General features: G+C 63.5%; 55 protein-coding genes, 6 pseudogenes and 2 other annotated features (1 of these 63 cut by a window edge). Of the genes and pseudogenes, 32 read left to right on the top strand and 29 right to left on the bottom strand.

The features are described 5' to 3' along the window. Positions 1 to 73: 73 nt before the first annotated feature. The 4 genes from QAD21_RS24320 to QAD21_RS24305 all read left to right on the top strand — a co-directional run bounded on the left by QAD21_RS24320 (position 74) and on the right by QAD21_RS24305 (position 2542). Positions 74 to 391 (top strand): DUF6461 domain-containing protein, encoded by a 318-nt coding sequence (locus tag QAD21_RS24320; RefSeq protein ID WP_280361932.1) that lies wholly within the window; start codon positions 74 to 76, stop codon positions 389 to 391. Positions 392 to 693: 302 nt separating this feature from the next. Beyond that, on the top strand, positions 694 to 1008 hold the full coding sequence (locus tag QAD21_RS24315) for a hypothetical protein (RefSeq protein ID WP_280361930.1): 315 nt from the start codon (positions 694 to 696) through the stop codon (positions 1006 to 1008). An 87-nt stretch (positions 1009 to 1095) separates the two neighbouring features. Beyond that, on the top strand, positions 1096 to 1554 hold the full coding sequence (locus QAD21_RS24310; RefSeq protein ID WP_205334302.1) for a hypothetical protein: 459 nt from the start codon (positions 1096 to 1098) through the stop codon (positions 1552 to 1554). Between the two features lie 397 nt (positions 1555 to 1951). Beyond that, positions 1952 to 2542 (top strand): hypothetical protein, encoded by a 591-nt coding sequence (locus tag QAD21_RS24305; protein ID WP_280361928.1) that lies wholly within the window; start codon positions 1952 to 1954, stop codon positions 2540 to 2542. A 181-nt stretch (positions 2543 to 2723) separates the two neighbouring features. On the opposite strand, the gene QAD21_RS24300 is transcribed toward QAD21_RS24305, so the two are convergent. The 3 genes from QAD21_RS24300 to QAD21_RS24290 all read right to left on the bottom strand — a co-directional run bounded on the left by QAD21_RS24300 (position 2724) and on the right by QAD21_RS24290 (position 5263). Further along, the gene (locus QAD21_RS24300; RefSeq protein WP_280361926.1) at positions 2724 to 4145 is read right to left on the bottom strand and encodes a hypothetical protein; all 1422 of its coding nucleotides are present in this window, start codon (positions 4143 to 4145) and stop codon (positions 2724 to 2726) included. 298 nt (positions 4146 to 4443) lie between these two features. Next, positions 4444 to 4908: a hypothetical protein gene (locus tag QAD21_RS24295; RefSeq protein ID WP_280361924.1), complete on the bottom strand. Its 465-nt coding sequence runs from the start codon at positions 4906 to 4908 to the stop codon at positions 4444 to 4446. 46 nt (positions 4909 to 4954) lie between these two features. Further along, positions 4955 to 5263, bottom strand: a complete 309-nt coding sequence (locus QAD21_RS24290; protein ID WP_280361923.1) for a hypothetical protein — start codon at positions 5261 to 5263, stop codon at positions 4955 to 4957. A gap of 676 nt (positions 5264 to 5939) precedes the next feature. Between QAD21_RS24290 and QAD21_RS24280 the strand changes: the two genes are divergently transcribed. Next, positions 5940 to 6176, top strand: coding sequence for a helix-turn-helix transcriptional regulator (locus QAD21_RS24280; RefSeq protein WP_280361921.1), 237 nt, complete (start codon positions 5940 to 5942; stop codon positions 6174 to 6176). 273 nt (positions 6177 to 6449) lie between these two features. Here the strand turns inward: QAD21_RS24280 and QAD21_RS24275 are convergent, their stop codons facing one another. Beyond that, positions 6450 to 6731 (bottom strand): hypothetical protein, encoded by a 282-nt coding sequence (locus tag QAD21_RS24275; protein WP_280361920.1) that lies wholly within the window; start codon positions 6729 to 6731, stop codon positions 6450 to 6452. A 356-nt stretch (positions 6732 to 7087) separates the two neighbouring features. Here QAD21_RS24275 and QAD21_RS24270 point away from each other — a divergent pair, with 356 nt between their 5' ends. Next, positions 7088 to 7477, top strand: coding sequence for a hypothetical protein (locus QAD21_RS24270; protein ID WP_280361918.1), 390 nt, complete (start codon positions 7088 to 7090; stop codon positions 7475 to 7477). A gap of 290 nt (positions 7478 to 7767) precedes the next feature. On the opposite strand, the pseudogene QAD21_RS24265 reads toward QAD21_RS24270, so the two are convergent. After that, positions 7768 to 8375 (bottom strand): annotated as a pseudogene (locus QAD21_RS24265) (class I SAM-dependent methyltransferase). A 1225-nt stretch (positions 8376 to 9600) separates the two neighbouring features. On the opposite strand from QAD21_RS24265, the gene QAD21_RS24260 reads away from it, so the two are divergent. From QAD21_RS24260 to QAD21_RS24250, 3 genes are all read left to right on the top strand, one after another. Continuing rightward, the gene (locus QAD21_RS24260) at positions 9601 to 10092 is read left to right on the top strand and encodes a hypothetical protein (protein WP_280361916.1); all 492 of its coding nucleotides are present in this window, start codon (positions 9601 to 9603) and stop codon (positions 10090 to 10092) included. Between the two features lie 855 nt (positions 10093 to 10947). Next, positions 10948 to 11508 carry a hypothetical protein gene (locus tag QAD21_RS24255; RefSeq protein ID WP_280361914.1) on the top strand — a complete coding sequence of 187 codons (561 nt, stop codon included), beginning with the start codon at positions 10948 to 10950 and terminating at the stop codon, positions 11506 to 11508. Positions 11509 to 11755: 247 nt separating this feature from the next. Beyond that, entirely contained in the window at positions 11756 to 12511 is a 756-nt protein-coding gene (locus tag QAD21_RS24250; RefSeq protein ID WP_280361912.1) for a TIGR02391 family protein, read from the top strand. Positions 12512 to 13572: 1061 nt separating this feature from the next. On the opposite strand, the gene QAD21_RS24245 is transcribed toward QAD21_RS24250, so the two are convergent. The 4 genes from QAD21_RS24245 to QAD21_RS24230 form a co-directional block, all read right to left on the bottom strand. After that, entirely contained in the window at positions 13573 to 14748 is a 1176-nt protein-coding gene (locus QAD21_RS24245; RefSeq protein WP_280361910.1) for a HEPN-associated N-terminal domain-containing protein, read from the bottom strand. Between the two features lie 140 nt (positions 14749 to 14888). Beyond that, positions 14889 to 15164, bottom strand: a complete 276-nt coding sequence (locus tag QAD21_RS24240) for a hypothetical protein (protein WP_280361909.1) — start codon at positions 15162 to 15164, stop codon at positions 14889 to 14891. 768 nt (positions 15165 to 15932) lie between these two features. Further along, positions 15933 to 17182, bottom strand: a protein-coding gene (locus QAD21_RS24235) for an IS3 family transposase (RefSeq protein ID WP_280361907.1) whose coding sequence is annotated in 2 segments (ribosomal slippage) — positions 15933 to 16891 and positions 16891 to 17182 — 1251 coding nt in all. Because the reading frame shifts where the segments join, the coding sequence is not laid out codon by codon here. Further along, positions 16770 to 16901, bottom strand: a sequence feature (AL1L pseudoknot). (Overlaps the previous gene by 132 nt.) Beyond that, positions 17134 to 17373: a pentapeptide repeat-containing protein gene (locus QAD21_RS24230; RefSeq protein ID WP_280362135.1), complete on the bottom strand. Its 240-nt coding sequence runs from the start codon at positions 17371 to 17373 to the stop codon at positions 17134 to 17136. Before QAD21_RS24230 ends, QAD21_RS24235 begins: the two co-directional genes overlap by 49 nt. A 408-nt stretch (positions 17374 to 17781) precedes the next feature. On the opposite strand from QAD21_RS24230, the gene QAD21_RS24225 reads away from it, so the two are divergent. Continuing rightward, positions 17782 to 18258 (top strand): hypothetical protein, encoded by a 477-nt coding sequence (locus QAD21_RS24225; protein WP_280361905.1) that lies wholly within the window; start codon positions 17782 to 17784, stop codon positions 18256 to 18258. Then, positions 18233 to 18310, top strand: a pseudogene (locus QAD21_RS24220) (Hsp20 family protein); the annotation flags it as partial. The gene QAD21_RS24225 and the pseudogene QAD21_RS24220, both read left to right, overlap by 26 nt. A gap of 119 nt (positions 18311 to 18429) precedes the next feature. Here the strand turns inward: QAD21_RS24220 and QAD21_RS24215 are convergent. Beyond that, positions 18430 to 18924, bottom strand: a complete 495-nt coding sequence (locus tag QAD21_RS24215) for a hypothetical protein (RefSeq protein WP_280361904.1) — start codon at positions 18922 to 18924, stop codon at positions 18430 to 18432. Between the two features lie 806 nt (positions 18925 to 19730). Next, positions 19731 to 20000 carry a hypothetical protein gene (locus QAD21_RS24210; RefSeq protein ID WP_280361902.1) on the bottom strand — a complete coding sequence of 90 codons (270 nt, stop codon included), beginning with the start codon at positions 19998 to 20000 and terminating at the stop codon, positions 19731 to 19733. Between the two features lie 858 nt (positions 20001 to 20858). Here QAD21_RS24210 and QAD21_RS24205 point away from each other — a divergent pair. Next, complete coding sequence (locus QAD21_RS24205; RefSeq protein WP_280361900.1) at positions 20859 to 21539, top strand: hypothetical protein; 681 nt, start codon at positions 20859 to 20861, stop codon at positions 21537 to 21539. A gap of 272 nt (positions 21540 to 21811) precedes the next feature. Here the strand turns inward: QAD21_RS24205 and QAD21_RS24200 are convergent, their stop codons facing one another. Further along, entirely contained in the window at positions 21812 to 22663 is an 852-nt protein-coding gene (locus tag QAD21_RS24200; RefSeq protein WP_280361898.1) for a hypothetical protein, read from the bottom strand. A gap of 731 nt (positions 22664 to 23394) precedes the next feature. Between QAD21_RS24200 and QAD21_RS24195 the strand changes: the two genes are divergently transcribed. From QAD21_RS24195 to QAD21_RS24175, 5 genes and pseudogenes are all read left to right on the top strand, one after another. Continuing rightward, positions 23395 to 23760: an NYN domain-containing protein gene (locus QAD21_RS24195; RefSeq protein WP_280361896.1), complete on the top strand. Its 366-nt coding sequence runs from the start codon at positions 23395 to 23397 to the stop codon at positions 23758 to 23760. A gap of 2 nt (positions 23761 to 23762) precedes the next feature. After that, positions 23763 to 25913 (top strand): N-6 DNA methylase, encoded by a 2151-nt coding sequence (locus QAD21_RS24190; RefSeq protein WP_280361894.1) that lies wholly within the window; start codon positions 23763 to 23765, stop codon positions 25911 to 25913. A 241-nt stretch (positions 25914 to 26154) separates the two neighbouring features. Continuing rightward, the gene (locus QAD21_RS24185; protein WP_280362129.1) at positions 26155 to 27900 is read left to right on the top strand and encodes a class I SAM-dependent DNA methyltransferase; all 1746 of its coding nucleotides are present in this window, start codon (positions 26155 to 26157) and stop codon (positions 27898 to 27900) included. Beyond that, complete coding sequence (locus QAD21_RS24180; protein ID WP_280362127.1) at positions 27897 to 29183, top strand: restriction endonuclease subunit S; 1287 nt, start codon at positions 27897 to 27899, stop codon at positions 29181 to 29183. Before QAD21_RS24185 ends, QAD21_RS24180 begins: the two co-directional genes overlap by 4 nt. Next, a pseudogene (locus tag QAD21_RS24175) lies at positions 29183 to 32322 on the top strand (DEAD/DEAH box helicase family protein). The gene QAD21_RS24180 and the pseudogene QAD21_RS24175 overlap by 1 nt, the downstream one beginning before the upstream one ends. Positions 32323 to 32439: 117 nt before the next feature. Here QAD21_RS24175 and QAD21_RS24170 read toward each other — a convergent pair. The 7 genes and pseudogenes from QAD21_RS24170 to QAD21_RS24140 form a co-directional block, all read right to left on the bottom strand. After that, complete coding sequence (locus QAD21_RS24170) at positions 32440 to 32685, bottom strand: hypothetical protein (protein ID WP_280362125.1); 246 nt, start codon at positions 32683 to 32685, stop codon at positions 32440 to 32442. A 381-nt stretch (positions 32686 to 33066) separates the two neighbouring features. Continuing rightward, entirely contained in the window at positions 33067 to 33510 is a 444-nt protein-coding gene (locus QAD21_RS24165; RefSeq protein WP_280362123.1) for a hypothetical protein, read from the bottom strand. An 85-nt stretch (positions 33511 to 33595) separates the two neighbouring features. Beyond that, positions 33596 to 33898, bottom strand: a pseudogene (locus tag QAD21_RS24160) (integrase core domain-containing protein); the annotation flags it as partial. A 4-nt stretch (positions 33899 to 33902) separates the two neighbouring features. Further along, on the bottom strand, positions 33903 to 35102 hold the full coding sequence (locus tag QAD21_RS24155) for an IS30 family transposase (protein ID WP_280361951.1): 1200 nt from the start codon (positions 35100 to 35102) through the stop codon (positions 33903 to 33905). 289 nt (positions 35103 to 35391) lie between these two features. Then, positions 35392 to 36344 (bottom strand): annotated as a pseudogene (locus tag QAD21_RS24150) (IS3 family transposase); the annotation flags it as partial. Next, positions 35932 to 36063 (bottom strand) — a sequence feature (AL1L pseudoknot). It overlaps the preceding pseudogene by 132 nt. A gap of 503 nt (positions 36345 to 36847) precedes the next feature. After that, positions 36848 to 37345 (bottom strand): hypothetical protein, encoded by a 498-nt coding sequence (locus tag QAD21_RS24145; RefSeq protein ID WP_280362121.1) that lies wholly within the window; start codon positions 37343 to 37345, stop codon positions 36848 to 36850. Between the two features lie 131 nt (positions 37346 to 37476). Then, complete coding sequence (locus tag QAD21_RS24140) at positions 37477 to 38157, bottom strand: hypothetical protein (RefSeq protein WP_280362120.1); 681 nt, start codon at positions 38155 to 38157, stop codon at positions 37477 to 37479. Between the two features lie 510 nt (positions 38158 to 38667). On the opposite strand from QAD21_RS24140, the gene QAD21_RS24135 reads away from it, so the two are divergent. Both QAD21_RS24135 and QAD21_RS24130 read left to right on the top strand, forming a co-directional pair. Next, positions 38668 to 38844: a DUF2510 domain-containing protein gene (locus tag QAD21_RS24135; protein WP_280362134.1), complete on the top strand. Its 177-nt coding sequence runs from the start codon at positions 38668 to 38670 to the stop codon at positions 38842 to 38844. Between the two features lie 46 nt (positions 38845 to 38890). Next, positions 38891 to 39205, top strand: a complete 315-nt coding sequence (locus QAD21_RS24130) for a DUF732 domain-containing protein (protein WP_280362118.1) — start codon at positions 38891 to 38893, stop codon at positions 39203 to 39205. Between the two features lie 124 nt (positions 39206 to 39329). Here the strand turns inward: QAD21_RS24130 and QAD21_RS24125 are convergent, their stop codons facing one another. Beyond that, the gene (locus tag QAD21_RS24125) at positions 39330 to 39611 is read right to left on the bottom strand and encodes a hypothetical protein (RefSeq protein WP_280362116.1); all 282 of its coding nucleotides are present in this window, start codon (positions 39609 to 39611) and stop codon (positions 39330 to 39332) included. A 391-nt stretch (positions 39612 to 40002) separates the two neighbouring features. Here QAD21_RS24125 and QAD21_RS24120 point away from each other — a divergent pair, with 391 nt between their 5' ends. Beyond that, positions 40003 to 40254, top strand: coding sequence for a hypothetical protein (locus tag QAD21_RS24120; RefSeq protein WP_280362114.1), 252 nt, complete (start codon positions 40003 to 40005; stop codon positions 40252 to 40254). 91 nt (positions 40255 to 40345) lie between these two features. On the opposite strand, the gene QAD21_RS24115 is transcribed toward QAD21_RS24120, so the two are convergent. Continuing rightward, a complete protein-coding gene (locus tag QAD21_RS24115; protein WP_280362113.1) occupies positions 40346 to 40615 on the bottom strand; it encodes a hypothetical protein in 270 nt (89 codons plus the stop codon). A 215-nt stretch (positions 40616 to 40830) separates the two neighbouring features. Next, positions 40831 to 40995: a M15 family metallopeptidase gene (locus tag QAD21_RS24110; protein WP_280362111.1), complete on the bottom strand. Its 165-nt coding sequence runs from the start codon at positions 40993 to 40995 to the stop codon at positions 40831 to 40833. Positions 40996 to 41837: 842 nt separating this feature from the next. Here QAD21_RS24110 and QAD21_RS24105 point away from each other — a divergent pair. Then, positions 41838 to 42350: a hypothetical protein gene (locus tag QAD21_RS24105; protein ID WP_280362109.1), complete on the top strand. Its 513-nt coding sequence runs from the start codon at positions 41838 to 41840 to the stop codon at positions 42348 to 42350. A gap of 16 nt (positions 42351 to 42366) precedes the next feature. On the opposite strand, the gene QAD21_RS24100 is transcribed toward QAD21_RS24105, so the two are convergent. Further along, the gene (locus QAD21_RS24100; RefSeq protein ID WP_280362107.1) at positions 42367 to 43068 is read right to left on the bottom strand and encodes a helicase associated domain-containing protein; all 702 of its coding nucleotides are present in this window, start codon (positions 43066 to 43068) and stop codon (positions 42367 to 42369) included. A gap of 147 nt (positions 43069 to 43215) precedes the next feature. Between QAD21_RS24100 and QAD21_RS24095 the strand changes: the two genes are divergently transcribed. The 5 genes and pseudogenes from QAD21_RS24095 to QAD21_RS24075 all read left to right on the top strand — a co-directional run bounded on the left by QAD21_RS24095 (position 43216) and on the right by QAD21_RS24075 (position 46263). After that, positions 43216 to 43608, top strand: a complete 393-nt coding sequence (locus QAD21_RS24095; protein ID WP_058253264.1) for a hypothetical protein — start codon at positions 43216 to 43218, stop codon at positions 43606 to 43608. Continuing rightward, positions 43605 to 44186, top strand: a pseudogene (locus QAD21_RS24090) (RES domain-containing protein); the annotation flags it as partial. The gene QAD21_RS24095 and the pseudogene QAD21_RS24090, both read left to right, overlap by 4 nt. A 155-nt stretch (positions 44187 to 44341) precedes the next feature. Beyond that, the gene (locus QAD21_RS24085) at positions 44342 to 45100 is read left to right on the top strand and encodes a helicase associated domain-containing protein (RefSeq protein ID WP_280362133.1); all 759 of its coding nucleotides are present in this window, start codon (positions 44342 to 44344) and stop codon (positions 45098 to 45100) included. A gap of 4 nt (positions 45101 to 45104) precedes the next feature. Then, positions 45105 to 45806: a helicase associated domain-containing protein gene (locus QAD21_RS24080; protein WP_280362105.1), complete on the top strand. Its 702-nt coding sequence runs from the start codon at positions 45105 to 45107 to the stop codon at positions 45804 to 45806. Between the two features lie 268 nt (positions 45807 to 46074). Next, positions 46075 to 46263 carry a hypothetical protein gene (locus QAD21_RS24075; protein ID WP_139114236.1) on the top strand — a complete coding sequence of 63 codons (189 nt, stop codon included), beginning with the start codon at positions 46075 to 46077 and terminating at the stop codon, positions 46261 to 46263. 58 nt (positions 46264 to 46321) lie between these two features. On the opposite strand, the gene QAD21_RS24070 is transcribed toward QAD21_RS24075, so the two are convergent. Continuing rightward, positions 46322 to 46699 carry a PH domain-containing protein gene (locus tag QAD21_RS24070; RefSeq protein WP_058253261.1) on the bottom strand — a complete coding sequence of 126 codons (378 nt, stop codon included), beginning with the start codon at positions 46697 to 46699 and terminating at the stop codon, positions 46322 to 46324. Positions 46700 to 46858: 159 nt separating this feature from the next. Between QAD21_RS24070 and QAD21_RS24065 the strand changes: the two genes are divergently transcribed. The 4 genes from QAD21_RS24065 (at position 46859) to QAD21_RS24050 (ending at position 49856) form a co-directional block, all read left to right on the top strand. Continuing rightward, positions 46859 to 47986, top strand: a complete 1128-nt coding sequence (locus QAD21_RS24065) for a DUF1524 domain-containing protein (protein ID WP_280362103.1) — start codon at positions 46859 to 46861, stop codon at positions 47984 to 47986. 44 nt (positions 47987 to 48030) lie between these two features. Further along, a complete protein-coding gene (locus QAD21_RS24060; RefSeq protein ID WP_280362101.1) occupies positions 48031 to 48360 on the top strand; it encodes a hypothetical protein in 330 nt (109 codons plus the stop codon). A 116-nt stretch (positions 48361 to 48476) separates the two neighbouring features. After that, positions 48477 to 48683 carry a hypothetical protein gene (locus QAD21_RS24055; protein WP_044508856.1) on the top strand — a complete coding sequence of 69 codons (207 nt, stop codon included), beginning with the start codon at positions 48477 to 48479 and terminating at the stop codon, positions 48681 to 48683. A gap of 345 nt (positions 48684 to 49028) precedes the next feature. Further along, a complete protein-coding gene (locus tag QAD21_RS24050) occupies positions 49029 to 49856 on the top strand; it encodes an ATP-dependent DNA ligase (protein WP_280362097.1) in 828 nt (275 codons plus the stop codon). A 97-nt stretch (positions 49857 to 49953) separates the two neighbouring features. Here QAD21_RS24050 and QAD21_RS24045 read toward each other — a convergent pair whose 3' ends face one another. Further along, positions 49954 to 50166, bottom strand: coding sequence for a hypothetical protein (locus QAD21_RS24045; protein WP_280362095.1), 213 nt, complete (start codon positions 50164 to 50166; stop codon positions 49954 to 49956). Further along, entirely contained in the window at positions 50163 to 50489 is a 327-nt protein-coding gene (locus QAD21_RS24040) for a hypothetical protein (protein ID WP_280362093.1), read from the bottom strand. The genes QAD21_RS24045 and QAD21_RS24040 overlap by 4 nt, the downstream gene beginning before the upstream one ends. Before the next feature lie 307 nt (positions 50490 to 50796). Between QAD21_RS24040 and QAD21_RS24035 the strand changes: the two genes are divergently transcribed. Then, complete coding sequence (locus QAD21_RS24035) at positions 50797 to 52173, top strand: IS1380 family transposase (RefSeq protein ID WP_275892326.1); 1377 nt, start codon at positions 50797 to 50799, stop codon at positions 52171 to 52173. A gap of 303 nt (positions 52174 to 52476) precedes the next feature. Here QAD21_RS24035 and QAD21_RS24030 read toward each other — a convergent pair whose 3' ends face one another. Beyond that, complete coding sequence (locus QAD21_RS24030) at positions 52477 to 53004, bottom strand: hypothetical protein (protein WP_280362091.1); 528 nt, start codon at positions 53002 to 53004, stop codon at positions 52477 to 52479. A gap of 628 nt (positions 53005 to 53632) precedes the next feature. On the opposite strand from QAD21_RS24030, the gene QAD21_RS24025 reads away from it, so the two are divergent. Beyond that, entirely contained in the window at positions 53633 to 55189 is a 1557-nt protein-coding gene (locus QAD21_RS24025) for a hypothetical protein (RefSeq protein ID WP_280362089.1), read from the top strand. A gap of 239 nt (positions 55190 to 55428) precedes the next feature. Here QAD21_RS24025 and QAD21_RS24020 read toward each other — a convergent pair whose 3' ends face one another. Both QAD21_RS24020 and QAD21_RS24015 read right to left on the bottom strand, forming a co-directional pair. Further along, positions 55429 to 55989: a sigma-70 family RNA polymerase sigma factor gene (locus QAD21_RS24020; protein ID WP_280362087.1), complete on the bottom strand. Its 561-nt coding sequence runs from the start codon at positions 55987 to 55989 to the stop codon at positions 55429 to 55431. Positions 55990 to 56009: 20 nt separating this feature from the next. Next, positions 56010 to 56301 carry the 3' portion of a hypothetical protein gene (locus QAD21_RS24015; protein WP_280362086.1) on the bottom strand. It continues 152 nt past the right edge of the window, so the window shows 292 of its 444 coding nt (coding positions 153–444); the start codon falls outside the window, past its right edge; the stop codon is at positions 56010 to 56012.

Here is a 56301-nt window from a genome sequence, read left to right as displayed (position 1 = left end):
GGGAACAACCACCCGACTCTATGCGCCGCACACGTGGCAGGGGCGAGACCACCGAGCGTGTCAGGATCGGCGCATGGCGTACACCTACCGCGACTTCGGATGGCTCGCGATCGACTACCCCTGGACGACCAACGCATTCAGCATGGCCTATATCAGCAACGCTGACCCTCGAGAAGTGATCGCGGCGCTGACCACTCGCTCGCTGCCGAACACGGCGGGCCTCGACGGTGTCAACGAAACCAGCTGGGACCACTTCCGGGTCATCGGAGCCGCACAGCTCGGCACCTGGACGATCACCGTGGCGCCGACCAGCCTGGCGGTCGGCAGCGACACCGATATGGCTGAACTGTCGCGCGGCCGCGAGATCGTGTCGCTGTCCCGAGATGTCTAGGCGCTCAGCGTGTTCACGATCTGGCGAGACGGCACCCAGGTCACCAGCTTCGACCCGCTGCGTTCGGCGTACCAGCGACCCGAACGCCGGCGACTGGCCCGCGCTCATGCAGACCGCCGGCCTTGAGCCCCATCCCTACGAAGACGGCACCGGCGACGACGGGCTGCACCACATCATTGATGGGCTCTGGCGATGGCCGCCAACCACACGAGTCTCGCAATCACCCCGGGCTTCCTGCGCGACGCCGAATTCACCTGCGGCGAAGCGTAAGAACGCTGGAAGGCGCGAGTGCCGCCGCGCGCGTGCGAACCCGCTCACTGGAGGCCTGGCAACCACAGCCCGGTAGCTATTCCGCCACCGCCTACACGTTCATCCCGGAGTACCTGCCCATCGCCGAACGCGACGCCACCATGCTCGTCGTCGACCTGCGTACCAGCAATCGCCGCGGGCTCATCCGCGAGTTCGACAAAGTCGACAACGACGACGAGACACCCACCTGGGACGACCTCACCACGTTGCTCGACGAACTCATCGACGCCCTGACCCAACGCACTACTTTCCTGGGTTGGCAGCCCGCCACCCAGGATGGGCGCTTAATCTGGAACCTCGCCCGCTAACCGTTCAGGAGCCCCGGGATGGATGAAACGACCGATCGACAGTCTCGTCACGACCCACCTGTCGGCCACTTCGGCTGGTGGAAAGGCGTGGCAGCAGTACTGATCGTCGTCATTGGTGCTGCCGCGGGCCTGGCCGGGCTGAGGTGGGCGCTGTTCGAGTGGATCGACAGGGGGATGACCCCGCACACCTACGAGTCGGCCGATGACGCCAAGGGTCTAGCTGAGGGGATCGGGCTCGTCCTCGTCGACGGCGACGACGTCGTCTACGGCGAGGTGTTCAGCGCGTTCCCCGACTCCAGCGCATACCTGGTCATCGTCACACCGTCCGCTGATCGGCTGGCCCAAATCCTTGACCGATCGAAGTTCCCCCCGCCGACACCGATCGCTCCGGAGGACCTCAGCGTGAGAAGCAGCACCCGGCATGGACCGGCACCCAGCCCCACGCTCGTGAAATCCCAACGGTGGCAGTCCACCAACTACCTCACGGCGACATGGGACCCAGCACGCGACCCCCGAACGCTCTACATCAGCGCCACCCAAACCTGATCCGCCGCCACCGACGGCGCGTGAAAGCTGGAATTACCTTATGTCACATAACCATGATAGGTGTTCTCCCCCAGCTGTTTTCGAATGCCGATAACAGATATTATGTCAAGTAAAGTACTGCATATTCCATCAGATGCATCAGGCCGGCCACACCTACTGGCGTCAGGGAACGGTCGTGAATACCGCTGTCGAACAGCAGCAATCGAAGATCCGGAATCGGCGACGACGCGAGGCTCATGCTTGATGGCCTAGTGCAATTACTTTCGGTTACAACTCGATGACCTGCGGGTTGGCGTCGAGGATGCATCGGATGAATCATTGATGCATCAGATGAGACGCGCAAGACACGTTTCGCGTTGCCCGTCGCGCGCACCGGTGACCTGGGAGACTCGGTCACGTGGACGAGATTAGCGATGTTGGTGAGAAAGCGGCGGTCATCCTTCGGACTGCGGGAGTCGAACTCGCTCCTGGCCTCACTGACGCCGAGTTCGACGCAGTCACAGAGCAGCATGGGTTCAGGTTCAGCCCCGACCACCGAAGTCTGCTTGCGACCGCTTTGCCCGTCGGAGACCGTTGGCCCGACTGGCGCAATGGCGATGAAGCGCATCTGCGTCAGATGCTCGACTGGCCGGCCCGCGGGATGGTCTTCGACGCACTTCGCCAGGACCCGCCATTCTGGGGCGCTTCATGGGGCCATCGGCCGGTAGCAGAAAGTGACGTCGAGGCGGTTACGCGGCGTGAGTTGGCAAAGTGGCCACAGCTCATACCGATCTACGGCCACCGGATGACGCCTGCAGCTCCCTCGCCGTCTGGCTCGCCGGTGTTCTCTGTCTGGCAGACCGATGTCATCTTCTACGGGGCCAATCTCCTCGAGTATCTCGCGAACGAGATGGCTAGGGACGGAAATCTTCGCCTCTCCCCCAGAAGCGTCGACGTTCCTTACTGGACCAAGTTCGTCGAGGCAGCTAACAGCGCCGACGTGATTTGATCCTTCCGAGATGGAAGGACGACCGCGAGTGGGTTCTCCCGGCCGCCCACCTCGCCTGAGGTTGTTAGCGCCCTCTTCGGCCTCGATCTCGACGGCGTTCTGCCTAGGAACACGAAGTGACCGAATATGCAGTGTTACCAGTAAACTCTGCGATCCCGTGACACGCGATCGGGTGCACTCATCAGTAGAAGTCCCTACCGTCAATCATGACCTCAACAAGTGGCAGTCGCCGGTGTTCACTTACCCAGTCCTCGTCCGGTACGGCCCCAAAGAGACCATCCACAAGCGTAGAGACCGGCCAGGAGTCCGACGGGAGTTCATTCATCATCGCCGTCAAGGACGAACGCGTGCGGGATGGCACTTGTCCGTCCTCGATTGCTGCACGGCACGCGCGGTGGCCTTTGACGTCGTGTAGCACCCACGTCAGTCGCCCCGGTGGGAGGATTACTGCGACCAGGGATAAGTCGTCTACTTCGAGATCCCGGGCTGGATAAAGCTCGGCGTCGATCAGTCGCTCGAGACAGTCTCGCCAACGGATGAATCTAGTGGCCCAATCGTTATCTATCTGATCCTGATATGCAGCTTTAACTTTCGCAGTGTAGAGGTTCCGTCGAATGAGCTCATCTTCGCCGAACATCATAAGCGCCGTTCGTGGGAACTTGTGCTTCTTGGCCAGAACGAGATCGCCGACGTATCTTTGCAGGCCGTCGACTGAATCGAGAGCGGCATGAGCTTGATCAACGGAGGGTCGATAGCCTGCGTGGATCGTCATGTGTCGAATGCGCGCTACGTCATGCTGCCACGCCTTCAGTTCAGGTTGAACTGCGATGTCCCACTGGCCTTTCAAATAGGGTTGCGTGTGCTTAAGGGCCCGCTTGAGGGCAGTTGTGACCTGCCCTTGGTCGAAAAAGATGCTCACGCAATCTTCAGGGCGACGACCGCTCTCCCACAGCAGGTGACGTAGGAGATCGTCTAGCAAAATTTCGCACCCGGTGGCGCTCGCCAGAACGCTAGCGCGGCAGTCGCCGCGAAAAGTTAACGCAGCCCGAGCTTCTGCCTGAGAGGCGAGGACACCACCAAGGAACCCTTCATCGCGTTCCGCGAATGCGATGACCCGAGCCACCTCGTCGGTGGTGAACTCCGATCGGTTCGCGAGGCTGTACATATTTGCGGGTATTAAGTATGGGATGACACTTCCGTCTGTAGTGAACTCAGGAGTGGCGGTGGCCGTCGTGACAGTGGCCGTCGCGAGCGGGATGGTCACCGGCAAAGTTTGCAATGTAAGCGGCCGCACGGCACGGCCACTTACGTAACTACACGCTCGCTGCAACCGCTGGACGTGCTCGATCGCCCGCTCCAGCATCATTCTCGGGATCTCGACAGCGCCAGGTGTGTCAACTTGGTACTGCACACAGCTCGCCTCAACCACGGTCCAGGGGGCCAGAGGAGGCCGCCCGCCAGCAGCAGTCGTAGATGCGCTCTGAAGGTGTTCGTGGGGCGCGTTCCGGGCGCCGAGTTCTTCCGTAGCCGCTGCTTCAATATCGAAGTAGTTCGGAAACGCCAGACGTGCGGCAGTGAAGGCCTGGTTGGCGCGCTCGATCACAGACTGCGGTACTGCCTCGATCTGCCAAATCTTCAGCGAAATTACCGCCTCGATAGGTCTGATTGCATCTGGAAAGTCTGCGCGTCTCCAGCCAGGGTCGCGTGCTGGTCGGGGATCCCAAAACATGTGAACTGAGCCTTGGGGCAGATCCAAAGGGTCTTCCAGAGGAAGAAACCAAACCCACGCCGGGAACGATGTCTGAGTGACCACAGGTTAAGTAAACTGGATAGAGGGTTGGTTCGGACTTGCATCGCCGCTGGTTTGGCTGCGACTTCGCCGCTACTCGACCGACCGTCAACTACCGGTTTTCGGATGCGGCTTCAGACTGGTCGCCCTCGGGGTCGACGGGTGACAGCAACCTGGACCAGTCCAAGCTCATGACGCCGGCACCGGGGTCCTCCTTCAGAGGCACGGGCAGGAGCACGGGGACCCCGTAGTAGTCCTGAATCGACGATGAGGACCACCCTGGGCGCGAGGTGAGGATTTTCACTCGCCTCCCAGCTGCGGAGCGACCTTTCTCAGTGGCGCCGCTCTCAGTGGCGCCGCTCTCAGTAGCGCCACCTGCTGGCTCCGTGGGGTCTTCGAGTTCTTGCCGCCTCCGTTTTGCGAGATCGCCGATCGTGGAATTTGCGATGTCTTCGATACTCTTGTCGACGGTGCGTCCCAAGCGTTCAGCAGCGCGCACCGATCGTTTTGCGGCAGCCTTCGTCACTCTCGCCCAGTCGTCTGGCGAAAGTTCCTGGATCTGGGTGCGCAGACTCATGCTGACCAGGGTAGACCGCGATCTGCAGTTCGCAACCCGCATAGCATCACTCCGTCAGCGCGTCGAGGAACTGTGTTCCTAGGGCTGTCACGGCGAGTGTGAGCGTCTCGTCTGCGAGTTTCGTGGCTTCCTTGTCCAGCTCCTCGATCAGTTCGTTAACAAGCTCGGGAGCTAGTCCAGGGTCCGCGCTTGACGTGAACGATGTATCCGCTAGCCATGTGAGGCGTTCCCAGCACCGAGCGATCCTGCGGTCACGCTCCTGGGCGGCAAGCTGTCGCTCATGCTGCTGCCTCGTCCGCCGAACGCTGAAGAGCGCTACTCCACCTGCAACGATCGCGGCGAGGAGTGTAGCCATCCCACCGAAACCGGCTGAAGTAAAGAAAGACCAGACCGTGTGAGTGAGCTCGGTGTGGTTGACGGGTGGCGCAACAGAAGTGGATGGCCCGCTGGCAGCTGAGATCACGGGAACCAAATCTATCCTCTGGGTTTCCTCAGTCTAGGTCGGTTCAGAACACTGGCCCCGATCGGCCGCAGTCCAGTCCCTGGTCGGCACCATCGAGTACCGAGAGATCAGCAGCGCCGTGTGCGGCACTCCTCGTGGAAGGACTTCCGCACCGACAAAACCCGATGAAGTGATCTGGCCCGAACTCGATGATCAGTCCTCACTTCGGCGACCTTGACTACCCGCGCGGCAACGCAGCCACGACGGATTCTGCGGCAACCGACCTCTGGGAGGGCGGCAGCGCAGCGGAGACGCTGTTCATAACTAAGGGCAGACGGTCGACCTGTCCCCCGGTCTGATCGGCGTAGGCCTGAGCTTCGTCGAATTCTTCGACGGTGTAGGAGCGGATGCCGACGGACGGCCGGGTGGTCGCACGATGAGTGTCAGGTCGGGCAGTTCTACGCGTTCGCGTTTGGGCGCGACGCGGTTGGTGGGGCCTGCCCCCGTCGTTGTTCTCGGCCATTGCACCAGATGAGACGCCCCGGCGTTCTGTAAGAGGGTGGCCGCGACAACCCGGTCCGGAGCCCTCATGGCCGTCGACGTCGACGAACCCGCATTGCTACGCGCACTCGGAGAAGCGATCACAGTCCGGCGTGAGGAACTCGGACTCAGTCAACGCGCCCTGGGCGTGGAAGCCGGCGTCGAGCGGAACATGCTGCGCGGGGTGGAAGACGGATCGCGCCGCGCGACGATCATCACCTTGGCACGTATCGCCGAAGCACTGAAAATGCCGGTCTCGCAGCTACTTCACCAGATCGGGCACTGACTGTCCGCGATCATGCGGCCGCGAGACGAGGTACGCGCGCGCGTCGCCGAAGCCAGGACGGAGGGAAGAGGGCTGCACATTCGGGGGAGCTCGCCACTCTCCCCTCCAATCCTGTGAGAACGGTCTTCGGTTGGGTGTGGCAACTCAGAAGAACGCATCGTCACAATAGCAAATCGAGTCTTTGCTGTCGACAACCTTGTCGGATGGCGCCAACTCCAGGGCGATGGCGTTACACAGGAAGGACCACACTGTGGCCTCCTTCGTGATCGATGGTCATCGGTGGTCAGATGTCGTTGGTGTCAGGGCGATCGCGAAGGTTCGTGTGCGACGCGCTCGCAACCAGCTCTGGTCCTTGTTCCAGAGCGTGAGGACTTTGCGGGCCAGCTCGACGTTGTCGGGCTGATCGTCGATCGAGCTGGCGAGTCCGTCGTAGAACGTCTCGTGGTCGAGGTTGTGGGTGAGACGAACTCGGCGTCGCCGGGCTCGGGCGTCGGCGCGCAAGAGAGCCGCGAACTCACGGGGCGTCAGGACCGTGTGCGGCGTCGGTAACTTCATGTCGAAGGGGTCCTCTCGAAAGCAATTCGGGGGTGTTGCCTGTCTGCATAACATGTCGCACCGACGTCGTAGCGTGCAGCGATCCTCTGATCGTCGTTCTCCGGCGAAGGGTCATCGTTGGAGTTGCGGGCGCTGGGCGAGGCTGTCGAGTTGGCGTTGTACCGATTCGGCGACCAGCGCCCGTACCGGTGGGATGCGGCGGGCGCCGGCCCGCCGATGCGGGTCGGGAACCCAGCAATGTACGTCGCGCCCGTCTTACGCGTCAGGCGCCCTCGAAACTGAAACACTTACACCGCAGCAACACAATTCGCCGGTCGCGGCGACCCCATGTCCGGAATGCGGGGTAGATTGCGACTATGCCTACGCTGCCTTCAAACAGCCAGAATCTCCTAGTCCGAGTCACATCGAACTCGCAGGAATCCTGGGCGGAGCTGCTTCAGGAGATCGAAAGAGTCTCCGGTGACACCAACTTTGAAGTCATCGACGACCCCCAACTCGACGGCTTCTCCGCGGATGACCTCGAAGAGCTCCTGGTTGAGAGCGACAACACCTACGCCCTCGTCGTTGACGACGAGACCTTGACCAACGACGAACACCCGTTGCTCGCGATCTCCAGTTTCGGGGATTCGCTTCGGGTGCTCCCCGCACTCGCGTCGGCGGTAGCCGACAACCTCGCCATCGCCAACCTCTCACTCAGCGACTACCGCCAAGCGGCAGACGACGACGGAGTCCTGCGGACGATCTGACAATGTGATTCGGACGTGCGGAGGGCCCGCAGGTTGGGGTTATCCGTAGACGGGGAGCCGAAGAGCGCCGTCTGCACGATGGCGTCTGCGTCGCTCGCGTCGACGGTGTCAGCAGAGTTCGTGCGGGCTGCGGCGGCGAGCCTTCTGCCCCGTACGTCAGGGATCGGTGCCGCGCCGCGCACAACCGCGTTCACTCCTCGCGCGATCGTGTCGAGCGTGATCACGTGTGGATCGCCGGCGATCGCGTCGCTCGCGACTGGCTGATCTACACCAGAGAGCAGCGTGATGCATCACCACGGTTTTGGCTTACGCCAGACAATCGCGTAACGCCACATTGGCAGGAGCTGCCATCGAGACCCCGGCAGGATTTGCGCGGCAGCGGCCTGGATCTCGCGGTACGTGTACGGCGGCGGCCAGACTCTTGGTGCTGTGTGCTCCCACCAGCCGTAACGGCTGACAAGCAAGCGGTGTTGAACAGCGCCGGCCAGGTGCAGCATGTGCTCGCGCACCCGGGATGCGCGCGCCAATCCGACCACCACCAGCACACCGCCAGGGGTAGTGAGATCCGCGCACCGCTGGAGTGCCTGGGCCGGGTCGCCGAGATGGTGCAGCGTCGCCACCGAAGCGACTACGTCGAACGACTCAAGGGCAAAGGGCTGCTCATCACATCGCCGCAGACCCACTCGATTCTCGGCGCTTCGCGGCGGGCCTCGTCGAGCACTTGTGCATCGACGTCGATCGCGGTCACCGAGTCGACGACCCCAGCGAGGTCGGCCGCGAGCAGTCCGTTGCCGGTTCCGATGTCCAGACCGGTGTGCGCGTTCCGAGGCAGCGCGGAGAGGACCACGCGGTGGTAGTGCAGGTTGTGATTCCACCGACCGTCGCGCCGTCTTGTCATGTGAAAACCGTACGACGGTGGGTTGCTATGGGCCGGTCCTACGCCGGCACTCATGCAACAACGTCGCCGTGGTGCGAGGCTTTCGTGTTCGGCCAGCTCGGACACCTGACCTGCTGCTGTCTCCGCGCCGCCGCGGTCATGCCGTGACCGGTTGCGTTCTCCGGCGCCAGCGGAGACCTGAATTCGTACGAAACGGGATATCTTAGCGGCGTGACCAGATCAGCACGCACTACGCAGCTCGTGCTGGCTTCGTGTCTGATGCTGGGGGGTGTGTCAGCGTGCGCGGACCCAGAACCCTCTGTCGTTACGTCTACGGTGGTGGAGACCGTGATCGTCACAGCGACCCCAGACCGGGTTCCGAGCGGCGAATGTCAAGCCCCGGTCGTGGGCGACTTCAAGGTCGAATGGCAGCGACGGTTTGGCCCCGGGATTCCCGCACCCTGGACTGACGGGCCGCGGCCGGACGGATACTTCGAGGTGTATACCAGCAAGCAAGCGACAGTGGAGCTCTTCAATCCGTCTCCCCACCGGATCTACACCCGTGGGATCTACTACCTTGCTCGCTGGCCCAACCTAGGTCAGAGGGGGCGACACGACTTTTCGGATTACAACCCCGGGCGCGGTCTTCCGAGCAACCGTCCCGGGTACGTTCCAAAAGAGTCGAGTATGGTCACGCTCCCTCGGGATGCTGAGTATGTGGACAGCGGTGACAGCATCCGTTTCGACCGGACGTATTCAAATCTGCACTGGGACGGCATATTGAACTGGGACGGGGTAACCGTTCGGTCGTACGGCCCACCTGAAACGTGGATTCAGTCCGTTGACTGGTGGTTCGCCGACCCCGAAGTCCGAAAGCGGTGCGGCCAGCGGAAGTATCGGGGAGAGAGCGGCCAACCGCCTTTCGTTCCAGAAACGACGACCGGAAGTCCGCCGTAATGATGCGACGCCTCCCGGTTCGAACTGCCGACTAGCCGTCGACCGGTGAGCCAAAGAGTGCCGTTTGCACGGCATTTGCATCGTTCGCATCGACACATGAAGGTCCGTTATGCACCCTTCTTTGGATGGTAAATAGCGTATTTCGTAACAATATAACTGCCCGAATTATTAGTTTGCAACAACATCGTATTTTGACGCGGGTGTCATTCTTACGGACTAATCGATCGCTACATTTCCTGTTGTTCCTATACACTTGTCGGCATCGCCTGGCCGCGCAGAGGAGTCCGTTATGGCCCAAGATTTGTACGCGTCGTGGACCCACGGGACCGCTGCGGTGGCAGAGAGCCCCAAGACCGAGGCGCTCCCTCAGGGATTCGGGACGACCTTTACCCTCCCTTTGCCTAGATACCAGTCGGGCGACGTTTTCTGGTACTATTTTCATATTCCGATCCCGACCCCTGTGATTATAGGATCAGCCGGCCGCCCGAAACTACAAAGGGTCATCCTCCAGTTCAGGATGGTCGGCCACGGCACAATCACACAGATCCATCTTTACGATGGACCTACGTTGGTGTTCAAGACTCCAGCGACCTTGGACCTTTGGGAAGTTGACCGAACAGCGACACCCTACGTCGTCCAGGATTGGGGTGGTCGATCCATTAATAAAGAGATCCGTTACGGACTTGGTGTGACGTTGAAAGTTCGCGTCGTCGCCGACTATGACAATCGGCCGGGCAAGCTCTTTATCGCTGGGGCTGGTGGAGACTTCCTGACTCAGTAGGAGAAGGGCTGCATCCATTGTGGTGCGCAGCGATTCGTCACAACCTCACAAAGGGCAACCTCTCTTTCGGTGAGCACTTCGATCAGGCGGTGGACGGTGTCCTTCCCTCGGACCCAAATTCACCGAAATACAAGCTCTCGCAGACCCCACCGCGGTAGACAGTACCGTTGAGCCATGGGTGGTACATACCTGGTCGCAGGGGCGGGCCTTGCCGACTGCGCGACCGACAACACCTGCACCATGGACGGACTCCTCGCAGACACAGTCCGCTACGCGATTGGCGCTGGTGTGGTGTGCATCTGGCTAGTGATGTGGCCCATCGCCTTATGGTCCGTCGCCGCTGAACCCACAGGGAAGCTGCGCGGAGCGATCTGGGCTGTGATTGTTACAGCGCTACCGTTCCTCGGCGCGATTGCCTTCTGGACGCGGAAGCGTTGGATGCCAGATGAGGCTGGTATCCCCGTTCCGTAAAGGTCAATTGATCGAACTGAACGAGATTGGTCCCGGCGCGTCACGCACCGGGACCAATCTCGTGCGCACGCAAACCTTGGACTCGGTGTGCGGGCACTGAAGTCGCGCGAGCGCGGGCAAGGATGGTCCCGACCGTCCTCCCCGGCGCCCGGGCGCATCCTTGCCCACATTGCATTTGTCACACACGGTGTTACGGATCGCAAGTTCGCTCAAGTCGACACTTCACGTCGCCGAGATCTCTCGCGATGTTATGTCACAGTCGCTAGAAAGTTACTCTCCCCCAACGATTTACAATCGCCGGTAACGTATCCTATGTCAGGTAAACCTGACACCGAGGCAACCTGACGTCTGGTTTACCTGACATCACGGGTCTACCATATCTGCATGGGTTGGATGCATGAGAGCGACACGCACTTCCACGAGGCGGCGTTGGTGGCCGTGTTCGACGACGGGGCCGAGAGCCACGGGTCGACCATGATCGACGGGGTGGACTACGAGATCGTCGAGACCGGCCGGCACCCGGACGAGGATCGTCGACGGCCGTCGGCCGAGATTGTCGGCTGGCTGTTGTCCTGCGATTGCCGTCGCTGGGACAGCTCCGAGGTGTCGACCTGGACCGATCCGGTCCAGTGGGCGCGGGTGCCCTCGGCAACCCTCGAGGACCTAGCGCGGCATCGCGTGTTCGCCCCCGACACCGACGTCCACGCCGACGAGCGGCCCGAGATTGCGGCGGCCGCCCAAGCAGTTTGGCGGCGTGAGCATCTCGACCCGATCGACGTTGACGGCGAGATCCGGGCCGCCGCGGAGGCCCGCAGGGATGCCGACGCGCGGCTCGACGCCGCAGTGGCCAAGGCCCGCCGACTGGGGCGCTCGTGGGCCTACATCGGCGCGGCCGCTGGCATGACCCGGCAATCAGCAAACGAGCGGTGGAAAGACCGTATGTGAGCAAGTGGGGCGCAAACGCAGGCCGACAACCTCAGCGTCGTCCGAGTTGCGGTCGCAATGACCACGAAGGTGCTGCCCTAGCTTCCTTACCAGGTTGAGGTCCCGGTGCCAGACTGGCCGGCATCCTGAAACCAGACGGTGGACCGGAAATGCAACGCCCGAATATGCCGCGCTAGCAAGCGATGACGCCGACGCGACAGGGCAACGAGCGCCGGGCGGAGGGTGGTGTCCAGCTATCATCCCTGGTGTGAACCTTGATGGAGTCGACACCGATTGGGCTCGTGAACGACTCGAACAGTTTGTCGATCAGACTCGGCCCGTCAATCAGTCCAGCAGCTCAGGTCGCGTCTCTTACATCACCAATCAGTCTGCCCCTGCATGTGGTCGACCCCAAGCAATTGAGCTCGCCGAGGTTGTGAGACCCATACTCGACCGCCTCTATCCAGAGTGGCGGGTAGAGAGCCAGGCCAGCAAGAACGACGAATTCAAGCTCGAGCGTGACGCGGCCCGAAAGCTGCTTGCACGACTAGCGTCACACGACGAGGTCGCGGAGAGGCTAGGTCGGGGGGATGCATCACCAAGGATCACAGCAGGTTCAATGCACCACCTCATTTGGAAGGCCGCGGAGCCGCAATGGTCTCTAGGTCAGCGGCATGAGGCGGTACTCGCAGCCGCAAAAGCGGTTAACTCGCTGATCCAGGCAAAGGTGGGACGGCGCGACCTATCGGATCGCAAGCTCGTGCAGGAGGTTTTCAGCCCCAAGCAGCCAGAACCCGGTAAGCCACGGCTTCGGTTCCCCGAGATCATCCAAGACGAGACTCGGGAATCCATGCGCCAGGGTGCCATGGACTTCGGTGCTGGGTGCTTCAGCGCGATTCGAAACCCGCTTGGCCACCTGCCCAACGACGAACTCGATCTCGACGAACAGACCGCCCTCGAACAGCTCGCCGCGCTAAGCCTTCTGGCACGCTGGGTCGACCAGGCAGAGATCGAGCGAGCTTGAGCGGGCCTCGGCCCGAAGGAGCGAGCAGTGGAGCCGACCACCCCCTCCGAACGCCAGCTCATCGCTGAAACGTCACTCGCGTCCTCCACCACGACGACAGGGCCGCCCGGCTACCAGCCGAGCCAGTGCGCGAGAGCAGTAGCAATGAACCCCCCAGCTGCAGCTTTGCTTACGCCTTCGCTAAAGCTCTCGCGCTCCGCGCGAGGGGGTGTAGCTACCGGTTCGGCCACACCTGAGCGAGACGGAGTGATCGCCGGCCATGCCTGTGGCTGTTTTACGGCCGGTCTCCGCTGCGCTGGCACTGAGAGAGGGGCTTGGGTGGCCTGCGATCGTTTCGGGAGGTATTTCGCTTCCCAGGCCAGACGGGCGGCGGTCTTTTCTTCCTGTGTGCGGTTGTCGACCATCGGAGTAGACCGCCGCGGCAGAGTCGACTTGCTGCTCGCAACTGTTGCTGAGCTGGGAGTCTTTGCCGAAGTCGACCCGCTCTGTCGCGATGGTTTCGGGAGGTATTTCGCTTCCCAAGCCAGACGGGCGGCGGTCTTTTCTTCCTGTGTGCGGTTGTCGACCATCGGAGTAGACCGCCGCGGCAGAGTCGACTTGCTGCTCGCAACTGTTGCTGAGCTGGGAGTCTTTGCCGAAGTCGACCCGCTCTGTCGCGATGGTTTCGGGAGGTATTTCGCTTCCCAAGCCAGACGGGCGGCGGTCTTTTCTTCCTGTGTGCGGTTGTCGACCATCGGAGTGGACCACCCAACGGAGGCTTGGGGCTCGGTAAGAGCCGATTGGCGGCGCGGCGTCATGCGCGGGAGCTGTCGGACTGGGACCGCGGCGTCCTCTAGGAGACACGCTCCCTAGATTTTGCCACCTCGTGGAATCCGCCACCTGTCAATCGGCAAATGGCCTCGTCTGCGGCGGCGGGAAGTTCAGCTCAAAGACCCGCAGCTCGCGATCGACCTCGGCGTCTCTGCTGAGAGATCCCATCGTTGCAGGAAGCGCAACCCATCAAACACGCCAACGGGCATGACCGGAGCCGACGTTCGTTGGGCCCCCGCGCGATTCGGTTGTCAAACTGTTTGATGGGTGATCGTCCGGTGGTCGAGTACGAGCCGGGTGTCCGGTGTCTCGCTCCCGCGGTCCGCACACTCCTCCGGGGTCACGAACAGCACGCAGCAGTCGACATCATCGACTGCTGTTGACCGCCACAGGATGCCGTCGACGGGACCATCTGGGAGGCCATAGCGCAGGAACTCGGTGATGATCTGGGTCGGGATGTACGTGACCTCATCGGAGCCACCGGGGCGGGTCGGTTCACCGATGGACTTGATGAACTCCCGCAGAAATACAGTTGCCGGCCTCCGGTCCCGGTCGGCTGCGTCGAACAGGGACGGAACGGGCGGCGGGGTACGCAGATCGAGTACCCGCACTCCACGCTGGAGCGCGAACTCGCCGACGCTGAGCCCGCTTCCGGGGTCGGCGTACTTGCTCACCTCCCCGACGGCACCGGCACGCGTCGAGGCGCCGTAGAACGCACTGATCCCTGCCGGCGTCATCCGGTTGCTACGCGCGTACTCCGACGGCGGTGGGCCGATCTCGGAGGCGGTCGCGAACGTCTCCCCCGCGTTGCCGACCCGCGCACGCCACCAGGTGCCACCGGCGGGCAGGTCGATAACCAGATCGGCAAGTTGGACGGCTCTGGTGACTGCGGCGGGAACCTCGTGCACCAGATGCATCCCCGGCTCGCCTTCCCCGGCAGGATCGGGCAGCAGGAACGTGTAGCGACGCCGCGTGCGAACCTCTTCACGAAACCGGTCCCAACTCCACGCAAGGCCCATGCCCACCGGCGGCACGGCCAGATCGCGGTCGCACCACTCAGTGGTGTGAATGTTCCGCGCGATCTCCTCAACGACGGCGTGATCACTGCTGACGTCGTTCTCGTAGAGCAGGTCTCCGGTGTCCTGTCTCTCGGCCTGATACCCGCCTTCGCTGGAGTCGTAGTACGCCTCGTTGATCGGGTCGGTGTACTCCGTCCTCAGGCCGTCGACGACCAGCTCCAGGACGACGTCGAGCGACGCGGCGGGCCGCCGACCGCAGAACGTGCACGGTCCGATCGAGGTGTCAGCGGCGTGATGGACCGACTGCTTGAGGATCGGGTCGTCGAGGCACTGCGAACAGACAACAGCGTCGGAGTAGGACCAGCCCTGCTCCTCGGCCTGCATCATCATGCGCTTCGCCATACCCATGTCATCACTATCCCGCGGCCCGTCGTTTCGCGCGAACGAGCGCGGCGGGCCAGGCGATCGCTCGGCGTCGTCGACGACGAGGATGAAGTCCTGCTATTCGGTCTCGCGAGGTACTACGGCTCGGGTGTCCGGGGACAGTGCTACATGCGGAGTCCGAAGATCGCTTGCATGCACCACTTCATCACTCCGGCCCCGACGGCGCCGAGCCGCGGAATCCACGCTTTGGCCGCCGAGATCGCGCCCGAGGGGCCGCCGAAGGTGAAGCCGATGACGATCGGGGCGGCAGCGACTCCGAATCCGCCCAAGCAGCCGGCGAAGCGTGCAGTGTCGCCGGCGAAGCGTGCAGTGTCGCCGGCGACACTGCACCTGGTGACGACCTGAGGCGGATTCGGCCAGCAGCGGACTCGGCTGCGCATGGGTGGGGGCCAGCTCTGTCGCGGGCGCCGTTGATGCGCGACGGTGTTGTAGCGGCGGGCCTCCGCCTCTACAACCGTTTATGGTCGGCACGCATCAGCGATGGGTTTGCCCACCCCGCTGTCGGTTGCCGCATCTGTGTCATCAACCAAGCCACGTTCCACGGCAATCTATACCCGTCGGGTGGTCCGCTGGTCGACGGCCTCAACGACGCAAGCACCCTGGCGGCGCGGTGGGGTTATCCGCTGACCTGCGTTGCCGTGCGGTCGGGGGATGATCCCTCCGACGACCGCAAGGCTCACTCGCACGAATCGGCCGGCACCACTACGCCTCCCGTAGACGCGAACGAAATTGCCGAGGTGAGTGCAGTACATAAATCAATACGCGCATCTGTTACTTGACGGAAGCGGCGGCGATTGAGGTGACCACATCGTGTAGGAGTTCCAACAGATGGCCCGCAGATTCGCTCCGGTCAAGTTTGTGTTGGACATGGTTGCCCCGGATAAATCCGCACGCTCTAGGTTCGTCTTCCACAGACTCGCTCCCAGCATGTCTGCTCCTCGGAGGTCTGCGCCGTACAGGTTCGCTTCGGACAGGTCCGCGTGGGTCAGCGTCCCTCTATCCAAATTCGCTCCGGTCAGGTTCGAATATTCTAGTGTTGCGAAGTAGAGATTCGCCCTCTTCAGGTTTGCCCCCGCCAGGTTTGCATGGGTGAGGTCGGCGCCCGCTAGGTTCGCATTGAACCGTCCTGGATCGGATGGAGACCTGGTTCAGGCCACCTCCGCCTCGGAGGCGACGGTGTCACGGTAGCGCGTCTCGTATTCGATGGGTGAGCAGTAGCCCAGAGACGAGTGCAGTCGCTCGGTGTTGAACCAGTGGATGTAGGCGGCGGTCTCTCGTTCGACGTGGCCCCGATCGGTCCAGGTGCGGCCGGTGTCGATCAACTCGGTCTTGTAGAGGCCGATCGCCGATTCCATGAGCGCATTGTCGAGAGCATCGCCCACCGATCCGATGGAACCGGTGATGTTGGCCTCGGTCAAGGCGGCGGTGAACGCCAACGACGTGTACTGACTTCCCGCATCGCTGTGATGCACCAAACCCGTTGGTGTAAAAGCGAATCCGGATCTCCGTCGAGTGAACAGTGCTTGTTCGACCACACTGGTCACCAACGGTGTGTGCTTGCTGGTCATGACCCGCCATCCGAGGATGCGCCGTGAGAACACATCGACGAGGAACGCCACGTAGACGAACCCGGCCAATGTCCACACGTAGGTGAAGTCGGCGACCCACCACTGATCGGGATGCGTGGGTGTATTCCACTGCCGCTCAACATGATCAGGGAAACGAGGCGCCTGGTCGTCGCGACGGGTCGTAGTGATGCGATGCGAGCCACGAACCGCTCCGGAGATTCCGCAGATCCCCATCAGCCGGCCGACCTGGTCGCGTCCCATCATGTGACCGGCACGCCACATCGCGTGATACATCTTGCGCACCCCATACACACAGCGGTTCTTCTCAAACTGCTGGTAGACGGCGTGCGTGGCATACGCCTCGGACAGCGTCGCTGCCGAGATCGTGCCCCGTTGTTTGTGGGCGTAGTAGGTGGACGGGGCGATCTGCATTCCGTACTCGGTGAGTACCCGGCAGATCGGATCGACCCCGAACTGGTCGCGGTGAGCGTCGATATACTCGACGATCAACGAAGTCGGCGGTCGATCTCCGCCGCGGCGAAAAACGCCGACGCTGTCTTCAAAATCTCATTGGCTCTACGTAATTCGGCGTTCTCCCGCCGAAGTTCACGCAATTCCGCGTCATGGGCGGCCACCGTCGTCCCCGATCCGGAGACGATCGGAGTGTCCTTCTCGATCCAGTTGCGTAGCGTCGCCGGATTGATGTCGAGCAACTCCCCGACATGACGACGCGCTCCTGACTTGGACTCGCCGGGCTCGGCAAGCCGATCCCGATACATCCTCACCGCCCGCTCACGGGTCTCCTGGTCGAACTTCCGTGGTGCTCCCATATCCGTATTCTCCTGGTGAGATCACGGTCTCCACCAGACCCAGGACGGTTCACATTGGTGAGGTTAGCTCCGGCCAAGTCCGCCCGAGTTAAGTCGGCTCCCCCCAGGTCCGCATCAGACAAGTCTGCCCTCGATAGATTCAAGCCGCGAAGATTCTGCTCCGCGAGGTCCAGCCCGGCGAATGGGCGCACAATTTTGGGATCTGCGTTTGAGCGCTCGCGCACGAACCGTAGGTTCTCGAGACGCTCTGCCCGCTTCTCGACTTGGGCTGCGATATCGCGGTCTGTCGTTGCACGGCGATCATCAATTTCGGCAGTTGCAATTAGGACGAGACCTGACACTAGACCGACGATCACGATGTCTCGAAACCACCATGCAGGGTCACGTAGCCACCCCAGCACGCGGTCCTTGAGTGAGGTTGGTGTGGGCGGCGGTGGTGTCGGCGGTGGCGGTGGCGGTGGCGGTGTCGGCGGTGGCGGTGTGGGCGGTGTGGGCGGTGTGGGCGGTGTGGGCGGTGACGCGCTCATAGCAAGGATTGTGGCGGGTCTTCAGCGCGGCATCTGGACACGCACTACCGAAAACGTAGCGTCGGCGATCGTATGTGGCTCCAGCTGCACCCCTGGTTCGACGGCGTGGACTACGAGCTCGTCGAGTCGGCCCGGCGCGGCAAGGATGGTTTGCGGCCGTCGGCCGAGATTGCCGGCTGGGTGTTTTCCTGCGATTGCGCCAGCCGATCTAGATCCGAGGTGTCGACCTGGACCGATCCGGTCCAGTGGACACGGGTGCCCTCAGCATCCCTCGAGGACCTCGCGCGCCATCGCGTGTTCACCCCCGACACCGACGTCCACGCCGACGAGCGGCCAGAGGTCGCGGACGCCGCACGAGCGGTGTGGCAGCATGACCATCTCGACCCCGATCGACGTCGACGGCGAGATCCGAGCCGCCGCGGAGGCCCGCAGGAACGCCGACTGGGCCGCTCGTGGGCCGACATCGGCGCCGCCGCCGGCATGACCCGGCAATCAGCAAACGAGCGGTGGAAAGACCGCGTGTGCGGCGAAGATCTCTGCTGCCTATGACAACGGTGTGCTCACGGTGACGATCCCGGTGGCCGAGAAGGCCAAGCCGCGGGCGTCGGGAGATTGTCGCAAGGTCTCATCTGCCTGTCACTGGTCTCAGGTGTGCAGTCATCCGACAGCGATGCCGCCGACCCGATTAGAAACGGGTCAGCGGCATCGCTGTGTTAGTTGCTATTTACCAGTCTGGGCTTCCTCGTGCTCGCGTACGAGCCGGACGATTCCTGGGTGGACGTGAAAGCCTCGGGCCTGATGAAAACCGCTGCCTTCGGGATAATCAGCCCACACCGGCCAGGGGGCGTCCTTCGGCAGTTCGTACCCGTCTTCCAGCAGATTTGCGGCGGTGTCGAAGGGCCGGGTCCAGCCATTCAGGCGCCGGTCGGGCTCATACCCGGAGATGCGGTAGACCTGCTCGCGGGAGACCCACCCGCCCTGCCGGATCGCTACATCGAAGCACTCCAGCCTCGCCGTATCTCCACGCTCCTCGAGATAATCTCGAAGCAGATTGACGTGCTTGAGCGTCCATCCCTCGTAGTCGGCCGATCGCCACGACTCGTCGTCCTGGACGACGGAGCCAGCCGCCTCGGCGCTGAGCTGATCGGCGTACTCCATCAGCGCCGCGACCGAAGCGCTCGGCCAGTTTGTTACATCCAGAGTTACACTGTTCATCGGAGATTCCTTCTCTTGTAGAACCCCCCCGAGGCGTAGACCTGTCAAATCATCAGCCTCGGGGGGGCTTCTTGATGTTGCCGTAATGCACTATACGCTAATAAGCGTATGTAATGCTAGTATTACGTGTAATAGGCTTGCAGACAACGGTTTTCGCGTCTTAAAGAGGGTCCGGTAGCAGGCAGGGATAGTCATATAGCGGGCTCGTTGTTGGTTCCGAACGGGTTGTCGGCCAGGCGAGTTCCCGACTCACGATGGAGCGCGCAAGGTCGCTGCTGATCCGACAGCAGACCGTCGGGTTGAGGCAACGGATTAAGAACCCGCCCAGTGTCAGTTCGAGCTCGGCCGGAGGCGCCGAGCAAATGCGGGACGGGGATGCCGGATGCCGTAACGCTGTCTGACGGGGTTGCTATAGAGAGCTGACACCTCGATCGACCGTTCGTGCTGTGCCGCATCCCCCGAAAGGCCCGTCCGCCCAATGGCTCTCCGCAACACCCATCTCCCTCCCACTCCGACGAGGCCGGCACTCGCGCCACACCGCAATACACCAGCCCGGCTCCTGGCCGGCAGTGTGGCCGTGCTGGCGCTGACGCTGGGGGCGTGCGGGACGACCGCCACAGAGCGGTGAGTCCTGACTGCGAACGAGTCGCCAGACTTCGCGGGTGGTGCACACGTGACGAGATCAGGCGTGAGGGCGGCCCCCGTAGCCCTGAGCTGCCCCGATAACGGACCTCCAGTGTCCCCCGTACGGCTGCACCCCGCCAACCGACACGGTTGGCGGGGCGCAGTGCACAGCAGGGCGAGGGTTACCAGGTGAGCTGCGGCTGTTTCGTCGGAGCCTGGTAGGTGTCGAACTGCCAGCCCTTGAAGCCCTGGGCGCAGGCTGTTGCGCCGAGGTTGGGGTTCTTCGTGAGGATTGTGTTGCGCCACGCGGTGCATTCCACGACACCGCTGTAGGTGTGGGTGTTTGCCTGAGCGGGTGCCGCGGTGAGCCCGCCGGTGAGCGCCGATGCGGCAATTCCGGCGGCGACGACACCGGTGACTATGACGGCGCGCAAATTGTCGGTGGTGTTCAAACTGATCCCCTTTCTGACGATCGTTTTGATTGCTACACAACGTGATTGATTGAGAGCAGGGTTAAATGATCCAGGCTTCGGAACACGGGCGCGGGCTCATCGAGGACGGACGACAGCCGGTGGTTGTCACGGCAAACCCCTCAACGCTCGTACGAACGCCGAGTCCTTGTCTGACGAGAGAGCTATCTGACTTCGAAGTGCGGATCGTCAGGGAGCAGTGAGTGTGGGGTGACAAGGTCTACGCTCGTGAGCACCACTGGCGCGGCCACCGGCATGACCCGACAGTCAGCAAACGAGCGGCTGCAAGATCGTGCGTGCTTCCACGACTTGGGCCCCGGAACCACGTGCGAGCGTTCTTGCCAACCGGGTCAGCGGTGGTCGCGAGACTCTGACCTATGCAGAGTTGGCAGAGCAGTTAGCTCGACGGCGGGGTACGTACTGACGAAAGGTTGGTCCTCAGTGGAATCTCAGAGCGGCGATGTCGTTATCACGGCGCAATTCACCGTTGACCAACTTCAACAACCCGACGTCATTCACACGACTTCCGTTCCAATCAGCGTCCCATGTTCCGATTGCAGAGATTCCACTGCCATGACGGCTATGTGTGTAGCTTGCCGCGGACGCGGATACGTCGCCGCGCACCGCTCTGCGCGGTTTCGTCTGCCGACACCCGCGCACTACGGCCAACTGATTCGCGTGCCTGGAAGGGGCGCGTTGCGAGGTGACGGCAGTTCCGGAGATCTCTACATTCGCATACAACCACCCTCACCCCAACCACCACCACCGAGCAAGCCCCTCGCTCCCATTCACGTTGGATCGCGCATCAATGCTAAGAAACTCAGCCGCTGGGGTGACGAGATGGCACCATTTCTGTTTCCTGACGAACGCGTCGACTATGTAGTGCGCACCACCGGGATCTCACCTGCGCACGACCATTGCATCGTTACTTCAGTTCGGGTGTGGATCGCGCAGAGCCCACCCACGTCGTCACCGCCGGTATTGCACATCGCGCGTTCGGACGTCGTCGACGCAACACCCATCAAGGCGTCACGCATTATCCTGCACACTTCCACCGGAACACGGCACAACATACCTCTATTTGACGCAAACGACCGACCACGACTCATAGCGCTGCTCGGTAGAGCTAAACCAGAACCGACCATGCCTGATGGTTTCGTGGCCTACTCGACAAGCGCATCCTCCCCCGGCGTCGAATTCGATGCCTCTCAGGTACCCGAACCGGGGGACCCTGTTCCCGAAGATTGCGTCTGGAGTCGAGTACCATATCCCGGTCCGCTGCCTCGTCGCAGCTGGAACTCGGTCATTTCCGTTATGCGGCTCGATCCTGTAGCTCGCCCGATCGCCCAGATCACCTACATGATCGGAGAACCTTCTGCACGATCCGAAAACCCGGACGGCTCCGTTGTCCTTCAATGGCAACGGATTCACCCCGCAAAGGGCAATAGCTTCCATCTGGCACTTCTATTTGATCGCTACGGAGTCTGTGAATCAGTCGTTCACAAATGGATTGATCCGTAGCTGTGCCATTGTAACCGGACCGAGCGTTCGTCTCCACCGTTCCGGTCGAGGGAACTCGGCCTCGCTCCTAAGCGAGTACCGCGATCCGTTCGATCACGTGTCGACAATCACGAACCAGATTCAAAATTGGGGGCAGACTCGGGTTCATCACACGGTAAGTCCAAGCTCCCGCCTACATATCAGTCCAGAAGACGGACGCCGCGCCTGTTGAGAGTTTGTCTAAACTTGGGCTGGCGAGTCTCCGCTCGGCCGACATCCGGCCTCTGCAGTAGTCAGCGCGACGGATCGCGACCCAGGTGCCGATCTCGAATCCTAAGGACATCGCCAAACCGCTCGGCGACCGCCGTGAGGTCGCCGTGCTGCCGCCCCTTGAGTGGTTGTGGCCAACCGAACATGTCTATCTCGACGTCTGCCCCCGACGAGCTGCCAAGAATCTCATCAATAAGCTCCTCGTCGGTCCAATCGGTCCCTTCGTGTGCCCGGTGTATGACATGGGAGTACAACGGTAGTACTCGACCGGCGCGAAAGAGCCGATATTGATGGCGTAAGACAACAACTCTTACTTGCATGGTTCTCGGCGACACGGCGAAAGCTTCGTTGGTGGTTCCGACGATGGTCGAGGCAAGTGCAAGTTGATAGAACTTCGTCGCTTCGGAGTCGGTGCGAGACCGCACTTTTCTTGTCTTTGTATCTTTCACGGGAGCAATTACCTCACGGCCGGGGAACAGGATCACGACCGTTACATAGGAGACATTCTGTTCGCGTCCTGCGTCGATGCAAGTCGACGGGAGGTGGTTGTCCTCGAAGGCCCCGTCCACCAACCTGATTACCGTGTGTGGATCGTGGTCGCATAACTTCTGCCATTCGTCGTCATACTGACGTTGCAGTTGTCGTGCTTCTGCTTCTGCTTCCAACTGATTGGCCGTTCTACGGAACTTGTGCCGCCTGCCCAGCTTGACCTCGCGGCGGCGCGCGAGCGGATACTCGACGAGATGCTGTGTGAGAAGACGCTTCTCGAGCACCCTCGCCTCTTTGTAGTGCTGCTTACGCTTCGCTTCCTCATAGGCGTTCCATAGTGAGAACGCCGACGTCGCTACTGACGTAGCGATTTCGGCGCCAGTCATAGCCGGCTTTGCTTGTCGGGAACTTCCGCGCTGGGACTTCTGGGCGGGGCGTGCGCCAGAGAGTCGACCGCTCGCAGTGATGGGTCCAACGCCCGAGCTGATACCTAGACCACCACCGGGCCCGCTGTGGACCCGGGCTACGCGGGGCCCGACGCTAGCTCCTACGCCGCGTGATGATGCGCGGAGAGTAACGCCGGGTGCCACCCGCACGCTTAGACCCACTAGAAACCTCCCCGTACGAGATTGCGACATTCGCAGGTGGAGGCCGCCCTCCTACGCTCGACTGTCGCACCGGATGATAACCGACCCGCCGAAACGCCGGCGGTGTCAGACTTCGGGACGCAGGACAGTAAGCCCAGGTCTCGACTCAGTGTTATTAAGTCCTTCTGACAGCAGGTGCCACATGGCGGGTGCCGCAACCGCGGCACTCGTAGGGGCGTGCGCCGTCACTCCATCTGTCCAAGGTTAAACCTACGGCCGCGAGGAGTCCCCACCTTCGGCGAGTACCTGTGGCATAACCTTGATGAGCTAACAGGCTGACACACTTGACAGCGGTTGGCGTGCCGCCCTAGCCTTACTCACAAGAGAGTGAGCTAATACGGTGGCACACTCGCGAGTGATCAGTGAGGTTCACCGTGTCCGTCCGTAGTCACTATCGGTCGATCGTCATGGTCGACATTGAGAATGCCCTGGGAACTCCTCAGGTGACCCAGAGCGCCGTTGAGGGCTTCATGCGTCACCTGACCACCGCATTCGGCGTCACCACCCAATATGTTCTGGCCGCCTCGCACTCGCGGAACGCACTCGAGATCGGCCTGGCCTGTCCCGGTCGTCGCGTGATCTGGCTCCCTGGAACCGACGGAGCCGATCGTGCTCTGCAGGCCGAGATCATTCATCCAACGACAATGCGCCGGTTTGATCGACTCGTCCTCGTCAGTGGCGACGGTGGATTCGCCCCGGTCATCGCCACCGCTGCGAGTGCTGGACTCCGGACCACGGTCGTCAGTCGAGCCGATGCCCTATCGCCGAAGGCACGCCTGGCCGCGCACCGCGTCATCACATTCGATGAGAACACCAACATCACAGAGGTCGCCTAATCATGGCCCAGCCGCAGATGAATCAAACCGTCACCATGACCGAGATCGCCGACGCCGCAGGGGTATCGAAACCTACCGCGAGCGTGTGGCGTACGCGCTACCGCGACACCTTCCCGCACCCGCTTCCCGAATCCAGCCCCAACCGCCCACTCTTTGCCCTCGCTGACATCGAGCAGTGGTACCGCAAGCAGTTCCCCGACAGGAAGCCCTTGGGACTCGCCAAGCGCTCGATCTCGAAAATCCACACCGCGATGATGTCCATCTTGCGAGGAGCGCTCGACACAAGTGAGGCCGCCGCTGCCATCGTCGGCCTCCTCACCTGGCATACCCTCGCCCACGATGCCGAACTCCGCGGCTCTGTTACGTGGAACGGTGGCAAGATTGCCGCTCACGAAGTACCAAGTTTTCCACGACCTTTCGCCACCTCACTCGGTACAGATGATTTCGTGGATACGCTTCACCGCGCGACCGACCAACTCCGTACCGCTGGCCTCAATTCGATTGCCCTGCTAGTCGATCCGCTGTGGCGGGAGTCTCAGGATCACCGATGGGCGACGGAACGCATCATCAGTTTGTTCGAAACAGTTGCGCACCTGAACTACGGCGACACCGCCGAGGTTGCAGATGCCCTCCTCACCGATCCCCAGGCTGGCTACTATCCGAGTTCCCCAGTGCTCGCTGAACTGCTGGCCCGGCTGGTCCACAAAGACCACACGACGATCTGGGACCCCGCCGCCGGGGTCGGAAACCTCCTTGCTTCAGCGCACCAGTCTGTCCCAACATCCCACCTGGCCGGTACCGACATCTCGCCGGTCGCCGCTGCACTCTGCACCGCCCGCGCCTACCTCCACAATTGGCCGGCAACAATCAGTGTCGGCGATGCTTTCCTCGAACCGAGCCGACAGTACGACGCCATCATCATCGACCCACCCCTAGGTACGCGACTCGACGCATGGGCAACCGAGGCACTAAGCCGCCAACTAGATTTCCCAGCGATCCCCTCGAGCCGCAGTGAGATCGGTTGGGTATGTCTGGCGGCGGCACGTCTGACCCCCGACATGGGAGCAGCAGCGGTCGTCACTGCCGGCGGCACGACCTTCGCCAAGGGCGCGGTCGCCGGTGTCCGACGTGCCCTGGTCACCAATGGTTACGTCGAGGCCATCATCCGCCTCCCCCGCAGAGCCACAACCGCGAGTCCAGACTCACGAACTCACCGACCGCGTACTGACTTCCGCTACGACACCTCCGTTGATCTCTATATGTGGGTGATTAAACCCCGCGACTCGTTCGACTCGATCGTTTTCATCGACGGCGAACAGCTCCTTGGTAACACCGAAAGAAAGACGATCAGCAACATCCTCACCGCCATCGAGAACGGTGAGAAACCCGCCGGCGCAATCACCGTGAGCATCCTCGATGTACTCAAACGGCAGGATGTCCCCTTGCATCCCGATGCATGGCTACCGCAAGACAAAGCCACCACGACCGACTACCTCACGACGCTACGTACCGCAGCCGCGCTGCTACGGACAACCATCGACGAGCTAGATCTCCCACTTCCCGACCTCACCCTGGCCGATTCGGAACCCGCACTCCAACCACTTACTGACGTGGCAGAGGTCATTCGAAGCCGACCTATTCCCAAGGAAGGCATTCACTCGCAACCAGGCAAAGGACTGGTCCCAATCGTGAAACCCACCCCCACAGGGCTTGCGACGACCGGCTATGTCGCCGATGACGACACCGCCAGAGGTTACCTTCGCCCAGGGGATGTCCTCGTTCATCCTGGCGTCAACGGCCCTAGCGCCGCGGTCTGGCGTGGCGATGAGGAATCAGTTCCCCATCCGTTGACCACGGTAGTGCGTGCCGATCCGACCCGTGTCGACGCTGAATATCTCAGCTTCTGCATGCTCGGTCCAGACGTCGCCGCGACCCGCACGGGAACAACCATCCCCCGCCTGAAACTTCAGCATGCGATGATCCCCAACCTCCCGATCACCCGGCAGCGAGCCATCGCCGAAGCACTCGCCCGGGGCCAAGCCCTGATCGGCCAGGCACAGATCCTTCAAACGGCCGCCACTGAATGGCGAGACGGCGCAGCATCCTTGGCAAGCCTCGGCGACCTCCAGATCGACCACAAGGCCCGGCAATGAGAACTGCTCTGCCGTGCGACACGCAGTGGACGAGATGGACGTACCGTTGCCACCACCTTTTTAGTGACTCAGCTGAACACCGCCGCACTCACTCACCCGAAATTCCACCCTCTGCCTGCGCCAGTGTCGGCCGTCATCACAATCGGCCTGCCCAAACCACGCACCACGCGTGCGATGAACACGCACCTCGTCGCTTCGCGCAATCACCATGTACCGTCAAGCAAGTCACGCAAGGAGCAATGTGAGCACCCTCGGTAGCTTCATCTGGTCAATCGCTGACCAACTTCGAGGCCCCTACCGCCCCAACCAGTACGGCACCGTGATCCTCCCACTCACGATCCTGCGCCGCCTCGACTGCATCCTCGAACCCGACCGAGACACGGTTCGCGAGCTCGCAGCGAAGTACGACAACCCCAACCGACTCAAGGTCGAGGTCAAGAAGGCCACCGGACGACCGTTCTACAACACGTCCAACTACTCTTTCGCCAACCTGCTGGCCGATGCGGACGGCCTGGCGGACAACCTCGCGGACTACATCGACCGCTTCTCCCCCGACGTCGACGTGTTCGAATACTTCGACTTCAAGAAGGAAATCCTCGCCCTCGACAAGGCAGAGCTGCTGCGCGAGGTCGTCACATCCTTCAAAGCCGTGGACCTGCACCCGGACGTGGTCTCCAACGCCGACATGGGCGACGCGTTCGAGTACATTATCCGCAAGTTCAACGAGGCTGCGAACGAAACCTCCGGTGACCACTACACCCCACGGGACGCGATCCGGCTCCTGGTCGACCTGCTCTTCGCCGAGAAGGACGCCGACCTGACCGAAGCCGGCATCGTCCGCACCCTCTACGACCCCACGGCCGGCACCGGCGGCATGCTTTCCCTCGCCGAGGAACACCTCCTCGACCAGAACCCGAACGCGAAGCTGAGCCTGTACGGACAGGAATACAACGGGCAGTCCTACGCGATCTGCAAGTCCGACTTACTCGCGAAGGGCCATGACGCGACCAACATCGCCTTCGGCAACACCCTCACCGACGACGCCTTCAAGGGCCGCCACTTCGACTTCTGCTTGTCCAACCCGCCTTACGGCGTCGACTGGAAGCAGTACGCCAAGGCCGTCATGAAAGAGCGCGACGAAGCCGGCCCCTACGGCAGGTTCGCCCCCGGCCTCCCTGCGACATCAGACGGGCAGATGCTGTTCCTGCTCCACCTGGCCCATAAGATGCGCGCTCCCGAGGACGGCGGCGGCCGCGTTGGGATCGTCATGAACGGTTCGCCGTTGTTCAACGGCGCCGCCGGGTCCGGCCCCTCCAACATCCGTAAGTGGCTGCTGGAGAACGACTTGGTCGACGCCATCGTGGCGTTGCCGACCAACATGTTCTTCAACACCGGTATCGCCACCTACATCTGGATTCTCGACAACACCAAGCACTCCGACCGCAACGGTCGAGTCCAGCTCATCGATGGCACCTCATTTTGGACCAAGATGCGCAAGAATCTCGGCTCCAAGGGCCGCGAGATCAGCGACGTCAACCGCGCCGAGATCGTCAAGTTGTACGCCGGATTAGACGACGCCGACCCGGACTACTCCAAAGTGCTGCGCAACGACGAGTTCGGCTACTGGACGATCACCGTCGAGCGGCCACTGTTGGACGAGAATGGTAAGCCGGTCGTCGACCGCAGGGGCAAACCCAAGCCGGACTCGAAGAAGCGCGACACCGAGAATGTCCCCTTCACCTACGGCGGCTCGACCGCGGGCGCCGCTGCCGAGGCCGCGGTGATCCAGGCGTACTTCGACGCCGAAGTGGCCCCGCACATCCCCGACGCCTGGATCGACACGACCAAGACTAAGACCGGTTACGAGATCCCCTTCACACGTCACTTTTACAAGTACGTCCCACCGCGGCCCCTCGCCGAGATCGACGCCGACCTGGAGAAGCAGGTCGCCAAGATCCTTGATCTCCTCCGGGAGGTCGAGGGATGAGTGCCCTGACACTTATTGGTACGCACCGGGCTGTCTCGTCTTTGCTGGAGACCAGGCCAGAGTCATGGGACGTAGTTCGCTTCAAGGGTCTGTTCGACCGACTCGACCGGCGCAACAGCGACCTCGTTTACGAGATGATGTCTCTGCGCTCGACAGGTGAGGTGGTTGCCCGTGCCGACATGGGCGGGCGGCAGGAGCCGGACGAGAAGAACCTGCCGAAGTACCTCGTCGCCGAAATCGATGATCTCGTTGTCAACCCGATGTGGTTGATCGGCGGTGGGATCGGCGTGGCTCGGCGCACTGGTGCTGTGAGCCCCGATTACAGGGTCTTCAGATCACGCGGTGCGCTTTTGCCACAGTTCATCCACTACCTCCTACGATCACAGCCTTACCTTGACCAATACCTGCTGTACACGCGGGCACAGACCACCTTCGACCGCCGAGTGCAGCAACCAGATCTAGATAACCTGCCTCTTCCTGTGCCGCCGATGGAGGATCAGCGCGCAATCGCCGACTACCTTGACCGCGAGACCGCCCGCATCGACACGCTCATCGAGGAGCAGGAGCGCCTGATCGAGACTCTCAGAGAGCGCCGAGCAGCGATGATCACGCAGGCTGCCACCCATGGCCTCGACGGTGCACCGCTCGCAGACAGCGGCAACATGTTTCTGGGAGAGGTACCCACTCACTGGACCGTGAGCCGTTTCAGCCGCGAGATGTCCGTGAACGGTGGACAAGTCGACCCTAGAGTAGACCCGTGGGCGGGGATGGTTCTGGTCGCACCGAACCACATCGAGTCCGGGACAGGTCGAATCGTAGGTAGAGAGACAGCACTAGAACAGGGGGCCGACAGCGGCAAGTACCTTGCCAGTGCAGGTCAGATTCTCTTTTCAAAGATCCGACCAGCGCTCAACAAGGTAACTCTGGCGGCCGAGGATTGCCTGACAAGTGCCGACATGTATGCGATGTCTAGTCGCCGCGACGATGACCACAGCTACCTCATGTACTTCATGCTTGCGCGGCCCTTCCATGAATTCGTCACCCTCGCCTCGTTGCGAGTAAAGATGCCTAAAGTCAACCGCGATGAATTGGGAGAAGCGCCGTTCTTGCGGCCGCCCAAACCGGAACAGCGGCGCATCGCGGCATATCTCGGTGAGCAGACGGCGAAGATCGACACATTGATGGCTGAGACCGAGCGGTTCATCGAGCTCTCCCGCGAACGGATGACGGCGTTGATTACCGCTGCGGTGATGGGACATATCGACATCAGGGAGATGGTGTGATGGCCGATCACAACGAGGTGGTCTTCGAGGACGAGATTTGCGCGCACCTAGAGTCCCACGGGTGGCTGTACTCGGCCAACGACGTCGGCTACGACCGGGAACGTGCGCTGTACCCCGCGGACCTGTTCGCCTGGCTGAAGCAAACGCAGGAGCCAGCGTACGAGAAGGCATCGAAAGCTGCTGGGTCGCAGGGGAAGTTCCTCGATGTGCTGACCGCGGCGCTCGACAAGCCCCTCGAACACGGAGGCGGGACACTCAACATCTTGCGCAATGGCGTCCAGTACATCGGTGGTGGCCGGTTGAAGATCGCGCAGTTCCGCCCGGAGACCAGTCTGAATGCCACCACCACCGCCCAGTATGCGGCGATGCGGGTGCGGGTGATGCGGCAGGTGCATTTTTCCACCGCTGACCGGCGCAGCATCGACCTGGTGTTCTTCGTCAATGGTCTCCCGGTGGCCACCGTCGAGCTGAAGACCGACTTCACCCAGTCCCTCGATGACGCGATCAACCAATACCGCAAAGGCCGGCATCCGCTGACCAGCGGACGTCCGGAGCCGCTGCTGTCGTTCGGGCACCGGGCGCTGGTGCATTTCGCGGTGTCCAACGATCTGGCGGCGATGACGACCCGCCTCGAGGGTGAGAAGACCCACTTTCTGCCGTTCAACATCGGCCACGACCATGGCGCGGGCAACCCGCCCGGTACCGACGGGCGGTCGGCGACGGCGTACCTGTGGGAACGGGTCTGGGACAAGGACTCCTGGCTCGGCATCATCGGCCGGCTGATGATCGTCGAGACCAAGCAGGAGTGGGACGTCGCCACCGGGACGTCGGTGTCGCGGACGAGCATGCTGTTTCCGCGGTTCCACCAGTGGGAGGCCGTGACGAATATCGTGGCCGCGGTCCGCGACGAAGGGGTCGGGCAGCGGTATCTGATCGAGCACTCAGCTGGATCGGGGAAGACGAACACTATCGCGTGGACCGCCCACCGACTTGCCCGTCTGCACGTTGACGATGAGAAGGTGTTCGACTCGGTGATCGTCGTCGTGGACCGCACCGTCTTGGACGGGCAACTCCAGGACGCGATCCGGCAGATCGACGGGTCCGGAAAGATCGTGGCCACGATCAGCCCCGAGGACGTGCGTAAGGCCGGCGCGAAGTCGAAGTCGGGGCTCCTGGCGGCCGCGCTCAAGAACGGGGAGTTGATCATCGCGGTCACGGTGCAGACCTTCCCCTACGCCCTCGACGAGATCCGCAAGGATTCGTCGCTCAAGGGGCGGCGGTTCGCGGTGATTGCCGACGAGGCGCACTCCTCGCAGTCCGGGCAGATCTCCTCCAAACTCAAGGCCGTTCTCACTGCGGAGGAAGTCGCCGAGGTCGAGGCCGGTGGTGAGGTGGACGTTGCGTCGATCCTGGCCGCGGAGATGACCGAACGGGCCGAGTCGCGCAACATCTCCTACCTGGCGTTCACCGCCACACCGAAGAACAAGACCCTGGAACTGTTCGGCCGCAAAGGCCCGAACGGGAAACCGACCGAGTTTCACCTCTACTCGATGCGCCAAGCGATCGAGGAGGGCTACATCCTCGACGTGCTCAAGGGCTACCAGACCTACGACACCGCACTGAAGATCGCCGGCAACGCGGGCAGTGGCGACGGCGACGAGGTGGATGAGGCTGCGCGCGGAAGGGGTTGATGCGGTGGGTGAAATTGCATCCGACGAACATCAGCCAGAAGGTGCAGATCATCGTCGAGCACTTCCACGCCAACGTCGCCCACCTGCTCGAGGGCAAGGCGAAAGCGATGGTAGTGACCGACTCCCGCAAGGCCGCGGTGAAGTACAAGAAGGCGATCGACGCCTACCTCACCACGCGTGCTGCCGAGGACGCCTCGTACAATTACCGCACCCTTGTCGCCTTCTCGAGCTCGGTCACAATGGACGAGGACGAGCAGTGGGCGCCCGAGTGGGGGCCGCGGCCGAGCAAGGACGACGAGTTCACCGAAGCCAACCTCAACCCTGGCGCCGGCTCCGATCTGGCGGCGGCGTTCAAGGGCACGACGTACACGATCATGTTGGTCGCCAACAAGTTTCAGACCGGCTTCGATCAGCCGCTGCTCTCGGCGATGTACGTCGACAAGAAGCTCTCCGGGGTCACCGCCGTGCAGACCTTGTCCCGGCTCAACCGCACCCACCGCACCGCCGGTGGGGAGCAGAAACGCAAGACGTTCGTCATCGACTTCGTCAACAAGCCTGAGGACATTCGGGCCGCGTTCGAGCCGTACTTCACCAACGCCACCCTCGAGACCGAGACCGACCCGTACGTCGTGGTCCACCTCGCCACCAAACTCGCCCAGTCCGGCATCTACACTCCCGAGCAGGTACGGCACGTCGCGGAACTGTGGGTCACCCGCAAGGGCAACAACGCGCTCTCGGCCGCGATCAGCCCCGCCAAGAACGACTTCGCTCGCCGCTACGCCGCCGCGCTCGACTCTGAGGACGCCGTCACACTCAACACGCTCGATCTGTTTCGCAAGGACGTCGCCACCTACGTTCGGTTGTATGACTTCATGAGCCAGATCGTCGACTACGGCGACCCGGAGTTGGAGATGCTGTCGATCTTCCTGCGGCTGCTGGAACGGGTCATCCGAGAGTCATCCTGGGCTGCGGAGGTCGACCTGTCCGATGTTGTCCTGGTCGGGGTCAAACACACCAAAGCCACCGCGGTCGACATCGCGCTGACCGGAGAGGGCGAGCTCTCCGGCATCAGCGGGGCGGGCACCGGCTCCCGCAAGGAACCCAAATACGTGGCCCTGCAAGTCGTCATCGACAAGATGAACGACCTCTTCGGCGCCGACGCCTTCACCGAGTCCCAGGTCCGCGAGTTCGTGCACGGCCTGGTCCAGACGTTGCTCACCGACCCCGACCTGGTCAAGCAGACCGCGGTGAATTCGAAGAAGCAGTTCATGGAGTCGCAAGACTTTCAGGCGGCGGTCACCGAAGCCGTCGTCGACAACCAGAACGCCCACAACACCATGGCTGACTACTTCTTCAGCGACGGCCCCGGGATCGCGGCGGTCATCGTGGCGCTCGCCGACGCCTTCTACGAGGCCGCGATCGATCAGCCACCCACGGACGGCGGGTAGGTGCCGATAATCATCAGTTACGTCCACCCCGGCCTACGGTTAAACTGAACCCCCCGCGACCGGGGTCACGTGGTGACGTCATGGCGGCATAGTGTCTGCGCAGGCGGGTGGTTAGCACTACAGCGCGGCGTAGATGGCGTCGTACTCGGACTGGCTGATCTTCTTGGCCATGAGTGCTACATAGAGTTTGATAGACGCGGAGTCGCCAATCGACGGGTCCGGGTCACGTTCGGTGTCAGCCAGCGACCGTGCCGGTCGTTCTAACCGTTGAGACGGCGCTGCGGAGCCGATCTGCGCCACCACCTCGTTGAGTGACAACTCTTTGGCCACGAACTGCTGGATGAGTTCGACTTGGGTAGCCATGCGTCCTCCTTGTTCGACCTTGACCGCGCGGCGAACTGCGGCGTTACCGGTCCTGCCTAGTATCCGTCACCAGCATCACCCATGTGTCATTCACCGTGATCCAATTTCCGGCCACCCGCGAGAACCGCGAACCAAACGCCTGGACTTGCGATGCTCGACACCCGACCTCGCACTGTGCAGGGCATCGGTGCTTCCATCGTGTCGAAGCTCATCGCCCGCCGGCGGCCGCGGGGTTATCCGATCTGGGGCACTGCCGTCGTTGACGTCTTGGTAGCAGGTCCCCCACTGCCACAAAACAAGCGGCAGATTCGATTCCCTCGATTCTCGACGAGTTCGTATCCCCCTTGGGCCCTCTGTATCGTTCCTCCGGAAAAGGCGTTCTTATCTGCAGGGATCGGCACCCGGCTCGTAGTCATTCAGCAGTGCAGTTGCCTTGCCGATTGCAACCCATGCGCGGGCCGAGTCTTGACTAGCCTCGAACATCTCTCGCCGCAGTCGCTTGACTACAAACGAGTCGCTCGTGCTCAGGTTCATTGCCAGGTCGGCAGCTACATTGTCCATCCGGCCTCGCGACTTGGACAACAGGTCATTGGCCTCCGACAAGTCAGTAACCGCATCGAGGTATGCGATGCACTCCCTACTCGCCTTCCGTTCGACTTCCTGGGTTACGGTCTTGACCTGCGGATCAGGAACAATGATTGGCACCTGCTCGGGCAGTGGAGGTTCCTCGTTCGAGTAATGCACCAACCACGCCAGGCCCATCAGCAGAAGGCCGAGACCGAACCCGAGAAACTGCCTTGGGTTCGGAGTCTCGGTGTTCTTCAAGACTCAGTCCCGGCTCGCAGCTCCGGGGTGCCAGGGGCCGGCAATGCTGTCGACTGAACCGTCCTGGATCGGATGGAGACCTGGTTCAGGCCACCTCCGCCTCGGAGGCGACGGTGTCACGGTAGCGCGTCTCGTATTCGATGGGTGAGCAGTAGCCCAGAGACGAGTGCAGTCGCTCGGTGTTGAACCAGTGGATGTAGGCGGCGGTCTCTCGTTCGACGTGGCCCCGATCGGTCCAGGTGCGGCCGGTGTCGATCAACTCGGTCTTGTAGAGGCCGATCGCCGATTCCATGAGCGCATTGTCGAGAGCATCGCCCACCGATCCGATGGAACCGGTGATGTTGGCCTCGGTCAAGGCGGCGGTGAACGCCAACGACGTGTACTGGGCGGGTTCAATCGGTCCATGCAACACCGGGTTGTTGTAGTGAGTGTAACTGTCCTTCAAAGACTTCGGCGGGGGTCTTCCAGCCGAGGGCCTTTCGGGGACGGTTGTTGAGGGTGTATGCGATGGCCTCGAGGTCGTTTGCAGACCACCGTGACAGGTCAGTTCCCTTCGGAAAATATTGGCGCAGCAGCCCATTAGTGTTCTCGTTGGACGGTCGCTGCCACGGTGAATGCGGATCGGCGAAGAACACCTGCGTTCCGGTATCCATCGCGAACTGGGCATGAGCGGACAGTTCCTTACCGCGATCCCACGTTAACGTCTTGCGCAACTGCTGCGGCAGCGCCGCTATCGACGCCGTCAGTGCCGCGTTCATCGCGATGGCGCCGTAGCCACCGAGTGCCGGCCCGTTCTTCACCCGCGGTTGCTCACCCCACCCTTGCAAGCGTGGGAGATGGACTAGAATCGTTGCGCGACTGCGCCGTTCGACAACAGTACCGATCGCCGACCGACCCACACCGATGATGAGATCACCCTCCCAGTGGCCGGGGACAGCACGGTCGTGAGCCTCAGGCGGACGCTGGCTGAGGACGACATCGGAGGTGACGTGACCCTGCGGCTTGTTGCGTGAGCGAGCACGGGGCTCCCGCAATGCCCGCCCGGTCCGCAGGCACGCCACCAACTCGCGTTTGAGCGCGCCACGGCCCTCGATGAACAGGGATTGATAGATTGCCTCATGACTGATGCGCATGGATTCATCATCGGGGAAATCGACCCGCAGGCGCTGGGAGATCTGCTCCGGACTCCATGCCAGAGACCACCGCCGGTCGGCCCGGTGCGGCTTGTTGAGCCCCTTCCACGGCGGCGGCGTGGGGCCGGCGACGATCGTGCCGTCGGGGCTACGGACAGTGCCCGCCAACCGCTCCTGCACGTACTCCCGCAACTCGACGTTGGCCACGAGTTTCGCTGTTTTCGGGCGCTTGGCGGCCTGCTGGGCTTTCCACTGCGCCACCGAGGCTCGATACTCACGTTTCCCACTCCTGGTCGCGGAGTTGCGGCGCAACTCACGCGAAATCGTTGCCGGACTGCGTCCGATCTGCCGAGCAATCTCTCTCACACCACACTGTTGGGCGCGGAGCAGCGCGATCTCTTCCCGTTCAGCGAACGACAGGTAACGACCCGCCGGCTCGTCCAGACTCAGTGGCGTCATTCCGCCAGCGTGGCGGAACCACCGCGACCCCACCGGCACCGACACGCCGACCGCCACCGACGCCTCCGCCGTGCTCATCCCCGTCGCGATCAACCCCCAAAACTGACGTTGCACCGCCCGCGACGGCTCGGGCCGGCCCGGCGAACGCATCGCCGGCCGCAACGCACGATCAGCTCGCCCCTGCCGACGAACCCCCGTGGGCGCATCGCTGGTCTTCTTGCTCCAGTCTGCTGTAGCCAAAGCCAACACCTCCACGATCAAGGTGTTGCGACGACCAGTTGAATTCACCCTGACTTCCCGCATCGCTGTGATGCACCAAACCCGTTGGTGTAAAAGCGAATCCGGATCTCCGTCGAGTGAACAGTGCTTGTTCGACCACACTGGTCACCAACGGTGTGTGCTTGCTGGTCATGACCCGCCATCCGAGGATGCGCCGTGAGAACACATCGACGAGGAACGCCACGTAGACGAACCCGGCCAATGTCCACACGTAGGTGAAGTCGGCGACCCACCACTGATCGGGATGCGTGGGTGTATTCCACTGCCGCTCAACATGATCAGGGAAACGAGGCGCCTGGTCGTCGCGACGGGTCGTAGTGATGCGATGCGAGCCACGAACCGCTCCGGAGATTCCGCAGATCCCCATCAGCCGGCCGACCTGGTCGCGTCCCATCATGTGACCGGCACGCCACATCGCGTGATACATCTTGCGCACCCCATACACACAGCGGTTCTTCTCAAACTGCTGGTAGACGGCGTGCGTGGCATACGCCTCGGACAGCGTCGCTGCCGAGATCGTGCCCCGTTGTTTGTGGGCGTAGTAGGTGGACGGGGCGATCTGCATTCCGTACTCGGTGAGTACCCGGCAGATCGGATCGACCCCGAACTGGTCGCGGTGAGCGTCGATATACTCGACGATCAACGAAGTCGGCGGTCGATCTCCGCCGCGGCGAAAAACGCCGACGCTGTCTTCAAAATCTCATTGGCTCTACGTAATTCGGCGTTCTCCCGCCGAAGTTCACGCAATTCCGCGTCATGGGCGGCCACCGTCGTCCCCGATCCGGAGACGATCGGAGTGTCCTTCTCGATCCAGTTGCGTAGCGTCGCCGGATTGATGTCGAGCAACTCCCCGACATGACGACGCGCTCCTGACTTGGACTCGCCGGGCTCGGCAAGCCGATCCCGATACATCCTCACCGCCCGCTCACGGGTCTCCTGGTCGAACTTCCGTGGTGCTCCCATATCCGTATTCTCCTGGTGAGATCACGGTCTCCACCAGACCCAGGACGGTTCACGACCTAGGAGACGACGTCTTGACTACGCTTGATGCAGTCACTGCCGAGCCTGTAGTAGCGAGACGTGCCATCGCTGAGCCCGCCGCTACAGTTGCTGCGCGCCCTTCCATCGAGCGCCGTACCGATCTCATTTCTGGCTCCGTCAACTATTTGTCGGGGGTCAGCCCATCGCAGGGCGCTGGGTCGACTACAACAGTCCAGACGGAGGACGCCGTGAGTCGCGCACAAACCGCGCCGAGGCCATCGCCGAGATCGCCACCGCCAACGAAGTGATCGGCGACCACCCCGACTACCGCATCCGACACCGCCATCTTATGCGCTGCTGTGGAGCGTCACGCGCGATGAGCGTAGGGCGAGTCGCGCCGATACCGTCGTGTTACGTCCATCCCGCTTACGGATGAACCTGAACCCGCCACGACCGTCTCAGCGGACCGTGCGCGGACCTGCTCGCTACAGACCCGCGACCAGCCGTTCGACCTTCTGCCCCTCGGCAGCCGAGAGACCTTCGTTGATCTGGACGAACACCAGGGCGTTCGGCGACCCGTATCGGTGCGGGCCAGCGAGTGCCGCAGCCTCGTCGTACGCGGCGACTGTCTTGGTGTAGATCTTCCTGTCCGAGAACACGAGGATCTGGCCAGATTCGCCGGGCACCGAGGGCAACTCGAACTCGTACTTCTCGGTGGCGCCGATGCCGAGCCCCGCGGGTTCGGACTTCGTGCAATTCGTCCCGACGTCCAGCTCAACGATCTTCTCGCACACGGCCGCCGCATCCAGCTCAGCCGAATCCGGTTCTGCTGCATCGGCGGTGGGCGTAGCACCTGCCCCGACTGACGCGTGCGTCGATGTCGGACTCTCCGAGGTTTCTGCCGTGTCGGTTGACGAACACCCACTAACTGAGAGAACTGCCATGGCCACGATGACCGGAACAAAGCACCGTACTGTCGCCACGTGTAGAACTCTCCTCGATGAGTGCGTATCGGCGGCCTCAGCTTGCCAGATGTTGCTGCGCTGCCGCCGAGTGGATCGCTATCCCAGTGCAGGCCCGGCGATGTCCGACTCGCCGAATCTACCGGCCCTCTTTAACTGGCTCCCAGGTCGAACAGCCGGCGCTCGATGACGTCGGGAGTTGTCTCGAGGTCGCGCGCCCAGTCGGCGGCGAGGTCGATGTATCTCGCGTACATCTCGGACGGCCCGTTCTCGAACCACTCCTCGTCATCGAGCTTGTTGAGCGCCTTCACGACACGGCTGTCATAGATCAGCGGGCGACCGACTGTCGGTTTGACGTCGTAGCCGCCGAAGTACAGGAACTTCGTGAAGAACCCCGCGGCCAGCCGGTTGATCTTCAGGCCCCCTCGTTTGTGCAACGCCCTGTATCCGCTGAGGGCCCCTTGACCACGGACTACTTGCAGGGCCTTCGCAAGCTTCTCCGGTGCGCCCTGCTCCTGGAGCGGGAAGAGCGCTCGTACTACACGTTGCGCGCTGTCTCCCGCTCCCCACGCGATGACTGCAACGTGCAACTGCGCTGCGGACGCCGGATCGGCGGCGGAGGCGGCACGGTCCGCGATCCTGAAGAGATCCTGCCTGCTGATCGCGCGGTATTTGTCATTGCCTGGCAGCGTGTCGAGCTCGGCTGGCCACATCCAGTCATGGGGGATCTTGGACCTCAGGTACGTGTGGTCGAAGCGAAGTTGCTGACCGAGGACCCAGTCGCGGCGAGGGATAGGGTCGATCCCAGCGAAGAGGTCAGCGGGCGGGGCCATCTCCGCACGGTAACAGCAGGGCCTCTCCCCAGTTCGGCGTTCACGCTCCGAACGGTGGCAGGTCTGCGCTGTACAAAGCACCAGCGCTGTTGCGATTTCGATGGCGGTGATCAGGATCGCTGCGACTGCTAGACCGGCTTGTATAGCCGACGAGACGTCCCGCGAATAGCAATCAACGCGAGAACAATCACAGCAGCGTCTAGGCCAACGAAAGAGGCGAACGTCGCGACGGTGGCGCATACGTTCGTGGTCTCGTTCGGGTGGTGCCCTGTGGGGCGTCCTCGTTGTACGGCCGTGAGTAAGTGTGCCGTCCGCCGACGGTGGTCGCGTAAGCCAGGGCATTCTCAGTACATCTTAACGGTGCCGACCCGGACTTCATCCGATCGGAGGACATAACCTCAACCGGCCCAGTGGTTGGCCCCTGTCGCCCCGAGACCTGGTCACAGATCCCACGAGAGGTCTCTCACTCGGGGTGGCTAATCTTGTTCGGTTCGTGACGTGAAGGGAACCATGACAACTCCACCAACAGCCCCACCGGGCTGGTATCCAGACCCACACGGAGGGAGAGCGTCTCGGTACTGGGATGGAAAAAAATGGAGGGCGATGGTAGCTCCCACCCCGCCACCGCTCTCCCCCGCAATCGGAGGTCTGACGCAGCCTCGACCAGAACACACAGGGTGGGGCTAAGCCGCCGCGAACCGTAATCAGCCTGCGAGACTGGCGGACGGTCGCAGTGCTGCTCATAGTGGGCGCGATCGCCATCACTGGAGCGGTGGTGATATATGAACCGCCACCCGATGAAGACGCCTACTTCGCCGCGGTCTTCCCGTCAAAGTATGAATCCATCTGGTTACAGGACGAGCCATTCGTTGAGGAAGGTTACGCCGCCTGTGATTTGCTGCGTGACGGGCACTCGGAACGAGATGTGGCCAGGAGTCTGGGGGAGAAGCACAGCAGCAAGTACGGAAATGAGGTGTCGGGGCCGGTGCGAGAACGTCACGAGCGGCAGATCGTGGCCGCCCGGAAACATCTTTGTCCAGGCGTGTAGACCAGACTGCCCTCGATCACGTCGTCGACTATGCCGAGACTGAACGGCGGTCGTGACTGCAGCCTGCTCGGACAGGCAAATCGCCCGGCGCTACGCCGAATTCGTATTGTGAGTGCGTTGCGTGCTAGCTGGCTGACGACATGGTCATAGAGACGATGACGGCGGCGATGAACGCTACTACGAACTTCCACACTCCAACCCAGAACGAGCTGGCCGCGAGCGCCCAGCTCAGGCCTACCCCGATCCATCCGACGAACAGGGTGGCGTACCCCACGCCGTTGAACATCTCGCGCCGCTGCTTTGCCTGCGGCGTGTCTGGCTCGGCAGGAGCGGTGTTCGAAAGGTCGACCAGGACTAGGCCGGTGATAATCACGACGATTGCACCCCCGAGCAGCCACCAGATCATTGCATCATCGTGCCACGCATGACGGAATCTCGTTCGTGTCGGCCAGGGACGTACGTTCTGTGGAAAGGTCGATCCAACCACGCGTGACCGTGACGTATGCGGGGGACTTGGCGGGCGACTAAGGCTCTCAGTCCTAGCGCGGCCGGTCCACAAACGAGGGGGCACGACCGGTCTAACGGGCAGCCGGGTGCCCGTTGCTTGCCTCCCCACAGCAAGGGAACTGCTGCGCTCCACTCGGATCGACCGGGCTCATACTGCCCAGGCGATATCCTGCCTGTGGCGTAATTGTGGGTTTCAGCAACGACGGAGACGACACCTTGGACACGATCGGTCCTCGTCGCCTCCGGCTGCAGTGTTTACGCCGCCCCGGGTAGCCCTTGGAAAGGAAACGATGTCACTCATCGGCAAGAGCCCCGCCGCTCGCCGCAAGGCGGTTAAGCGCCAGTACATGGACGACTTCACGCGGACCCGCCGAGATCAGGCATACCTCCGGGTGAAAGAGCTGGATCGGCAGGTGCGCGAAGCCCTGAACGATGAAGACCAGTTCGAGCGGCTGTATCCCCTAGTCAACGAGCTGAAAGCGGCGGTAGCCGACTACGAGCGTTGCGTCGGCCGGCGGATCGATTTCAACGCATCTCGGTAGGGCTAAAGAACTGGTTCGGAACTGCGACGCCGTACGACTGCGTCCTTCCTCCGATACCGCTGGCGGGGCGCAGTGCACAGCAGGGCTCGGGTTACCAGGTTAGTTGCGGCTGTTTCGTCGGGGCCTGGTAGGTGTCGAACTGCCAGCCTTTGAAGCCCTGGGCGCAGGCTGTTGCGCCGAGGTTGGGGTTCTGCGTGAGGATTGTGTTGCGCCACGCGGTGCATTCCATGACACCGCTGTAGGTGTAGGTGTTCGCCTGCGCGGGTGCCGCGGTGAGACCGCCGACGAGCGCGGATGCGCCGATTCCGGCGGCGACGACCCCAGCGATTACGACGGCGCGCATCTTGTGGACGATGTTCATACCGATCTCCTTTCTGACGATCTTTCTGATTGCTACACAACGTGATTGATTGAGAGCAGGGTTTGCTGAGCCAGGCTTCGGAACAGGAGAAGCAGGCTGGTCGAGGACGAAGGACCGCCGTTGCCTGTCACCGGGAACCGCTTAACGTTCTTGCGGGCGCCGAGTCCCTCTCTGAGAGAGTCGACGCCCGCACAACCGAGTTCGGGTTGGAGTAGCTATCTGACTTCGAAGTGAGGATCGTCAGGTACGTTGGACCAGTCGCCACCCCAAACGATCTGACCGCCCAAGCTTGCTAGCTTGGCGCGGATCTTTCCGGTTTGCTCGGGGGTGAAGGTGCCCGAGAAGCCCTGTCCGCCATTGATTTCGAGGTTGAGGTCCACGGCGGTGCCGCTGCCGTGGTTGGAGTAGGCCGTATTTGTCGGCGGGACGAGTGCTGGTTCGGCCCATGACCAGTCGTCACCGTTGCCGAGAGTGATCGGCTCGACGTTGGCATCGAACCAGGTGACGAATTCGCGGAGCAGTTCGGTGGGCTTACCGGGGGCGGTCCAGAACTTTGACCCCGTTTACGGCCCATTGAGTGCTTTGGGCCTGAGTGATGAGCGGGTACCCATTCTGGGAGGTCCCGGCGGCGGCAGCGCCGGCGCCGAGGATGGATACGCACCCGATGACAAGCGCCGAACCGGCAACCAGGAGATGAGTGCGGAGGCTGCGGGGCAGCGTGGAGCGAGAGTGACTGGACGGCATCAGTCAACCTTTCGATTCGATTGTCAACGTGCGATTCTCAGCAGACCCGCGCCGACGGCAACCAGCAGGGATCTGCAGCAGAGAACCTATCGCAGACAGTACCCGTGAACGCTCCACCGCAAGGTCCGCGACCGCCGACTATCCGTAGACCCGGTGAGCCGAAGAGTGCGGGCGTACGTCAGTTCTCGCCCTGTGAAGTCCCTGGCGAGCGATGTCGTGTGGCGGGTTAGGCTACGCGCGTGACCATGCCGCCACCTGGTCCTGGCCATCCCGGTTACGGGTTCCAGGGCCCGCCCGGACAGCCCGGGCAGCATCCGCCAAACGCCGGTTTTCCGGGACAGGGAGTCCCGTACGGAGCGCCTGCACCCTATCCGGGAGGTGTGTACCCGCCGCATCCCGTGGCCGGCCACCGAAGAAGAGCCGCAGGGGATTATGGCTGTTAGCCGGGTGCTTGGGGTTCGCGACGGTACTGGCCTTGATGATCGCGGTGAGCGTGGCCCTCGAGGACCCCAGCGACTTCGAGAACAACGTCGCCGACACCACCGAGGTGAGGGTGGGTGACTGTCTGACGGTAGGCGAACTCGCCGGGGAGCTCGAGGTCGAGACGGTCGACTGCAGCTACCGAGGGTTTCATTACGCAGTCGCGGAACGGGTGCAGACCCGAAACGGTTGTGGCATCGAGTACGCCGCGTTCTGGTACGAGGAACGCCCATACGCCGGCGCCCGCCCACGCATCGAGGAAGTACTGTGCCTCGCCCAGGTGTACCAGCAGGGGCTCTGCTACTCCGAACCGCCAACGGATGTGCCAAACCCGTTAGCCAAGGTCAACGAGGTCGACTGTTCGCGGGTGACGCTGGTTCCGGGCGGTACGAACTACTTCAAGGTCGAGACCAAGGTGGCCGCGGCTCCGGAATGCACAGAGGGACAGGTCGAGTACTTCGCCGCGAAGCCGACACCGGCTGGATACTGCTTGACGTACTTCGAGCCTTAGACCATCCGCCGCGCGGCTAGTACGCAGTCGTAGAGCCCTCTGCGCCGTGATCGTGAGGCACGGGCGGCCGGGGCGAGGATCGGAGGTTCCACTGCCAGTCGGGGAACTCGGTTTCGAGCTGGGTGATCCGGTCGGGCGCGAGTCGGTGTCGTCGGTACTCGGTGCGGCGTTTGGCCACCCAGGCGCCGATCGGGAATCCGTCGATCGTTGCATCGCGGGGTGGCGAGCTGGTGCCGTGTGCGGCGGCGTAGCGGTGCAGGTGGTCCAGGCCGACGTGGAACGGTGGTCGTGTCCGCAGGGTCCACTGCCAGTCGGGGAACTCGGCTTCGAGCTGGTGGGCGTGTTCAGGTGGCATTTGTCCGGCCCGGTATTCGGCGCGGCGGCTGGCGACCCAGGTACCGATCGGGAATCCGTCGATGACGTCATGGCGGCGGGCGTTGCTGGTGCCGTGGCGGGCGACGTAGCGGCGGAGGCGGGTCAGGCCGGCAGCGAAGGTCGTCCGGGCGTTGGTCTTCCACTGCCAGTCGGGGAACTCTGACTCGAGTTGCGCAATCCGCTCCGCGGGCAAGACGCCGCGGCGATAGTCGGTGCGGCGTGTGTTGACCCACCGGCCTATCGGGAAGCCGTCGATGACGTCCCGCTGGCGTGGGCTGCTGGTGCCGTGCACGGCTCGATACCGATGTAGATGGGCGATACCCTCATCGAATCGGCTGGTCACGGTCACCTAGTGTGCCTGTCGCCGGCGGACGGTCGACCACCCACCCGGCGTCTCACCACGACCACCGAGGGGTCACGGCGGGCATTCTCTCTGGTGTCTAGCTGTCACACGGTATGGGATCTATACTGGGATCGAGAGGTGATCACCATGACAGCAGCACATCCCCGGCCGGATCTGGCAGCCTACGCCGAAGCGGCACGTATGTCGCAGCCCGAACTCGTGGCTGCTCTGCGCGATCTGCTCGGCGCGAAACTCGTGGCCTACCTGGGTCGGGTGAGCGAGACCCGGGCGGTGCGGCAGTGGGCTGAGGGCACCCGCACCATCGCCAACCCCGACGACGTCGAACGGCTCCGGATCGCCTACCGCGCCGCCCGCCTGATCACCGAACGTGACACCCCCGCCGTCGCCCAAGCCTGGTTCCAGGGCCTCAACCCGGTCCTCGACGACCGGGCGCCAGCGTTGCTGCTGCGTGACGGCGAGCTCGCCGACGTCGGCCCCCAGGTACTCAACGCTGCCCGCCAGTTCGCCGCGGTGGGATGAACCAACCCCGCACGTCGACGATCGGCACCCCACACGGGCCGATCACCACCCGCACCCGTACCGCCACGCCCATCTACCGGGTCGGCTACGCGCCGAGCCCGTGGGAGTGGACGCCGTGGGAGTACGCCACCGACGGCCGCTTCGCCGGCCGCTGGGACGACCCCGACGGGGTGTGGCGCACCCTGTACTGCGCCGACACTCCCCTGGCCTGCTACCTCGAAGTCCTCGCGTTCGCCCGACCCAGCCCGCAGCTGATCGCCGACCTCGACGACATCGTCGTCGACGAGGAAGACGAGCAGGACTACCCCACGCTGCCACCCGGCCGCGTTCCGCGATCGTGGTGTGAGGCAAGGATGCTCGGCCACGCCACCCTGACCGGACGGTTCGCGGTGCCCGCCGTCCCGGACAGCCTCGCCACCCTGCGAACGGTGTTTCGGCCGCTCGCGATCCGCTACGGACTGGATGACCTCGACACCGCCGCCCTGCGGGACGGCCGGCCCCGCGGTCTCACCCAGGCCATCTCCCGCTGGCTCTACGCCCTCACCGACCACGGACAGGCAGCAGCCGACGGAATCGAGTTCGACTCCCGCCACGGCGACCAGCTGCGCATGTGGGCGCTCTACGAACGCGCCGCCGACCCCGACATCAGCCCACACATCGACATTGTCGACCACTGCCCCATCGACGCCGCGGATCCACACCTGGCCCGCGCCCTGACCCTCCTCGGACTCGAGTGGACCCCCGCATAGAACAGCCTGAAACAGGCTGTCCCGCAACGCCGAACAAGCATGAGCCTGACTCGACCAGCCGTGGTAATGCCTACGACCGCCTCTTCGACACCGGGATCGCCCACCTGCACCACTACGCCGCCATGCATGGTTCCAGCTCACCTCCCCGCGGCGCGACGATCGACGGGTTCGCGATCGGTCAGTGGGTCGTCAACCGCCGTGCCGAGTACCGGCGGGGCCATCTGTCGGCCGAGCGGATCCGCCGCCTCGAAACCGAGTTCCCCGACTGGGTGTGGAACGTGCGTGAGGCGATGTTCGACGTCGGCGTGGCGCATCTTCGCCGTTTCGCCGCCGTCCACGGCACGAGCAACGCCGGAGAAGGCGATGTGATCGACGGTTTCGAGATCGGCACCTGGGTCGCGTCCCGCCGCGCCGACTACCGCCGAGGCCGACTGTCGGCCGAGCGCATCGCGCGTCTGGAGTCCGAGTTCCCGGACTGGCAGTGGCTGCCGCAGGACGAAGCCTTCGCGGCCGCGTTCGAGACCGGACTGTCCCACCTCCGCCGCTACGTCGCCGCCCACGGGACCAGCCAGGTCCCTCAGCGGGATGTGATCGACGGGTTCCCGATCGGTACCTGGGTCGCCACGCGCCGCGCAGACTACCGCAAAGGCCGATTGTCCGCGGAGCGGATCCGCCGCATCGAAACCGAGTTCCCGGACTGGCGGTGGACGGTACGACCCGCCGCCACGAAAAGCAGGCGGTGACACCGTGCCCAGCAAGCACGACTCCCCGACCGCTGGCCGCCGACGTGCGGACGATCGGCGGTTCGACGCCGGGATCGCACACCTGCACCGCTACGTCGCCGCGCATGGATCGAGCTCACCGGCCCGCCACGCAACGATCGGCGACTTCGCGATCGGTGCCTGGGTCGACAGCCGCCGCACCGACTACCGGCTGGGCAGGTTGTCGGCGGAGCGGATCCGCCGCATCGAAACCGAGTTCCCCGACTGGCGATGGAGCGTGCTCGATGCCGCCTTCGCGGCCGGGATCGCACACCTGCGCCGCTACGCCGCCACCCACGGCACCAGCAACCCACGCCAGCACGACGTCATCGACGACTTCCCGATCGGCCAATGGGCGGCGAACCGCCGCGCCGACTACCGTCGAGGCCGACTACCCGCTGACCGAATCGCGCTGTTCGACAACGAATTCCCGGACTGGCAGTGGAACCCCCAGGACGCAGCATCGGCCGCCGCGTTCGAGGCCGGCGTCGCGCACCTGCACCGGTATCGCGCCGTGCACGGCACCAGCAACCCCCGCCAGCGCGACGTCATCGACGGCTTCGCGATCGGCCAGTGGGCGGCGAACCGTCGCGCCGACTACCGTCGAGGCCGACTGTCGGCCGACCGGGTCCGTCGCATCGAAACCAAGTTCCCCGACTGGCAGTGGACCATCCGAGGCCGCTCCTGATCCGACACCAGACCGTCGGGGTTGAGGCAACGGGTTCAAAACCCGTCCAGTGTCAGTTCGAGCGCGATCGACAGCACAGATGCCGCGCGCCCCAGGTCGACCAGGCCATGACTCGCCTTCACGTGGGCTCGCGATGTGGACGGTCGCAGAGCTTTTGGCCAATACCGGGACCGGCGGTCAGCTATTGACGCCGAGGGCGAAGACCTGAATGTTGGAGGGGTCTGGTCGTCTAGTCAGGAGGTCACGAGTGCCGCAACACAGGGTGGACATGCGATTGCCGTCTCGACCGGTCGATGTGGGCAACGGCGACACATCGCTGTCGGTCTATGCCGATAACGTCAAGCTTGGCGAGATCGGGCTGTCTCGCGGGGGTGTGACCTGGTGGGCGCGGGACGCGAAGAACCCGACGCGGGATCTGACCTGGGAGCAGTTTGCCCGCTTGATGGAGCAGGGCTAACCCTCGCCTCTGTCAATTTCGGTGCGGCAGGCCCGGTTGCGTGCGTCGTAAGGGGGCCTCACCCGACGACGTAGCGGGCCAAGATCGCCTGGAGCTCGTAGATGTCGACCTGCCGATTGAATTGTCGAGCGATCGGATGCGAGGCACCTGATAGCCAGATCTTCAGTTCGGCGTCCAGGTCGAACGTGCCGGCTGTCTCCACCGAGAAGTGCGTCACCGATCGGTACGGGACCGAGTGATACTCGACCTTCTTGCCCGTGATCCCCTGCTTATCGATGAGAAGGAGTCGTCGGTTCGTGAAGAGGAACACGTCGCGAACCAGGCGGTAGCCGGCGTCGACCGTCTCGCCCTCACCCAAGAGCTTCGCGAACTCCGCTTGCCCTTGACGCGGGTCGATACGACCAGCGTTGCCCATCATCCCGTTCATGATTCCCATGGGCCAACTTGTAGCAAAGTGATCGAGGTGTCCCCCAAATAGGTGACACCGCAGCGGACTTCGGGAGCCTGACGGGCCAACCAAAAGCGTGACGAAATGCCGGGAGGGCGTAACGCTGTCCGAGTGGGTTGCTATAGGTAGTTGACATTCGATCGGCCAGTGCGCGCCGGTTGCCGCTTGTGTGAAAGGCTCTCCCGCTCAATGGCTATGCCCCCGCTCTCCCCTGCCGTCTCCTCGTCAGAGCCGCCGGCCACCCCTTCACCTCGCAGGACTCGCAAGCGGGTCTTGGTCGGGAGCTGCGCGGCGGCTGTGCTGGCCTTGGCGCTGGGTGCGTGCGGGACGACCGACACGACCACCGAGCGTGTCGCCGACACCTCGACCCTGCCAGCGACCACGACATCGGCGGCGTCGGAGGTGTCGCTGCCCACCGCAACGCCGGTCGTCACGGTGTCGGCGGCACCGGCCGCGAACAAGGCGCTGGCCACGCTGGACACCCTCGAGGTGAAGGGTCGCGCACCGAAGACCGGGTATGACCGTGCTCTGTTCGGGCAGGCCTGGACCGATGACGTGAACGTCGACAGCGGCCACAACGGCTGCGACACCCGTAACGACATCCTGCGCCGCGACCTCACCAACATCGCGCTCAAGCCCGGCTCGAACGGCTGCGCGGTGCAGTCCGGAACCCTCGCCGACCCCTACACCGGCACCACCATCCCGTTCGTGCGTGGCCAGCAAACTTCGTCGGCGGTGCAGATCGACCACGTCGTCGCTTTGTCGGATGCATGGCAGAAGGGCGCCCAGCAGCTCTCCGCGGCTCAGCGAGCGGACTTCGCCAACGATCCGCGCAACCTGCAAGCCACCGACGGCCCCACCAACCAGCAGAAGGGCGACGGTGATGCCGCGACCTGGCTGCCGCCGAACCGCTCCTACCGCTGCACTTACGTCGCCCGTCAGGTCGAGGTCAAAGCTGCCTACCAGCTGTGGGTGACCCAGGCCGAGAAGGACGCCATCACCCGCGTCCTCGGTAGCTGCGGCGCCGCGGTGCCGGCACCGACGACCAGCCGGGTCCCCAATACCCGGACCTCGACGGCGACACCGCTCCCGGAACCGGCCTACACCCCGCCGACGACGACCTACACCCCGCCACCTGCGGCTGAGGCACCCTCGTCGGTCTACTACGCCAACTGCTCGGCAGTCCGCGCCGCGGGCGCGGCCCCGATCTACGCCGGCCAGCCCGGTTACAGCCGCAAGCTCGACCGCGACGGCGACGGCGTCGCCTGCGAATAGCGCTGACCGCCAGGCATCGACACACCGACGAGGAGAAAAGCGCAATGAGTAGCGCCCCGAAAAACAGGTCCCGCTTCGTCTGGTGGGGCGCCCTCGTGGGTTTCGTGCTCGGCGGCACTCTGGCCATCGTCTCGCTCCTGGCGGATGCGGGGCAGGTATACGACGAGGCTGGGGATACCACGGTTGAGCAGAGCAGCTTCACCGTTGGCCTGGCCATCGGCTCGTTCCTGATTGCCCTCGGAGTCGCTGCAATCGGAGCGCTCATCGGACTGCTGATCGGCCTGCTCAAGCGGCGCCGTTACGAGGCACAAGCAATGGTGGTGGCCCAGCACGATGGACCCTCGCTACGCAAGGAACCTGGCCCTGGCCGGTAGCCCACACGCCGTCACGGCGGTCCTTTCGGATCGTGGTGACGGCGGTTTAGGCTGCGGTCGCGGCTCCCTTCCCGGGTGCTGCGAACCCTGTCGTCGAGAACTCTTAAGGAGTGGTCATGGCTGGAATTGCGGACAAGTTCGACAAGGCATACGAAGACAAGTCGTTGGCCGAGCTGGCCGACGCACCTGTCGCGGCGCTGCAAGGCGTCAGCGACGGCGACGCCGAAAAGCTTCAGGCGGCGTTCAATATCAAGACCGTGCGGGACCTGGGCACCAACAAGTTCTTCCTCTGGGCTCAGGCGGTTGCCAAGCTCGCCGAGTAGATCGGCCAGCCTGCGCGGAATACCGCGGGCGGGGTCACCGTTGACTGGTGTGACGGTGGCGGGCTCATTGCCCCGGGCCACACCCCTTTCCGCCGCTGCGTGCGGCCACTCGCCGAGAGGCGCACTGACCGGCACCGTCCACCTACACACTGAGGCCGTCGACCCGATACGGGTCGACGGCCTCAGTCGTGACACGGCAATCAGACGATCAGGAGGGCAGATGGCGGGAATGGCGCCAATGCTCGCGACTCCTGGTCCTCCCCCGTCGGGTTCAGGCTGGTCCTGGGAGATGAAGTTCGATGGTCAGCGCTGTGTCGCCCGAGCGCCGGCGGGGAGGTGTTGCTGTTGAGCCGCAACCTCAGCCCGATCACCTCGACCTACCCCGAGATCACGGCCGCCCTGGTGAACGCCAGTGGTGGCCGCGACGTCGTGGTCGACGGCGAGATCGTGGCTCTCGACGCCGCCGGGCGGCCGTCGTTCTCGCTTCTGCAACGACGCATGCACACCCCGCGGCCGGGCCGGCGGTTGCTCGCCGACGTTCCGGCGGAGTTCTATCTGTTCGACGTCCTGGAGCTCGACGGCTCCGACGTCGGATCGCTGCCCTACCTCGCGCGCCGCGAACTGCTCGACACCTCGCTTACCAATATCGGCGCGGTGAAGGTCACCCCGTACTGGCCTGACAGCTCCGCCGAACCGATGCTCGAGCTCGCGACGACGTTCGGCCTGGAGGGTGTGGTCGCCAAGCGAGCGACGTCGAGATACGTGCGGGGGCAGCGGTCCCCGGCGTGGGTCAAGGTCCCGTTGCGGCTCAGCGCCGAAGTGATCGTGTGCGGGTGGACCGGCCGCCCGGCCATGGTGCGGTCGCTGCTGGTGGGCGGCTACCGGCCCTCGGGTGAGTTGGTCTACCTCGGCGAGGTCGGTACCGGGTTCACCCAGCGGCACCGCCGCGAGATGGCCGAACAACTCGCGGCGATAGCGCGCCCCGAGCATCCGTTCACTACAGAACACTCCCCCACCAGGATCAGAAACGTGCGGTGGGTGCGACCGGTGTTGATCGGCACCATCGAGTACCGCGAACTCAGCCGCCGGCTGCGACATCCCTCGTGGAAAGGCGTGCGCACCGACAAAACCCCGGATGAGGTGATCTGGCCCGAACCCGACACCCAGCCCTGACTACTCGGACATCGACTCACCCACCTGCACAACGCAACCACGGTGGCCCTGTGGCAACCGACCCGCCGGGGAGGGCGGCAGCGCAGCGCCAGCGGAGTCAGCTCGTGGCTTCTCCGAGTCGTTCGACCTGTCCGCCGACCTCGTCGGCGTACGCCCGGGCCTCGGTGGCTTCGTCGTCGGTGTAGACCCGGACGTCTGCCGGCCTACCGGGCGGCCGCACGATCAACGTCAGCTCCCCGATCGCGACGCGGCCGCGTTTGGGTGCGACTCGATTAGTGGGCCCCGCCCCGGCATCGTTGTTCTCGGTCATCGCTCGGCGGCGTCCTCTCTCGGTTTCAGCGCCTCGGGCGGCACCCACATCGTGATGACGGCCGACGAGACGTGGTTTGCGCTCTCGACCGGCATCTGACAAATACCGCGCCACAAGCCATTTGAGACCTGCAGCCACGCCATGAGGAGCGCGGGCATGGTCGGTTCGATACGGGCACCGGATGCGCGCACCCGCAGCGAGACTCCCCCGCCAGCGGCATACGAGCGTCCGCAGGACGGATCAGCGATCGCCATGTCGATCAGCACGCGCCTGGGCGGGTCGACCACGCGTAGCGTTCGGGTGTCAGGCCAGCGATCGAACATGTCCCCAGTCCAACCCGAGGAATCGAATGGGTGTTCGATGGTCGTGTAGTCTGTTCGAGTAGGCGGGGGTGTGACCGGAAGGGAAGTCCGGGACCGTACGCACCCCCGCCGTTCCGCCAGGACTGGCCCGTGCCTGACACCCCGCCGCTCTTCACCGCTAATCCTGGATATTTCACTGATGTTGCTGGTGTTCGGCGTGTGATACGCGAAAGTGCCTGTCTGCCTTGTGATTATTGATTCACCACAAACAAATAGTCACAAGAAGAAAGGCACCTCGCAGGTGAAGAATAACGTGTATCCCGAGTTGATGGTGGACCCTACGCGCACTGAGTCGGTGCTGACGACCTCGGGCGGGGTGTTGCTGACGAAAACCGTGCAGGTCTCGGGCCTGGGAGCCGAGCTGACCGCGGCGATGGCGCCGTGGCGGACCGCGGCGACGGTCCATGATCCGGCCAAGATCGTGCTGGATCTGGCGCTCACCTTGGCGACCGGTGGTGACTGTGTGGCCGATGTGGCCACAGTCCGGGCTCAGCCACAGTTGTACGGGCAGGTGGCCTCTGATCCGACGATTTCGCGGGTGATCAGCAGGCTGGCTACCGATGTCGAGGCGGTCAGTACCGCGATCAGCGCGGCTCGCGCCGCGGCGCGGGAGCGGGTGTGGGGCATTGCCCGCCCGTTGGAGGGCACTGCGGGCAGCATCGATGGCGGGCTGGTGATCGTTGATCTCGATGCCACGACCGTGACCGCCGGCTCGGCCAAAGAACAGGCCCAGAAAACGTATAAGCGGGTGTTCGGGCATTCCCCGATGTGTTCGTTCGTCGACCACGGCGCCTTCGGCACCGGGGAAACACTGAACCTGGACCTGCGGCGTGGAGGTGCCTCACCCAAAGGTGCGGACATGCACATCGCGGCCCTCGAGGCGGCGTTGGCCCAGCTGCCCGCCGCTGAACGCGCCCAGGTGCTCATACGTACCGATTCGGCCGGGTGTGCCAAAAAGTTCCTGGCCCACCTGGCCGAGCAACGCCTGCAGTACTCGGTCGGGTTCACCATCTCCGAACTGGTCAAAGACGCATTGGACGTGCTGCCTGAGGCCGCCTGGGTGACCGCGATCAACACCGACGACGCCGATCCACGAGCTGATGCCCAGGTCGCCGAGATCACCGACCACATGCCGCGCTCGGTCCGTGACACCGAAACCGCCTACGAGCCCTGGCCACCCGGGATGCGGCTGATCGCGCGCCGCGAATATCCCCACAACGGAGCCCAACACCTCATCACCGACATCGAGGGCCGCCGCTACACCGTGTTCGCCACCAACACCCGCGGCCGCGGCTGGACACTGCCGATCCTGGAACTGCGTCACCGTCAACGTGCCCGCGCCGAAGACCGTATCCGCTGCCTCAAAGACACCGGCATGGCCAACCTACCGTTCGACTCATTCGCCAAAAACCAACTGTGGCTCGATATCGTCGCCCTGGCCTCCGACCTCATTGCCTGGACTCAAACCCTCGGCTACCACCGCCACGACCCCATCCGCCGCTGGGAACCCAAACGCTTGCGCCACCGCCTGTTCACCGTCGGCGGCAAGATCATCACCCACGCCCGCACCACCACCCTGCGACTACCCACCGACTGGCCCTACAACCACCACATACGCCACGGCTGGCAACGCCTCACCGCCTAACCAGCCCCTCGGTCACCGCGCCCCGTCACCGCCGCCCACCCCACCTCAGAACCCGAACAACCAGCGAACCCAACGCTGGCGATCCACCCTGCCCACACACCAGCACCAACCATCAAAAGGCGACACCGACAACCGATCGGCGAAACCCTACCCACCCGTGAAAGATTCAGGCTAATGCAGCGGTGGGATCGACACCGCAGACCTTCGCAGCAGCAGTGGGTTCATCACGCGACCTGCTGAACGGGCGTGGAGGTCCGGCCTGTCGGACCGTTCGCCAGGGGCCTCGCGACGGTGCCCGGGGACTCAGATTGCGCCGCTGTTCGCCGCGAACACTGCGGCGTAAAGGACTGCCACGGTCTGGGATGCTTGCTCGCGGACAGCGCTGTCCGGGTCGTAGAGGTAGGCCTCGACCGTGCCGATGAGATGGACTGGGGTCGGCCGGAACCGTCGGAGGCAGGCTATCGCTGTCGCCCGCACGCTGGGGTCCCCGATCTGGTCAGCAACGAGATGCACATCCTCTCGCTGGCCATGCTCGGTCAGGCACTCGAGGATCCCCGATCGACAGGCACCCAATCCGCGGTCTGCTGCGAGTCTCGATAGTTCGTCGCGATGGTCGCGGGATGCCAACTCCCGCAGCGCTTGCGCCGCTTCGGTCAAGACTTCAGCGTTCACTGGTGGCTGAAGGTAGAACTGGTCGATGAGAACCTCGGCGGCGCCGCAATCGCGGGTACCGGTGCTGGCCAACGTCCGGCAGAGATCGATCCGGAGTTGATCGACCTCGCTGCTGTCGGTGAACCCGGATCGTTCCTCGATATGGCGCAACCAGTCCACGAGAACGCGCGTAGGAGAATACATCTGCCCCAAGTCGGCTACGCCGAGGTGTCCGTGCGAGGGTGGCGAAGAAGCGGCGTGGGCGAGGTCGGCGGCGAGGCGCTGGTAGACGCGCTCTCGCCTCGACGGCGCTGTCACATCGGTCCTGTCGATCGCCGGTCGACTTTTACCTGCGTGGGTAGCGCGGGAACGCAGCCTGGCATCGCGAGTCCTTACCGTCCGGAGCCGCCGCGGATCGGCTGGCTGTTCGGAGGGTCTGATGCAGCTGGGCTGCCGGGATGTTCCGCTGGGACCGACCGATCGGCCCGGATAGGCCTGTCCCAGGCGTGCGGCCGGGAGCCGATCCACCCTCGGCCGTGTCGCCTATCGGTGGCAGCTGGTTGCCCTGGAGTTCTGCTGATTCCACGCGGCTGGCGCTGACATCTGTCATCGGCTCTGCGTGACCTATCCTTTCCCGGTGGTTGCGCAGTCATCGGTGTTGGCTCGGAGATGGGCCGATTCTGCACCGTTGCGTGCCCAGCAGTGGGGCCTGATCACCAGCGCCCAACTCCAGCGCCTCGGCGTGAGCGGGTCGAGTCAGCTTTTGCTCCGGCGCAGAGGATTGCTGGTGTCGGTGGCCAGAGGTGTGATGCGTGAATCCCGCCCGCTGGCGGACGACTCGCTGGCCGCAGCCCAGCTGGCCTGGGTGTCGGCAGCGCCGGGTTCGAGTCCGGAGGAACGGCTTTCGGCCGAGCGGCCAGACTATGTGGTCACCGCGTACACCGCGCTGGCCCTGCATGGACTCGCCTCTCCCCCAGTAGAGACGCTGCCGCAGCTGGCAGTCACCGGGCGCTTCCGGCACCGGCAGACCGCCACCTACGCGATCGTTCCTCGCCGGGCAGCTTTGTCGTGGGATGACGTCGACATCGTCGACGGACTGCCCGTCTTCACCCCGGCCGCGGCGATCCGCGATCTCGCCGCGCACGGTGGCGCTCGGTTCGCCGACGACCTGGCCGACTACTTCACTGCTATCGCCGCGGCCGCGGCCGGCCGTCCCGATCGTGCCGCCATCGTCGCCGCGATCGCGGCCACCGGTGTCCGCTTGGACGCCCCGTCGTCTCCCCTGCCCCCGCTGCTGGCTGGCAAATGGGCCGATACCGCGTCGCTGCGGACGGTCCAGTGGGGTCTGATCACCAGCGTCCAGCTCCAGCAGCAGGGGGTGACCCGCAGCGATCACGTGCAGCTGCGCGACGCGGGCCTAGTGGTTCCGGTCGCCAACGGAGTGATGCGCGAGGCCGACCGTCCCGGTGAGGGCGTCTTGGCCGCGGCGCAGCTGGCCTGGGTAGCGGCCGTGCGGGATTCGACCCCTGCTCAGCGGCTGGCGGCGCCCCGTCCTGACTGTGTGGTCACCGGCACGACCGCTTTGGCCATCCATGGCCTCGGCCAGCCCGGTGAGGGACTGCCGCAGCTCGCGATCACCAAGGAACGCAGAAACGGCTCACGTACGACCACGACCGCCCGATATCTGGGCCGCTCGACGGCGTTGTCGTGGGACGACGTCGACATCGTCGATGGCCTGCCGGTGTTCACCCCGGCCGCGGCGATCCGCGACCTGGGCCAAGACAGCCGTGGTCGGCTGGTCGATGACCTCGCTGGCTACTTCGCCGACGTCGCCATCGCTGCTGTCGGCCGCCCCGATCGCGACGCCATCGTGGCGGCGATCGCTGCCTGCGGCGCCCGCCTGCGCACGGTGGTCTGCGATGCGCGCGCCATCCTCGACCGGGTCTACCGCACCGCGGGTGTCTCCGACGACCTGTTGGCGGCCACGATCTGGGGCGGGATGTGGCAGCGGCGCTTCACCGCCGAGCGGGTACAGCACATCGTGGCTACTGCGCTGTCGGTCGCCCTCGACACCATCGCCGGCCGAGCCGGAGACGATCTGTCCGCCGTCCTGGTTCAGATGTTGGAACGCAACGGCCAGGCGCGTAAATGTGTTGTGCCCGAATGTGAGTGGTGGGCGGTGGAACAAGACCGCTGTTCCGCGCACGCGATCCAGCGGCGACGCGATCGCGTGCTACTGACCCCTCAGGCGTCGATTCCACCACGGCGACTCCTCGCCGGTCAGGACATGGCTGGTGGGGCCACCTCGACGACGACGGCGAGACAATCGCGTGCCATGAATGCGGTGAGCGGTTCCGTGCACTGACCCGCACCCATCTGGAAACCCACGACCTGACCGCCCGCGAGTACAAACAGCGCCACGGCATCGAACAGCGCATCGGATTGGTCTCCACCGAAATTCGCGAGCGGCAGCAGCACCAGGTCGCCACCAACCCCCGAACCTCGGAGCGGTTCCGCCGAAACCCGAATGCCCCGCGCCTGACCGATCTACCGTCAGCCCTCCTCGACAAGGGTCGGTCTCGCTGATCGACGTCTCGTTCGACGCTACTGGCCTGTCGCTGCGGCGGTGTCGCGTAGCAGGTCGGCGAGTTGGGTGCGGGCTCGGTTGAGTCGGGATTTGACGGTCTGAACACCGACGCCTTGGTGGGCGGCGATGTCGGCGTAGGTGAGATCGCCGAATTCGCGCAGCACCACGGCTTCTCGGAAGTCCTCGGGCAGTTGTGCGAGTGCGGCGCGTACCGCGTCGCGCAGCGCGATCTGGTCGTCGAATGCTGGCTGGTGGGTGTCGTCGACGAGTTGGATCGGCTGGTCGGGGTCGGTGAAGTCGGTGATGGTGGTGTTGGTTTTGCGGCGCCGCACGACCATCAGGGCGTTGTTGGCGGCCACCCGGTGCAGCCAGGTGCTGAACTTCGACTCACCGCGGAACTTGTGCAGGTTCTGCCACGCCGCGACGAGGGTGTTCTGCAGGGCGTCCTCGGCGTCGTGGGGGTTGGAGCAGATGTTGAGGCACACCGCCCACACGTGCGTGCGGTGAGCGCCGACGAGCTCGGCGAAGGCGTGCTGGTCGCCGTTACGTGCTTGCAGCAGCAGACGTGCTTCGTCCATCAACTCCCCCAACCCGGTTCTCAGATGTCGTCGTGCGTGTCGTGGGCACCGGGGTGCGGGTCCTCGACACCGGCGTCGGCGAGGTCGACACTCGCGGTGCCCTCCTCGGCGGGCGGGAGCTGTCCCTCCTCGGCGGCGTCTTGGGCGACGTGGGCGATCGGCGGATCAGCCGGCGCCTCGCTGGGCGGGCTGTCGGGGTTGTCGTCGCCCAGGTCGATGTCCTCGTCGAGGTCGGCCGGCGGGGTGTCGTCCATGTCGGGGACGGTGTCGGGGTCGGCGACGGCGTCGGGGTCGAAGGCGGCCTGCAGCGCG

Source organism: Gordonia sp. SMJS1 (genome assembly GCF_029866425.1).
In the GTDB taxonomy this organism is placed as follows: domain Bacteria; phylum Actinomycetota; class Actinomycetes; order Mycobacteriales; family Mycobacteriaceae; genus Gordonia; species Gordonia hongkongensis.
The sequence above is the reverse complement of the archived record's forward strand: the minus strand, read 5'-3'. Positions and strand labels throughout refer to the sequence as shown.

What these genes read in the sequence shown, in the direction of transcription:
- QAD21_RS24320 (WP_280361932.1), top strand. Translation starts at nt 74, where the DNA reads ATGGCGTACACCTACCGCGACTTCGGATGGCTCGCGATCGACTACCCC.
- QAD21_RS24295 (WP_280361924.1), bottom strand. Translation starts at nt 4,908, where the DNA reads ATGAGTCTGCGCACCCAGATCCAGGAACTTTCGCCAGACGACTGGGCG.
- QAD21_RS24290 (WP_280361923.1), bottom strand. Translation starts at nt 5,263, where the DNA reads ATGGCTACACTCCTCGCCGCGATCGTTGCAGGTGGAGTAGCGCTCTTC.
- QAD21_RS24280 (WP_280361921.1), top strand. Translation starts at nt 5,940, where the DNA reads ATGGCCGTCGACGTCGACGAACCCGCATTGCTACGCGCACTCGGAGAA.
- QAD21_RS24275 (WP_280361920.1), bottom strand. Translation starts at nt 6,731, where the DNA reads ATGAAGTTACCGACGCCGCACACGGTCCTGACGCCCCGTGAGTTCGCG.
- QAD21_RS24270 (WP_280361918.1), top strand. Translation starts at nt 7,088, where the DNA reads ATGCCTACGCTGCCTTCAAACAGCCAGAATCTCCTAGTCCGAGTCACA.
- QAD21_RS24260 (WP_280361916.1), top strand. Translation starts at nt 9,601, where the DNA reads ATGGCCCAAGATTTGTACGCGTCGTGGACCCACGGGACCGCTGCGGTG.
- QAD21_RS24255 (WP_280361914.1), top strand. Translation starts at nt 10,948, where the DNA reads ATGGGTTGGATGCATGAGAGCGACACGCACTTCCACGAGGCGGCGTTG.
- QAD21_RS24245 (WP_280361910.1), bottom strand. Translation starts at nt 14,748, where the DNA reads ATGGGTATGGCGAAGCGCATGATGATGCAGGCCGAGGAGCAGGGCTGG.
- QAD21_RS24240 (WP_280361909.1), bottom strand. Translation starts at nt 15,164, where the DNA reads ATGCGCAGCCGAGTCCGCTGCTGGCCGAATCCGCCTCAGGTCGTCACC.
- QAD21_RS24225 (WP_280361905.1), top strand. Translation starts at nt 17,782, where the DNA reads ATGTGGCTCCAGCTGCACCCCTGGTTCGACGGCGTGGACTACGAGCTC.
- QAD21_RS24215 (WP_280361904.1), bottom strand. Translation starts at nt 18,924, where the DNA reads ATGAACAGTGTAACTCTGGATGTAACAAACTGGCCGAGCGCTTCGGTC.
- QAD21_RS24205 (WP_280361900.1), top strand. Translation starts at nt 20,859, where the DNA reads ATGGCACCATTTCTGTTTCCTGACGAACGCGTCGACTATGTAGTGCGC.
- QAD21_RS24200 (WP_280361898.1), bottom strand. Translation starts at nt 22,663, where the DNA reads ATGACTGGCGCCGAAATCGCTACGTCAGTAGCGACGTCGGCGTTCTCA.
- QAD21_RS24195 (WP_280361896.1), top strand. Translation starts at nt 23,395, where the DNA reads ATGCGTCACCTGACCACCGCATTCGGCGTCACCACCCAATATGTTCTG.
- QAD21_RS24190 (WP_280361894.1), top strand. Translation starts at nt 23,763, where the DNA reads ATGGCCCAGCCGCAGATGAATCAAACCGTCACCATGACCGAGATCGCC.
- QAD21_RS24180 (WP_280362127.1), top strand. Translation starts at nt 27,897, where the DNA reads ATGAGTGCCCTGACACTTATTGGTACGCACCGGGCTGTCTCGTCTTTG.
- QAD21_RS24170 (WP_280362125.1), bottom strand. Translation starts at nt 32,685, where the DNA reads ATGGCTACCCAAGTCGAACTCATCCAGCAGTTCGTGGCCAAAGAGTTG.
- QAD21_RS24155 (WP_280361951.1), bottom strand. Translation starts at nt 35,102, where the DNA reads ATGACGCCACTGAGTCTGGACGAGCCGGCGGGTCGTTACCTGTCGTTC.
- QAD21_RS24140 (WP_280362120.1), bottom strand. Translation starts at nt 38,157, where the DNA reads ATGGCCCCGCCCGCTGACCTCTTCGCTGGGATCGACCCTATCCCTCGC.
- QAD21_RS24135 (WP_280362134.1), top strand. Translation starts at nt 38,668, where the DNA reads ATGACAACTCCACCAACAGCCCCACCGGGCTGGTATCCAGACCCACAC.
- QAD21_RS24125 (WP_280362116.1), bottom strand. Translation starts at nt 39,611, where the DNA reads ATGATCTGGTGGCTGCTCGGGGGTGCAATCGTCGTGATTATCACCGGC.
- QAD21_RS24120 (WP_280362114.1), top strand. Translation starts at nt 40,003, where the DNA reads ATGTCACTCATCGGCAAGAGCCCCGCCGCTCGCCGCAAGGCGGTTAAG.
- QAD21_RS24115 (WP_280362113.1), bottom strand. Translation starts at nt 40,615, where the DNA reads ATGAACATCGTCCACAAGATGCGCGCCGTCGTAATCGCTGGGGTCGTC.
- QAD21_RS24105 (WP_280362109.1), top strand. Translation starts at nt 41,838, where the DNA reads ATGATCGCGGTGAGCGTGGCCCTCGAGGACCCCAGCGACTTCGAGAAC.
- QAD21_RS24095 (WP_058253264.1), top strand. Translation starts at nt 43,216, where the DNA reads ATGACAGCAGCACATCCCCGGCCGGATCTGGCAGCCTACGCCGAAGCG.
- QAD21_RS24075 (WP_139114236.1), top strand. Translation starts at nt 46,075, where the DNA reads ATGCGATTGCCGTCTCGACCGGTCGATGTGGGCAACGGCGACACATCG.
- QAD21_RS24070 (WP_058253261.1), bottom strand. Translation starts at nt 46,699, where the DNA reads ATGGGAATCATGAACGGGATGATGGGCAACGCTGGTCGTATCGACCCG.
- QAD21_RS24060 (WP_280362101.1), top strand. Translation starts at nt 48,031, where the DNA reads ATGAGTAGCGCCCCGAAAAACAGGTCCCGCTTCGTCTGGTGGGGCGCC.
- QAD21_RS24055 (WP_044508856.1), top strand. Translation starts at nt 48,477, where the DNA reads ATGGCTGGAATTGCGGACAAGTTCGACAAGGCATACGAAGACAAGTCG.
- QAD21_RS24045 (WP_280362095.1), bottom strand. Translation starts at nt 50,166, where the DNA reads ATGACCGAGAACAACGATGCCGGGGCGGGGCCCACTAATCGAGTCGCA.
- QAD21_RS24040 (WP_280362093.1), bottom strand. Translation starts at nt 50,489, where the DNA reads ATGTTCGATCGCTGGCCTGACACCCGAACGCTACGCGTGGTCGACCCG.
- QAD21_RS24035 (WP_275892326.1), top strand. Translation starts at nt 50,797, where the DNA reads ATGGTGGACCCTACGCGCACTGAGTCGGTGCTGACGACCTCGGGCGGG.
- QAD21_RS24025 (WP_280362089.1), top strand. Translation starts at nt 53,633, where the DNA reads ATGCGTGAATCCCGCCCGCTGGCGGACGACTCGCTGGCCGCAGCCCAG.
- QAD21_RS24020 (WP_280362087.1), bottom strand. Translation starts at nt 55,989, where the DNA reads ATGGACGAAGCACGTCTGCTGCTGCAAGCACGTAACGGCGACCAGCAC.